General features: G+C 71.8%; 49 protein-coding genes, 3 tRNA genes, 1 pseudogene and 1 riboswitch (1 of these 54 running past the window's edge). Of the genes and pseudogenes, 28 read left to right on the top strand and 25 right to left on the bottom strand.

The genetic code is table 11. From position 1 onward, the window contains the following. The 4 genes from ACZDYF_RS15440 to ACZDYF_RS15425 form a co-directional block, all read left to right on the top strand. Positions 1–411: the final stretch of a DUF3566 domain-containing protein gene (locus tag ACZDYF_RS15440; RefSeq protein WP_225227187.1), read on the top strand. It extends 567 nt beyond the left edge of the window; 411 of the gene's 978 nt are visible here — the last part of the coding sequence; its start codon lies off the left edge, out of view; its stop codon occupies positions 409–411. A gap of 128 nt (positions 412–539) precedes the next feature. Continuing rightward, positions 540–613 (top strand) — tRNA-Ile (locus tag ACZDYF_RS15435). A 30-nt stretch (positions 614–643) separates the two neighbouring features. Further along, on the top strand, positions 644–763 hold the full coding sequence (locus ACZDYF_RS15430; protein WP_210410998.1) for a DLW-39 family protein: 120 nt from the start codon (positions 644–646) through the stop codon (positions 761–763). Between the two features lie 30 nt (positions 764–793). Next, positions 794–866 (top strand) — tRNA-Ala (locus ACZDYF_RS15425). A 165-nt stretch (positions 867–1031) separates the two neighbouring features. Here ACZDYF_RS15425 and ACZDYF_RS15420 read toward each other — a convergent pair. After that, on the bottom strand, positions 1032–2009 hold the full coding sequence (locus ACZDYF_RS15420; RefSeq protein ID WP_204806755.1) for a DUF2231 domain-containing protein: 978 nt from the start codon (positions 2007–2009) through the stop codon (positions 1032–1034). 149 nt (positions 2010–2158) lie between these two features. Between ACZDYF_RS15420 and ACZDYF_RS15415 the strand changes: the two genes are divergently transcribed. Both ACZDYF_RS15415 and ACZDYF_RS15410 read left to right on the top strand, forming a co-directional pair. After that, on the top strand, positions 2159–2698 hold the full coding sequence (locus tag ACZDYF_RS15415) for a peptidylprolyl isomerase (RefSeq protein WP_191791239.1): 540 nt from the start codon (positions 2159–2161) through the stop codon (positions 2696–2698). Between the two features lie 155 nt (positions 2699–2853). Then, positions 2854–3579 (top strand): rhomboid family intramembrane serine protease, encoded by a 726-nt coding sequence (locus ACZDYF_RS15410; protein ID WP_475058963.1) that lies wholly within the window; start codon positions 2854–2856, stop codon positions 3577–3579. A gap of 175 nt (positions 3580–3754) precedes the next feature. On the opposite strand, the gene ACZDYF_RS15405 is transcribed toward ACZDYF_RS15410, so the two are convergent. Beyond that, positions 3755–4009 (bottom strand): cell division protein CrgA, encoded by a 255-nt coding sequence (locus tag ACZDYF_RS15405; protein ID WP_191791240.1) that lies wholly within the window; start codon positions 4007–4009, stop codon positions 3755–3757. Between the two features lie 172 nt (positions 4010–4181). On the opposite strand from ACZDYF_RS15405, the gene ACZDYF_RS15400 reads away from it, so the two are divergent. Both ACZDYF_RS15400 and ACZDYF_RS15395 read left to right on the top strand, forming a co-directional pair. Next, entirely contained in the window at positions 4182–5018 is an 837-nt protein-coding gene (locus ACZDYF_RS15400) for a DUF881 domain-containing protein (RefSeq protein WP_475058960.1), read from the top strand. Positions 5019–5259: 241 nt separating this feature from the next. Then, a complete protein-coding gene (locus ACZDYF_RS15395; protein WP_191791241.1) occupies positions 5260–5907 on the top strand; it encodes an aminodeoxychorismate/anthranilate synthase component II in 648 nt (215 codons plus the stop codon). A 101-nt stretch (positions 5908–6008) separates the two neighbouring features. On the opposite strand, the gene pknB is transcribed toward ACZDYF_RS15395, so the two are convergent. Genes pknB through ACZDYF_RS15360 form a run of 7 tightly spaced genes read right to left on the bottom strand, consistent with a single transcriptional unit; the run spans position 6009 to position 15585 of the window. Beyond that, complete coding sequence (pknB, locus tag ACZDYF_RS15390; RefSeq protein WP_475058956.1) at positions 6009–8063, bottom strand: Stk1 family PASTA domain-containing Ser/Thr kinase; 2055 nt, start codon at positions 8061–8063, stop codon at positions 6009–6011. After that, a complete protein-coding gene (locus ACZDYF_RS15385) occupies positions 8064–9851 on the bottom strand; it encodes a serine/threonine-protein kinase (protein WP_475058953.1) in 1788 nt (595 codons plus the stop codon). Next, positions 9848–11311: a peptidoglycan D,D-transpeptidase FtsI family protein gene (locus ACZDYF_RS15380; RefSeq protein WP_475058949.1), complete on the bottom strand. Its 1464-nt coding sequence runs from the start codon at positions 11309–11311 to the stop codon at positions 9848–9850. Before ACZDYF_RS15380 ends, ACZDYF_RS15385 begins: the two co-directional genes overlap by 4 nt. Next, positions 11308–12915 (bottom strand): FtsW/RodA/SpoVE family cell cycle protein, encoded by a 1608-nt coding sequence (locus ACZDYF_RS15375; protein ID WP_475058946.1) that lies wholly within the window; start codon positions 12913–12915, stop codon positions 11308–11310. The genes ACZDYF_RS15380 and ACZDYF_RS15375 overlap by 4 nt, the downstream gene beginning before the upstream one ends. After that, the gene (locus ACZDYF_RS15370; protein ID WP_475058943.1) at positions 12915–14342 is read right to left on the bottom strand and encodes a PP2C family protein-serine/threonine phosphatase; all 1428 of its coding nucleotides are present in this window, start codon (positions 14340–14342) and stop codon (positions 12915–12917) included. Before ACZDYF_RS15370 ends, ACZDYF_RS15375 begins: the two co-directional genes overlap by 1 nt. A 6-nt stretch (positions 14343–14348) precedes the next feature. After that, positions 14349–14870 (bottom strand): FHA domain-containing protein FhaB/FipA, encoded by a 522-nt coding sequence (locus tag ACZDYF_RS15365; protein ID WP_191791247.1) that lies wholly within the window; start codon positions 14868–14870, stop codon positions 14349–14351. A gap of 10 nt (positions 14871–14880) precedes the next feature. Then, on the bottom strand, positions 14881–15585 hold the full coding sequence (locus tag ACZDYF_RS15360) for an FhaA domain-containing protein (RefSeq protein ID WP_191791248.1): 705 nt from the start codon (positions 15583–15585) through the stop codon (positions 14881–14883). 291 nt (positions 15586–15876) lie between these two features. Between ACZDYF_RS15360 and ACZDYF_RS15355 the strand changes: the two genes are divergently transcribed. Further along, positions 15877–15959 (top strand) — tRNA-Leu (locus ACZDYF_RS15355). 90 nt (positions 15960–16049) lie between these two features. Here ACZDYF_RS15355 and ACZDYF_RS15350 read toward each other — a convergent pair. Beyond that, positions 16050–18398 (bottom strand): trypsin-like serine peptidase, encoded by a 2349-nt coding sequence (locus ACZDYF_RS15350; protein WP_475058938.1) that lies wholly within the window; start codon positions 18396–18398, stop codon positions 16050–16052. Positions 18399–18576: 178 nt separating this feature from the next. Next, positions 18577–19245, bottom strand: coding sequence for a helix-turn-helix transcriptional regulator (locus ACZDYF_RS15345; protein ID WP_475058935.1), 669 nt, complete (start codon positions 19243–19245; stop codon positions 18577–18579). 127 nt (positions 19246–19372) lie between these two features. Between ACZDYF_RS15345 and ACZDYF_RS15340 the strand changes: the two genes are divergently transcribed. The 3 genes from ACZDYF_RS15340 (at position 19373) to idi (ending at position 21888) form a co-directional block, all read left to right on the top strand. Next, entirely contained in the window at positions 19373–19744 is a 372-nt protein-coding gene (locus ACZDYF_RS15340) for a PadR family transcriptional regulator (protein WP_191791251.1), read from the top strand. Further along, a complete protein-coding gene (locus tag ACZDYF_RS15335) occupies positions 19744–21096 on the top strand; it encodes a permease prefix domain 1-containing protein (RefSeq protein WP_475058931.1) in 1353 nt (450 codons plus the stop codon). The genes ACZDYF_RS15340 and ACZDYF_RS15335 overlap by 1 nt, the downstream gene beginning before the upstream one ends. A 192-nt stretch (positions 21097–21288) precedes the next feature. Beyond that, positions 21289–21888: an isopentenyl-diphosphate Delta-isomerase gene (idi, locus tag ACZDYF_RS15330; RefSeq protein ID WP_191791252.1), complete on the top strand. Its 600-nt coding sequence runs from the start codon at positions 21289–21291 to the stop codon at positions 21886–21888. A 6-nt stretch (positions 21889–21894) separates the two neighbouring features. On the opposite strand, the gene ACZDYF_RS15325 is transcribed toward idi, so the two are convergent. Beyond that, positions 21895–22488: a hypothetical protein gene (locus ACZDYF_RS15325; protein ID WP_475058928.1), complete on the bottom strand. Its 594-nt coding sequence runs from the start codon at positions 22486–22488 to the stop codon at positions 21895–21897. 364 nt (positions 22489–22852) lie between these two features. Between ACZDYF_RS15325 and ACZDYF_RS15320 the strand changes: the two genes are divergently transcribed. Continuing rightward, a complete protein-coding gene (locus ACZDYF_RS15320) occupies positions 22853–23674 on the top strand; it encodes a class I SAM-dependent methyltransferase (RefSeq protein WP_191792249.1) in 822 nt (273 codons plus the stop codon). 379 nt (positions 23675–24053) lie between these two features. On the opposite strand, the gene ACZDYF_RS15315 is transcribed toward ACZDYF_RS15320, so the two are convergent. Together ACZDYF_RS15315 and ACZDYF_RS15310 are read right to left on the bottom strand one after the other, a co-directional pair. Further along, the gene (locus tag ACZDYF_RS15315) at positions 24054–25772 is read right to left on the bottom strand and encodes a DHA2 family efflux MFS transporter permease subunit (protein ID WP_364075789.1); all 1719 of its coding nucleotides are present in this window, start codon (positions 25770–25772) and stop codon (positions 24054–24056) included. 53 nt (positions 25773–25825) lie between these two features. Beyond that, positions 25826–26737: an SDR family oxidoreductase gene (locus tag ACZDYF_RS15310; RefSeq protein ID WP_475058924.1), complete on the bottom strand. Its 912-nt coding sequence runs from the start codon at positions 26735–26737 to the stop codon at positions 25826–25828. A gap of 171 nt (positions 26738–26908) precedes the next feature. On the opposite strand from ACZDYF_RS15310, the gene ACZDYF_RS15305 reads away from it, so the two are divergent. Beyond that, entirely contained in the window at positions 26909–27412 is a 504-nt protein-coding gene (locus tag ACZDYF_RS15305) for a low molecular weight protein-tyrosine-phosphatase (RefSeq protein WP_364075962.1), read from the top strand. Here the strand turns inward: ACZDYF_RS15305 and ACZDYF_RS15300 are convergent. Both ACZDYF_RS15300 and ACZDYF_RS15295 read right to left on the bottom strand, forming a co-directional pair. Further along, positions 27403–28623, bottom strand: a complete 1221-nt coding sequence (locus ACZDYF_RS15300; RefSeq protein WP_475058921.1) for an alpha/beta hydrolase — start codon at positions 28621–28623, stop codon at positions 27403–27405. The genes ACZDYF_RS15305 and ACZDYF_RS15300 overlap by 10 nt on opposite strands. 51 nt (positions 28624–28674) lie before the next feature. Then, on the bottom strand, positions 28675–29349 hold the full coding sequence (locus ACZDYF_RS15295; RefSeq protein ID WP_475058918.1) for a DnaJ family domain-containing protein: 675 nt from the start codon (positions 29347–29349) through the stop codon (positions 28675–28677). A 180-nt stretch (positions 29350–29529) separates the two neighbouring features. Here ACZDYF_RS15295 and ACZDYF_RS15290 point away from each other — a divergent pair, with 180 nt between their 5' ends. Further along, positions 29530–31821, top strand: a complete 2292-nt coding sequence (locus tag ACZDYF_RS15290) for a SpoIIE family protein phosphatase (RefSeq protein ID WP_475058913.1) — start codon at positions 29530–29532, stop codon at positions 31819–31821. 48 nt (positions 31822–31869) lie between these two features. On the opposite strand, the gene ACZDYF_RS15285 is transcribed toward ACZDYF_RS15290, so the two are convergent. After that, positions 31870–32340: an ATP-binding protein gene (locus tag ACZDYF_RS15285; RefSeq protein WP_204806790.1), complete on the bottom strand. Its 471-nt coding sequence runs from the start codon at positions 32338–32340 to the stop codon at positions 31870–31872. Between the two features lie 85 nt (positions 32341–32425). After that, positions 32426–32737 carry an STAS domain-containing protein gene (locus tag ACZDYF_RS15280; protein ID WP_307823903.1) on the bottom strand — a complete coding sequence of 104 codons (312 nt, stop codon included), beginning with the start codon at positions 32735–32737 and terminating at the stop codon, positions 32426–32428. A 184-nt stretch (positions 32738–32921) separates the two neighbouring features. On the opposite strand from ACZDYF_RS15280, the gene ACZDYF_RS15275 reads away from it, so the two are divergent. Beyond that, positions 32922–34115, top strand: a complete 1194-nt coding sequence (locus tag ACZDYF_RS15275; protein WP_475058907.1) for an aminotransferase class I/II-fold pyridoxal phosphate-dependent enzyme — start codon at positions 32922–32924, stop codon at positions 34113–34115. 7 nt (positions 34116–34122) lie between these two features. Here the strand turns inward: ACZDYF_RS15275 and ACZDYF_RS15270 are convergent, their stop codons facing one another. Further along, entirely contained in the window at positions 34123–34464 is a 342-nt protein-coding gene (locus tag ACZDYF_RS15270; RefSeq protein WP_191792244.1) for a CBU_0592 family membrane protein, read from the bottom strand. 194 nt (positions 34465–34658) lie between these two features. Between ACZDYF_RS15270 and ACZDYF_RS15265 the strand changes: the two genes are divergently transcribed. Next, positions 34659–35564: a LysR family transcriptional regulator gene (locus ACZDYF_RS15265; RefSeq protein ID WP_191792243.1), complete on the top strand. Its 906-nt coding sequence runs from the start codon at positions 34659–34661 to the stop codon at positions 35562–35564. 11 nt (positions 35565–35575) lie between these two features. Here the strand turns inward: ACZDYF_RS15265 and ACZDYF_RS15260 are convergent, their stop codons facing one another. Continuing rightward, positions 35576–35776, bottom strand: a complete 201-nt coding sequence (locus tag ACZDYF_RS15260) for a hypothetical protein (protein ID WP_475058904.1) — start codon at positions 35774–35776, stop codon at positions 35576–35578. Positions 35777–35938: 162 nt separating this feature from the next. After that, on the bottom strand, positions 35939–36532 hold the full coding sequence (locus tag ACZDYF_RS15255; RefSeq protein ID WP_475058901.1) for a hypothetical protein: 594 nt from the start codon (positions 36530–36532) through the stop codon (positions 35939–35941). Between the two features lie 212 nt (positions 36533–36744). Here ACZDYF_RS15255 and ACZDYF_RS15250 point away from each other — a divergent pair, with 212 nt between their 5' ends. The 6 genes from ACZDYF_RS15250 (at position 36745) to ACZDYF_RS15225 (ending at position 44306) form a co-directional block, all read left to right on the top strand. Further along, the gene (locus tag ACZDYF_RS15250) at positions 36745–38181 is read left to right on the top strand and encodes a lactate/malate family dehydrogenase (protein WP_475058898.1); all 1437 of its coding nucleotides are present in this window, start codon (positions 36745–36747) and stop codon (positions 38179–38181) included. A 28-nt stretch (positions 38182–38209) separates the two neighbouring features. Beyond that, positions 38210–38310, top strand: a riboswitch (glycine riboswitch). Positions 38311–38519: 209 nt separating this feature from the next. Further along, positions 38520–41420, top strand: coding sequence for an aminomethyl-transferring glycine dehydrogenase (gcvP, locus tag ACZDYF_RS15245; protein WP_475058894.1), 2901 nt, complete (start codon positions 38520–38522; stop codon positions 41418–41420). A 123-nt stretch (positions 41421–41543) separates the two neighbouring features. Beyond that, the gene (gcvT, locus tag ACZDYF_RS15240) at positions 41544–42719 is read left to right on the top strand and encodes a glycine cleavage system aminomethyltransferase GcvT (protein ID WP_475058891.1); all 1176 of its coding nucleotides are present in this window, start codon (positions 41544–41546) and stop codon (positions 42717–42719) included. A 61-nt stretch (positions 42720–42780) separates the two neighbouring features. Next, the gene (gene gcvH / locus ACZDYF_RS15235) at positions 42781–43152 is read left to right on the top strand and encodes a glycine cleavage system protein GcvH (RefSeq protein WP_138826959.1); all 372 of its coding nucleotides are present in this window, start codon (positions 42781–42783) and stop codon (positions 43150–43152) included. A 393-nt stretch (positions 43153–43545) separates the two neighbouring features. Further along, on the top strand, positions 43546–43788 hold the full coding sequence (locus tag ACZDYF_RS15230) for a LuxR C-terminal-related transcriptional regulator (RefSeq protein WP_138826958.1): 243 nt from the start codon (positions 43546–43548) through the stop codon (positions 43786–43788). A gap of 89 nt (positions 43789–43877) precedes the next feature. Beyond that, entirely contained in the window at positions 43878–44306 is a 429-nt protein-coding gene (locus ACZDYF_RS15225) for a (deoxy)nucleoside triphosphate pyrophosphohydrolase (protein ID WP_191792236.1), read from the top strand. Here the strand turns inward: ACZDYF_RS15225 and ACZDYF_RS15220 are convergent. Then, entirely contained in the window at positions 44275–44859 is a 585-nt protein-coding gene (locus tag ACZDYF_RS15220) for a P-loop NTPase family protein (protein WP_475058885.1), read from the bottom strand. The genes ACZDYF_RS15225 and ACZDYF_RS15220 overlap by 32 nt on opposite strands. Positions 44860–45061: 202 nt before the next feature. Between ACZDYF_RS15220 and ACZDYF_RS15215 the strand changes: the two genes are divergently transcribed. Beyond that, the gene (locus ACZDYF_RS15215; RefSeq protein WP_191792235.1) at positions 45062–45484 is read left to right on the top strand and encodes a hypothetical protein; all 423 of its coding nucleotides are present in this window, start codon (positions 45062–45064) and stop codon (positions 45482–45484) included. 3 nt (positions 45485–45487) lie between these two features. Here the strand turns inward: ACZDYF_RS15215 and ACZDYF_RS15210 are convergent, their stop codons facing one another. Further along, positions 45488–46627, bottom strand: coding sequence for a PrsW family glutamic-type intramembrane protease (locus ACZDYF_RS15210; protein WP_475058880.1), 1140 nt, complete (start codon positions 46625–46627; stop codon positions 45488–45490). A 654-nt stretch (positions 46628–47281) separates the two neighbouring features. Between ACZDYF_RS15210 and ACZDYF_RS15205 the strand changes: the two genes are divergently transcribed. The 4 genes from ACZDYF_RS15205 (at position 47282) to ACZDYF_RS15190 (ending at position 54443) form a co-directional block, all read left to right on the top strand. Further along, the gene (locus tag ACZDYF_RS15205) at positions 47282–50698 is read left to right on the top strand and encodes a PQQ-dependent sugar dehydrogenase (protein WP_475058877.1); all 3417 of its coding nucleotides are present in this window, start codon (positions 47282–47284) and stop codon (positions 50696–50698) included. A 59-nt stretch (positions 50699–50757) separates the two neighbouring features. Continuing rightward, positions 50758–51762 (top strand): TIM barrel protein, encoded by a 1005-nt coding sequence (locus ACZDYF_RS15200; RefSeq protein ID WP_475058874.1) that lies wholly within the window; start codon positions 50758–50760, stop codon positions 51760–51762. Positions 51763–51788: 26 nt separating this feature from the next. Then, a complete protein-coding gene (locus ACZDYF_RS15195; RefSeq protein ID WP_475058871.1) occupies positions 51789–53057 on the top strand; it encodes a hypothetical protein in 1269 nt (422 codons plus the stop codon). A gap of 150 nt (positions 53058–53207) precedes the next feature. Continuing rightward, a complete protein-coding gene (locus tag ACZDYF_RS15190) occupies positions 53208–54443 on the top strand; it encodes a WxL protein peptidoglycan domain-containing protein (RefSeq protein ID WP_475058867.1) in 1236 nt (411 codons plus the stop codon). A 60-nt stretch (positions 54444–54503) separates the two neighbouring features. Here ACZDYF_RS15190 and ACZDYF_RS15185 read toward each other — a convergent pair. Then, a pseudogene (locus ACZDYF_RS15185) lies at positions 54504–55623 on the bottom strand (UDP-galactopyranose/dTDP-fucopyranose mutase family protein). Positions 55624–55643: 20 nt separating this feature from the next. Continuing rightward, the gene (locus tag ACZDYF_RS15180; protein ID WP_475058864.1) at positions 55644–55775 is read right to left on the bottom strand and encodes a hypothetical protein; all 132 of its coding nucleotides are present in this window, start codon (positions 55773–55775) and stop codon (positions 55644–55646) included. Positions 55776–56147 lie beyond the last annotated feature (372 nt).

The following is a 56147-nucleotide window of genomic DNA, read 5'->3' as shown; positions in this document are numbered from 1 at the left end:
CCTGCTCAGCCGGCGACGGGTGCGACGCCCGCGGCGCGCCCGGCCGACGGGCCTCGGCGGGTACGGCTCGCGATCTCGCGCGTCGACCCCTGGTCGGTCATGAAGCTGTCGTTCCTGCTCGCCGTGGCGATCGGGATCATGACGGTCGTCGCGACGGCGGTCCTGTGGACCGTGCTCGACGGCATGGGGGTCTTCACCGAGACCGATGCGCTGATCCGGAGCATCGTGGGCGAGGAGTCCAAGGTCGACGTGCTCCAGTTCGTGGAGTTCAACCGGGTGGTCGCGCTGTCCACCCTGATCGCGATCGTGAACATGGTGCTCATCACAGCGCTGTCCACGATCATGGCCTTCATCTACAACATCGTCGCGGCGATGGTGGGCGGAATCCACCTGACACTGACGGACGACTAGGACATAACACCCCATACCGGGACGTCGTCCGAAGGGCCTGGAGCTGCTTCGGAGCGCGTCGGACGATGTCCCGGTTTGGGCGCACCCCGAGAAGTGCGGTAGTCTCAAGCGCTGCCGCAGCACAGCAAGGGCCTATAGCTCAGACGGTTAGAGCGCTTCCCTGATAAGGAAGAGGTCAGAGGTTCAAGTCCTCTTAGGCCCACTGCCGGAAACCCACCCGAGGGGGAACGTCATGAAGAAGTTCTTCGTACTGCTGCTCGTTGCCGGCGCCGGATTCTTGATCTGGCGCAAGGTGTCCGAGGACAACAACGAGCGCGATCTGTGGGCAGAGGTTACCGACACCTTCGAGTGACGGTCTCTGCGGGGTAGTTCCGCGCGATCTGGGGCCATGGCGCAATTGGTAGCGCACCTGCTTTGCAAGCAGGGGGTTAGGGGTTCGAGTCCCCTTGGCTCCACAGAGTGAACAGGCCGTCGGCCAGGTCTTGGGACCTGGCAGGCGGCCTTTCGCATGCCCACCGCACGGAGTCCCGCGGTACGGGCCTGCACCGGCCTGAACGACGAGAGCCCCGACCGGTCGTGCCGGTCGGGGCTCTCGGGTACCTCTGGGTGGGGGCGAGGTGTCAGACGGTCGGCTTCTTGCCGTCCCCGGCTGCCGTGTCCCCCTCGTCGCCCGACGGCGCAGCGTCCTTGGCGCGGGTCGTCGCCTTGCGCGTGGCCTCCTTGGCGTCGCTCACCGCCTCCTGGACCTTGCCGGTGATCTTCTCGCCTGCGTCGGTGACGGCCTCCTGGACCTTGCCGGTGGTCTCGCGGCCCTTGGCGACCGCGACGCCCGCTGCCTCGCCGACGGCCTCGGCCGCGTTGTTGACCGCTGCCCGCGCGTCCTCGAAGGTCGAGGCGGGGACCTGGTCCCAGGGCTCGGCCCAGGGGTCGGTCGTGGGCTGCGCGCGACGCCACAGCACGTAGGCGCCGCCGGCGGCGGTGACGCCACCGACGACCCACCACAGGGCCTTGCTCTTCTTCTGGGGGTCGGCCTTGTCGGCCGCAGCGGTGAGCTTGGCCGGCGCGGCCTTGGCGGCCTTCTTGGCCGAGGCGGCCGACGTGTCGAGCCCCTTCTTGGCGGCCTTGGCGGCCTTCTTCGTCGCCCTCCGGGACAGCTTCTCGGCAGCGGCGGCCGACGCGACGGTCGCGGCGGCCGCGGCCTCGACGTTGCGGGAGGCGGCCTCGGCGGCTGCCGCCGCAGCGGCGTTGAAGCTCGCGACGATCTTGGGCAGGACCTCCTCGACCAGCTTGTCGTGGGCCGTGTCGATCGCCGGGCTGGCCTTCTCGGCAGCCTTCTCGACGCGGGGGGCCGCCGCCTGCAGGCTGTCCTGCCACGCCTTCTCGAGGCGGGGGGTGAGCCACTCGACGAAGGCCTCGACCTTGGGCTGGCCCCACTCCTTGGCCTGGTCGGCGAGCTGGGCTGCTGTCGTCTGCGCCTTGGCGCCCGCGTCGCCGACGAGCGCGGCGACCTCGGCTGCCTGATCCTTGATCTTCTCGGAGTCGATCGAGGAGATCGTGTCGTTCACGACTCGGGCGGAACGGCGGGTGCGGTCGGACATGGAGCCTCCTGTGTTCGCGGTGCTGGTGATGCTCGCTGGGACTCCACTCTGCCACCGTGCCAGGGGACCCGCGAGACAAGCGCGCCGAGGCGTTCGACACCAGTCGGGCGACTGGCGGGGGCCACAGGGCCTCGTGTGAGAATGAGGTCATGTTCGCAACCCTCCACACCACTGCTGGTGACATCCGTATCGAGCTCCTGCCGAACCACGCGCCCAAGACGGTGGCGAACTTCACCGGTCTGGCGAAGGGCACCACGACCTGGACGGATCCCCGCACGGGCGCCGAGAGCAACGCGCCGTTCTACGACGGGCTGATCTTCCACCGCGTGATCCAGGACTTCATGATCCAGGGCGGTTGCCCTCTGGGCACCGGGACCGGTGGTCCCGGCTACACGTTCAACGACGAGATCCACCCCGAGCTCCAGTTCGACCGCCCGTACCTGCTGGCCATGGCCAACGCCGGGTCGCGTCGCAACCCGGTCTCGGGCGAGGTCGAGGGCACCAACGGGTCGCAGTTCTTCATCTCGACGATCCCCACGCCGTGGCTCAACGGCAAGCACACGATCTTCGGCGAGGTCGCGGACGACGAGTCGCGCGCCGTGGTCGACGCGATCAACACGACGCGGACGCGTCCGGGTGACCGTCCGGTCGACGACATCGTCATCACCTCGGTCACCATCGAGGACTGACCATCTCCGTCCCCGCCTTCGGGACACCGGAGCCGGCCCAGCCGGCTCCGGTGTGTCCCCGACACCCCGACCGCGTCTCCTACGTCCGCTGCCAGCGCTGCGGCCGTCCGGCCTGCTCCGAGTGCCAGCGCCCTGCTGCCGTCGGCGTGCAGTGCGTGGACTGCGTCCGGGAACAGGCACGCGGCGTCCCGCGGACCCAGACGGCTCTGGGGGGCACGGTCCGTGGTGGGCGCCCCGTCGTCACGCTGACGATCGTCGCCCTGTGCGTCGGGAGCTGGCTGCTCCAGCTCGCGACGGGCGGTGACTGGACCCAGCGCCTGGCGTTCGCGCCCTTCATCGGCGAGACGGAGCCCTACCGCTTCCTCACTGCGGCGTTCCTTCACTCCACGGGCGTCTTCCACATCCTGTTCAACATGTACGCCCTGTGGATCACCGGTCCCTTCCTCGAGCAGATGCTCGGGAGGGTGCGGTTCGTCGCGCTGTACGTGCTCGCGGCGCTCGGGGGCTCGGTCGGGGTCCTGCTGCTCGCGGACCCGACGACCCAGAGCTGGTACACCGCCGTCGTGGGAGCGTCCGGTGCGGTCTTCGGGCTCTTCGGTGCGATCCTGCTCGTCCTGCGGCGTCTCGGCCGGAACGCGACCCAGATCCTCGTGCTGATCGGGATCAACGTCGCGATCGGCTTCATCCCCGGCACCAACATCGCGTGGCAGGCGCACCTGGGTGGGCTCGCCGTCGGGCTGATCCTCGGGGCGGGGTACGCCTACGCGCCCAAGGCGCGCCGCACGCTGTGGAGCGTCGGGGTGACCGTGCTCGTCGCCGTCGCCCTGGTGGCGCTCACGGTCCTCAAGTACGCGTCGGTCCCCGAGATCGTGTTCTTCTGAGCCGACTACTCGACCTCGAATAGTTATCCACAGACTTACTCACACCTGTGGAACTACACCGGTGTAGTTATCCACAGGGTGACGTGTCCTGTGGGTATCCCGGCAGGCGACGGGTGGGTCCGCAGCACTGCGGACCCACCCGAGCACGTCTCTCCGCCCGGACCGGGCGAGGGTCCTACTTCCAGCGAGTCGTCAGGACGAAGCCCGCGATGATCAGCGCGAACCCGATCGCCAGGTTCCACTGGTGCAGGCCCGGGATCGGCAGGCCGAGCCCGTTGCTCGTGAGGTAGAACAGGACGATCCAGGCCAGGCCGAGCAGCATCAGGGTGAGCATGGTCGGGACGAGCCAGCGCGGGTTGCCCGTGTCAGGCTTCTTCACCTGCGGGACCTTGACCTTGACTGGCTTCTTGCGGGACTTCGACTCGGGCACGAGAGCTGGCTCCTGTCCTCGGTATGCGTGATCCTGGCACGGGGGGTGTGCAGGAGCTGTGTCGGGTGGGACGAAACGGCGCTGCGCGACGTCGTGAACGGCAACGCCATTCGACGTCTAGCGTAGTGGGCCGACACAATAGCCCTGTGCACGGTGAGGCGGAGGTGGGTCAGTGAGCCAGCACGACCAGGACGTCGACGCGCCCCGGGGCGACGTCACCGACGTCGACGGCCGGGCCATGTCCGCCGACGGCGACGGACGTGCGCCGGTCGGCCCCAGGCGCACCCGCGGACGACGCATCCGTTCCGGCGTGACCGTGCTCCTGGTGCTCGCCCTCTCCGGGCTCATGTTCACGGCGAGCGCCCGGCTCGCACGCAACCAGGACGGGCGCCACCCCCAGAACCTCACCGACCTCGTGCAGAACGAGGAGCAGCGGGTCGAGAACATGACGGAGAAGGTCGTCGAGCTCGAGGCCGAGGTGACCTCGTTGGCCGAGGATCTCGCCCCCGCCGAGGTGACCCCACCCGAGGTCGTGGTGAACACCGGCATAGTGGCCGGCTCGGTCCCCGTCTCGGGACCGGCGCTCTCCGTGACCCTCGACGACGCGCCGCCCACCCAGAAGTCGGTCGACGCCCGCGTGGACGACCTCGTCGTCCACCAGCAGGACCTCCAGGAGGTCATCAACGCCCTGTGGGCGGGCGGCGCCGAGGCGATGATGCTCCAGGGGCAGCGCGTGACCCCTACCACCGCCTTCCGCTGCGTCGGCAACGTGCTCAACCTGCACGGAAGGGTCTATTCGCCGCCGTACGTGGTCTCTGCCATCGGCGACCCGGCCGCCCTCCAGGCCGCGCTCGACCGCTCGCCCGTGATCAGCGTCTACCAGGAGTACGTCGACGCGTACGGGCTCGGGTGGAAGGTCGAGAAGTCGTCCTCGCTCGAGATCCCCGCCTTCGAGGGCGCGACCGACCTGCAGTACGCCCGGGTGCCCGGCGAGAAGGACGAGGCGTGAGCGTCGTCCCGCCCGCCGCGGGACGCAGGACCGGCCGCGGGAGCCGACGGCCGCACGGCGTCGCCCCCCGCTGCGTGCCGTGGACGCCACGACCGGACGCATGCCCGGGGAGCGATGATGTACGAGGCGCCGTGGCCGTGGCGTCCGCTCCGGAGCGGCCGCGTCGAACGAGTGCTCCCGGCGGGCCTGGTGGCCGTGCCGTGTCAACCAGTCGACCGTCGAAGGAACAGGTGAGCTAGGGATGGTCCGCATCCTCGTCGTGGACAACTACGACTCGTTCGTCTACACGATCGTGGGGTACCTGAACCAGCTGGGTGCCCGGACGGTCGTCGTGCGCAACGACGCCGTCCCCCCTGTGGGCGTGGACGGCCGGTTCCGCGACGACGACGGCGTGTTCGACGGCGTCCTCGTCTCCCCCGGTCCGGGCACCCCCGCGGAGGCAGGCCAGAGCGAAGAGGTCATCCGTGCCTGTGCGGCGTCGCGTACGCCCCTGCTCGGGGTCTGCCTGGGCCACCAGGCGCTCGCCGAGGTCTACGGGGCCACCGTGACCCATGCCCCCGAGCTCATGCACGGCAAGACCAGCCTGGTCGAGCACGAGGACTCCGGCGTGCTGGCGGGCCTTCCCTCGCCCTTCACCGCGACGCGCTACCACTCGCTCGCGGTGGTCCCCGAGACCGTGCCCGCCGAGCTGGTCGTCACGGCCGCGACGGAGAGCGGGGTCGTCATGGCCCTGCAGCACAGGGACCTCCCGCTGCACGGCGTGCAGTTCCACCCCGAGTCGGTGCTGACCGAGGGCGGGCACCGGCTGCTCGCGAACTGGCTCGCGGCGTGCGGGGCGTCCGACGCCGTGGAGCGCTCCGAGGGGCTCGCGCCGCTCGTGCGCCGCTGACGCGGAGCGCCTCACCTCGAGTCCTGGACGAACGCGTGAGGGCCCGGCACCACATGGTGCCGGGCCCTCACGCGTTCGGTCCTACGGCTCGCGCCGGAGCGTCACGGCGTCGGGTTGCCGCCGCCACCGTTGCCGCCGCCCGCAGGCGGGCCGCTCGAGATCACCAGGTCGACCTTCGTCCCCTCGGGGATCGCGGTGTCCTTCGCGGGGTTGGACGAGATGACCTGACCCTTGGGGACGGTGGCCGACTCCTTCTCGGTGACGTTGCCCAGGTTGAGCTGACGGCCGCCGAGCGACTCCTCGGCCTCGTCCTTCGTCATCCCCGTCATGTCCGGCACGTTCGTCATCTCGGGTCCGGTCGGCACGGGGGCCTTGGCGATGGTCAGCGTGACCTTCTGGCCCTGCTTGCCGGGGCCGGCGCCCGGGTTCTGCTTGATGACCGTGCCGGCGGTCTTGGTGCTCTCCTCCTCGACGATCGCATAGCTGAGGTCGAGGTCGTCGAGGGCCTTCTCGGCCTCGGCCTGGGGCTTGCCGACCAGGTCCGGGATGATGACGAGGCCGCTCGAGATGAAGATCTTGACCGCCGAACCGGCCGGGGCGCTCTCGTCGGCAGCGGGTTCGGTCCGTGTGACCAGCCCCTTCTTCACGGTGCCGTTGTCCTCCTGGTCGACCGTCGGGTCGACTGCGAGGCCGGCGGACTCGATCTCGGCACGAGCCTGCTCCTGGGAGAGCCCCGAGACGTTCGGGACGATCACGGCAGCCGGGCCGGCCGAGAAGAACACCGTGACCTCGGTGCCCTCGGGGACGGACGCGCCGCTCTCAGGGTTCGAGCTGACGAAGGTGTCCTTGGGAAGCTGCGACTCCTGGTCGATCGCCTTGAGGAATGTCAGCCCCACGGCGTCGAGGGCCTGCTCGGCCTGCTCCGGGGTCGTGGTCTCGCTGAACGCAGGGACGGTGACCGTCTTGGGTTCGGGCGGCTGCTGGTTGAGCAGGATCATGGTGATGATCGCGGCGATCGCGACGACGCCCACCGCGATGAGCGCCCACATGAGGCCGCGCTTCTTGCCCGACCCCTCGTCCTCCGGCTCGCCCTCGGCGAGCGGCCCGCCGGGCTGCTGCCCCGGGGGGACGGCGGCGGGGACCCCGGTGGTCTCCCACGGGTTCGGCGCACCGGCGACGGCGGGGCTCATGACCTGCGTCGCGTTCTCGAGCGGGCCCTGCACCTGGGTCGCGGCCAGAGCGGCCGCCCCTGCCGCGGCAGCCGCCGCGACGCCGAGCGAGGGCGCCGTGATGTGTCCGCCACGGACCGCGTTCTCCAGGTCGTTGCGGAACTCTGCGGCGCTGCTGTAGCGCGCGGTGCGCTCCTTGGCGAGCGCCTTGAGCGTGATGCGGTCGAGGACCTCGGGGACGTCCGGGGCGAGGTCGCTCGGCTTCGCGGGCGCCTCTCGCACGTGCTGGTAGGCCACGGCGACCGGAGAGTCGCCGATGAACGGCGGGCGTCCCGTGAGGAGCTCGAAGAGCAGGCAGCCCGTCGAGTACAGGTCGCTGCGCGCGTCGACCGTCTCGCCGCGGGCCTGCTCGGGAGACAGGTACTGTGCGGTCCCGATCACGGCGTGCGTCTGCGTCATGGTCGCCGCGGAGTCCGCGACGGCACGGGCGATGCCGAAGTCCATGACCTTGACCGCACCCGTCGGGGTGATCATCACGTTGGCGGGCTTGATGTCGCGGTGCACGATCCCGGCGTGGTGCGAGTACTCGAGGGCCGACAGCACGCCCGCGGTGATCTCGATGGCCTCGTCGATCGGGACGGCCTGGCCGTCGCCCAGGATGTCGCGGACGGTGTGACCCTCGACGTACTCCATGACGATGAACGGCACGTGCGCGGTACCGCCGCCGGGCTCGACGTGGGTGTCCTCACCCGTGTCGTACACCGCGACGATCGCCGGGTGGTTCAGTGCCGCTGCGGCCTGCGCCTCGCGGCGGAACCGGGCCAGGAACGACGGGTCGCGCGCGAGGTCCGAGCGCAGGATCTTGATCGCCACGGTCCGTCCGAGACGGGTGTCGTGGCCGATGTGCACCTCGGCCATACCGCCTCGGCCGATGAGCTCACCGACCTCGTACCGGCCGGCGAGTACCCGGGGAGCGTTGTCCACCACTTAGGAGTCCTTCGATGTCGTCGGGGCCGGGGACCCAGAGGGACCCGGCACAGTACTGAGCATCATCCCATCGTCGGACGCCAGGTCCGGGGACGAATGCAACGATCTGGTCACGTTAGGCGCGGAAGATGCCCCTTCGGAGCGCTCGTCGCCGCCTCCCACGAGGGTCGCGACGAGCACGACGAGCAGGAGCCCGAGGAGCGCGAGGAGCGGCCACGAGAACCCCTTGGCGAATCCGCCGATCCGCTGCCCGGTCGTGGTCGAGGTCCTGACGGGCGGCGCGTCCTGGGTCGCGCGCCGACGCTCCGCGCGCGTGACACCTGCGGTGGCCGCCCGGGGGGAGCCTGCCTGCGCCGAGGTGCGCGACGTCGTCGGGCCGGACTCTGCGCGGCGCGTGCGCGCAGCCGACGCACCACCGTGCATCTCCCGGCGCGGCGGGTACGAGCGTGGCGTGTCCGCGGGCGGGTCCGCCGCGGCGGGGGCCGTGGCGCCGGGTGCCGAGGCGCGCTCCCACGGGAGCGCGGTCGGCTCGGCCGGTCCGGGTACGGGAGGTGCGGGCGGAGGCGGCGGCGGAGGGGGGAAGGCCTGGCCGTCGAAGACAGGGGTGCTCGACGCCGTCGCGGGCGCCGCGGGTGCAGCCGCCGCCGAGGCCGCGGACGGCGCGGAGAGGGCCGAGTGGCCCGAGTACCCGGACTGGGCCGAGTAGCCGGTCTGTGCCGACAGACCCGACTGTGCCGCGGATGCCGCCGATGCTGAGGGTGCCGAGGGGGCCGAGTGCGCCGACCGGGCGGGGTCCTGCAGGCGGGGTGACGAGATCGTGGGCAGCGGGCGCGAGCGCAGCTCCTCGGGGATCTCGAGCGGCGTGGGAGAGCTCGGCGGCGGGGACGCACCGTGGCGGGCGGGCTGCGCGCGGCGCGAGCGGCGCGACGGGCCGCCCGCACGAGCGGTCGCCCCCCACGGGTCGCGGGCGATGGTCTCCGCGAGGTCGTCGAGGGTCTGGGCGAGCGCCGAGGCCGGCATGGGGCGCGCCTTGGGGTCCTTCGCGAGCATCGCGTAGATGAGGGAGGCGAGCGACGGGTGCACGTGCGCGGGCAGCGGCGGCACCTTCTCGTTGACGTGCGCCACCGCGATGTCCACGGGCGTCGACCCCGTGAACGGCCTGTTCCCGGCCACGGACTCGTACGCCACGATCCCCAGCGCGTACACGTCGGAGGCTCCCGTCGCGGCCTGGCCGATCGCCTGCTCGGGAGACAGGTACTGGGCAGTGCCCATGACCATGCCCGTCGCGGTCATAGGGACCTGGTTCGCCGCGAGCGAGACGCCGAAGTCGGTGATCTTCACGATCCCGCGAGGCTCGAGCAGGATGTTGCCCGGCTTGACGTCGCGGTGCACCACGCCCGCGACGTGCGCGGCGTGCAGGGCGCGCGCGGTCTGCGCCAGGATGGGCAGCAGCTTGGACGGCATCAGGACGGGCTCGCGCTCCAGGAGGTCCGCCATGGGCTCGCCCATGACGAGCTCCATGACCAGGTAACCCGACTGGTTCTGCTCGCCGTAGTCGTACATCTGGGCGATGTTCGGGTGAGACAGGGCGGCGCTGTTGCGCGCCTCGGTGCGCAGGCGCTCCAGGAAGTCCTCGTTGCCCGCGTACTCCTCGCGCAGGAGCTTGACGGCGACCTCGCGCCCGAGCGCGCGGTCGTTCGCGACCCACACCTCCCCCATGCCGCCGATCGCGATGCGGCGGACGAGGCGGTAGCGGTCGCCCAGGGCTAGCCCCTCCACAGGTCTCACTTGTTCAACACCGCCTCCATCACTGCCTTCGCGATGGGGGCGGCCACGGCGCCGCCGGTCGCCTCGTTGCCGCTGTCGCCACCGTTCTCGACGATGACGGCGACGGCGACCTGCGCGTTGTCGGCGGGTGCGAAGCCCGTGAACCAGGCGTGCGGGGCCGCGCCCGACTGGTGCTCGGCGGTCCCGGTCTTGCCGGCGACCTGGACGCCGCTGATGCGCGCCGGCTTGCCCGAGCCGTTCTCCACGACGCTGATCATCATCGAGGTGAGCTGCTGCGCGGTGGTCGGCGACACCGAGGTGCGCAGGAGCGACGGCTCGGTCTGCTCGACGACCTCGAGGTCCGCGCCCCGGACCGTCTGCACGGTGTAGGGCGTCATCTGCTTGCCGCCGTTGGCGATCGCGGCCGAGATCATGGCGATCTGGAGCGGCGTGGCGCGGACGTCGCCCTGTCCGATCGAGGCGCGCGCGAGCTGCCCGCCGTCGTCGGTGACCTCCGCGTCCGGGAAGTGGCTGGCAGTGACCGTCATGGGGACGGACAGCTTCGAGTCGAAACCGAAGTCCTCGGACTGGGACCGCATCGCGTCCCCGCCGAGGGTGACCCCGAGGTCCGCGAACGCGGTGTTGCACGAGATGCGCATGGCGTCCGCCAGGGTCTGCTCCCCCGACGGCGAGCACCGGGCCCCGCCGAAGTTCTTCATGGTCGCCGTCGAGTTGGGGTACTGGTACTCGTCGGGGGCCGGGATGACGGTGTCGGGCGTGTACTGGCCCGACTCGAGGGCCGCGGCGGCCGTCACGAGCTTGAAGGTGGACCCCGGCGGGTACGTGTTGCCCGCGATGGCGCGGTTCACGAGCGGGTCGCCGTCGGCGTTGATGAGCGACTGGTAGGCCTCGCTCGCGGCCTTGGTGTCGTGGGTCGCGAGGACGTTCGGGTCGTAGGACGGCTTGGAGACCATCGCGAGGATCTTGCCCGTCGCCGGCTCGATCGCGACGACCGCACCGCGCTGCTCGCCGAGCGCGTCGTAGGCGGCCCGCTGGGCCGCGGGGTCGATCGTGAGCTCGACCGACGCCCCCTGGGGCTTCTGTCCGGTGATCAAGCCCTGGAGCCGGTCGATCCACAGCGTGCTCGCCTGGCCGTTGAGGAACTCGTTCTCCGTGCTCTCGATCGCGGACTTCCCGTTGACGATCGAGAAGTACCCCGTGACGTGCCCGAACACGGGTCCGTCGGTGTAGGAGCGCTGGTAGCCGTACGGGTCGTCGACCGGCGTCGAGAGCGCGACCGACTCCCCCGCGACGACGATCGGCCCCCGGAAGTTCCCGTACTCGCGGTACACCTGGCGCTTGTTGCGCGGGTCGTTGTTGAGCGAGTCCGCCTGGACGAACTGGATGTAGGTGGTCGAGACCATGAGCGCCAGGAACATGACGAGCACGACGGTCGCCACACGGCGCAGGGGGACGTTCACAGGTTCTTCCGCTCGGTGTCGTCGATGATCTCGGTCGCCCCGGTCATCGGGTCACCACCGCCCTCGGGGAGGTCGGTGCGCACGACCTGCGTGGGCAGGTCCTGGGAGTGGCCGCCCCGCGCAGGCCCGACGACGGCGCTCGCCTCGCCCGCCTCCACGGCCTCCTGGGAGCCAGCACCCACCGCGACGGGCTGGCTGCCCGTGCTCGGACCCGTCGCTGCCTGCGAGGGCGCGACCTGGCCCCGCACCGGCAGGGACGACGGCCGGCGGGCGTTGTCGGAGATCCGCAGCAGGAGACCGATCACGAGCCAGTTCGCGAGCAGCGACGAACCGCCCTGCGCGACGAACGGCATGGTCAGGCCCGTGAGCGGGATGATGCGGGTGATCCCGCCGATCACCACGAACAGCTGCCACGCCATGACGAAGGCGAGACCGCCCGCGAGGAGCTTGCCGAACCCGTCGCGGACGCCGATCGCGGTCCGCAGGCCGCGCTCGACCAGCACGAGGTACATGACGAGGATCGCGAGCAGGCCCGCGAGCCCGAGCTCCTCGCCGAGCGAGGTGTAGATGAAGTCCGAGTAGGCGTACGGCACGAGGCGTGGATAGCCCTGTCCCCAGCCGGTACCGGTCAGGCCCCCGTTCGCGAGCCCGAACATCCCGCCCACGAGCTGGCCCGAGCCCCCCGGGTCACGGCCGAAGATCTCCGGGGCCAGCGGGTTGAGCCACACGTCGACCCGCGCCTGGACGTGGGGGAACACCGAGGCGGCGACGACGGCGCCCACCGCGAACATGCTCAAGCCGATCGCGACCCAGCTGAAGCGCTCGGTCGCGATGTACAGCATGGCGACGAACAGCCCGAAGAACAGGAGCGAGGTCCCCAGGTCGCGCTCGAAGATGAGGACCGCGAGCGAGGCGGCCCACACGATGACGAGCGGGCCGAGGTCCCGCAGGCGCGGGAGCTGGAGGCCGAGGATCTTGGGGCCGGCGAGCGCGAGCGTGTCCCGGTTGGTCACGAGGTAGCCCGCGAAGAAGATCGCGAAGGCGATCTTGGCGAACTCGGCCGGCTGGAGCGACATCCCGGCGATGTTCACCCAGATGCGGGCGCCGTTGATGTTGCGGCCGATCACCGGGAGCAGGGGCATGACGACGAGCACCAGGCCGACGATCATCGCGGTGTACGAGTACCTGCGCAGGGTCCGGTGGTCCTTGAGCAGCCAGACCACGCCGCATGCCGCGACCACGCCGAGCACGGTCCACATGAGCTGCTTCGACGCCAGGTCCGAGGGAGACCCGACCATCGAGCCGCCGATGGCGATCCGGCCGATCATCGCGAGGCCGATGCCGTTGAGCGCGATCGCGACGGGCAGGATCACCTGGTCGGCATAGGGCGCCTTGAGGCGCAGGATCACGTGCCCGCCCACGGCGAGCGCGACGAGGGTCAGGCTGTACAGGGTGAAGTTGTCCGGGAGCTTGTCCTGGAGCCCGTACCCGACCGAGGCATAGGAACCGATCCCGATCGCGAGAGCGAGCACGAGCAGGCCCGCCTCGGCTCGTCGGGACGGGCGCTTCGTGGACGTCGTGGCGTGCGGCTCGACCGTGGCCATCAGGGCGCTGCCGGGGGGACGGTGGCGTCCGTGGGCGGGACGGCCGGGTCGACGGGCGCGGCGGGGTCGACCGGAGCTGCTGGGTCGACCGGCGTCTGGGTCTCGGTGGTCCCGCTGGTCGTGGCCTCGGTGTCCGCCTTGGCGTCGGCGACGAGGCGGCTCGCGCGCTCGCGCGCGTCGTCGAAGGACGTCGCGCTGATGGTCTCCTGCAGCCGGTCCACGACGTACGGCGGGAGGTCGGCGACCTTGGCGCCCGTGAGCTCGACCGGGGTCGACAGCGTGAGCGGCCCTGCGCTCGTCGGGACTCCCTGGAAGACGGCGACCTGACCGTCGGCGACACCGACGTAGTACTGCTCCTGGGTCCAGCGGTACCCGTACAGGGCACCTGCACCGATCACCGCGAGGACGACGACGGTCACGACGGGGGCGATCCAGCGCTTGGTGCGCTTGGCGGGCCGCACGTCGGCGTCGTCACCAGCCGGGGGCGTGGCACCGTCCGCGCCGTCGGCCGGCGCGTGTTCAGGGTCGGTGGGCTCCTCGCCCGCGGTGGCCTCCTGCTGGGCAGCGCTCGCCGAGGCGACGAGCGACGCCGCCCGCGCTGCCGGACCGTCCTGGGCGGACGTCGGGCGGTCGCGGTCGATCGCCGCGGAGCCGACGACGACCGGTGCAGTCGAGGGACCGGCGCCGTCGGGAAGGCTGTCCAGGTCGACGACGTCGACCACGACGACCGTCACGTTGTCCGTGCTGCCCGCCCGCAGCGCGAGGTGCAGGAGCCGCTCGGCGCACTCGTCGGTGTCCGGGACCGAGATCAGGGTCTGCTCGAGCGTCTCGAGGCTCACGAACCCCGAGAGTCCGTCCGAGCACAGCATCCAGCGGTCGCCCGGGCGGGCCTCGCGGACCGACATGTCGGGCGTGAGGTCGACGTCGAAGTCGCCGAGGACCCGCATCACGACGTTGCGCTGCGGGTGGTACTCGGCTTCCTCCGGGGTGATGCGGCCCGTGTCGACGAGGTGCTGGACGAACGTGTGGTCGGTCGTGACCTGGTTCAGGACGCCGTCGCGGAGCAGGTACGCGCGGGAGTCGCCGAGGTGCGCCATCGCGAGCGTGTTGCCGCTGCGCAGGAGCGCGGTGACGGTCGTCCCCATGCCCGCGAGCTCCGGGGTCTGCTCGCTGCGCTCGACCAGGTCGAGGCGGGCGTTGTCGATCGACGACTCCAGGAGGGCGAGAGCCTCGTCGGGACCGTGCGACTCGCCGTCGAGCGGGGCGAGGGCCGCGACCGCGAGCGAGGAGGCGACGTCACCGCCGGCGTGACCGCCCATCCCGTCGGCCACGACCACCAGGTGCGGACCCGCGTACCCCGAGTCCTGGTTGTTCGACCGGACGAGGCCCACGTCGGAGAGGGCGGCGTACTTGAGCGCGATGTTCATGGGGCGCTACCGCTGCAGCTCGACGATGCTCTGACCGACCCGCACGCCCACGCCAGGAGGAAGGGGCTCGATACCGGAGATGCGTCGATCGTTGATGTACGTGCCGTTCGTCGAGCCGAGGTCCTCCACGTACCAGGTGCCACCCTGGGGGAAGATCCGGGCGTGCCGGGACGACGAGTAGTCGTCGTCGAGGACGAGGGTGCAGCTCGGAGCGCGACCCAGCAGGATCGACGACGCCGAGAGCGGGATCGTGGTGCCGCGCAAGGGACCGGACGTCACGACGAGCCGCGTGGGTCCGGCCGGCGCCGCGGGCGTCGGAGCCGAGGGGGCCGCTCCGCGGGAGGGGGCCGCGCCCCGTGCGGGAGCCGCAGCAGCGGCAGAGCGTGCCTCGGGGGTGTTCCGGCCCTTGCGTGCTGTGATCTTGGTGCCGTACAGGTCGCGTCGCAGCACACCGATCGCGGCGAACACGAACACCCACAGGAGGACCAGGAATCCCAGCCGCAGCAGGGTGAACGTCAGCTCGGTCATGCGGAGGGGATCACCAATCCTCGTTGTCGGGCGCACCCGTCCAGAACATGATGCGGGTCCGCCCGATGGTCAGGCTGTTCCCGTCGAGCAGGGTAGCGGCCGGGACCTGGTGGCCCTCGACGAACAGTCCGTTGGTCGAACCGAGGTCCGTCGCGATCACGCCGTCGGGCGTGACGCGGATCTCGAGGTGGCGTCGCGAGACACCCGGGTCGTCGACCACGATGTCGGCCTCCGACCCGCGTCCGATGACGGTGACGGGACCCGTGAGCAGGTAACGCTGCCCGTCGATGTCGACCAGGGGGTGCCGTGCGCTGGGTGCCGAGCTCGTCGCGGGAGCGACGTTCCCCCGCACGCTCGCCGACCGCAGCTGGAAACGCCCCGTGTCCAGGGAGTCGTCCTGCTCGAACGACACGCTCACCGGGCCGACGAACGCGTAGTGCTGAGAGGCCGCATGCTCCGTCACGTTGGCCGCGAGCTCGTCGGCGAGCGACTCCGCTCCCCAGCCCTCGACCTGTGCGTAGTCGTCCGGCGACAGCTCGATGGTGAACTGGTTGGGCACGACCGTCCGGTCGCGGTCCACGACCGCGGCCCGGTCGTCGACCTCACGACGTAGAGCACTCGCCAGCTCGACGGGCTTGACCTCGCTGCGCCCGACCTTGAAGGCGTTGTTGACGACGCGTTCGACGCCCTTCTCGAAACGATCCAGGACTCCCATGCCACCTCCTCCCTCATCGACGTTCCCTCGACCGGGTACACGGTCCCCGGGCAGACTACCTAGATCGTAACGACCCGGGGCCTCGCCGGGCCGGTGATCGGCCGAAGTGGACGGGGAGATCAGGGGGAGATCGGGTGCCCCGTGCGTGAGGCGCCTCCCGCAGCGGGGTACTGTTCTCTCTGGTGCAGCACCGGGCTCGGCCCCGGTGAAGCGCCTGTGGAAGACCCTCCGAGGGTGGCCCGACGACCGATGCAGGTCTGGACCGGCTCTCGTGATAATCTTCTGCGGCACGCGCGAGTGGCGGAATGGCAGACGCGCTAGCTTCAGGTGCTAGTGTCCGAAAGGGCGTGGGGGTTCAAGTCCCCCCTCGCGCACGTGATGTACGAAAGGCCCCGGATCATCGAACCGGGGCCTTCGTCGTACCTGGCGGGTTCAGCGACCGCCCTGGCTCGTCCGTGCGGGCGTCAGCCGAACACGTGGTGGTAGAACTGCCCCACCCAGTCGGCGAACTCGGGGCTGATGTTGACCTCCTCCTCGACCGAGTGCCGGCTGAAGACGCCGTTCACCACGGTCGGGTCCTCGGCCGTGAACCACGGCCCCCCGCTGCCTCCGGCGGTGAGGTTGTCCTCCTTGGTGACAGTCGACGGGAAGGTGTCGGCGACGCGCCGCCCGAGGCTGTGCCACATGTGTTCGCCGTCGAACGGGAACCGGGGGGTCGGGCGGGCCGGGTAGCCCGTGTTGTCCCAGGTGGTGGCGGTGCGCCCCCACCGGACGCCGGCCGTGCCGACGACGTCGCCGACGCCTCGGCCGTCGCCGTCCGGGGCGACGACGCACAGCCCGAGGTCCCACGCGGACGACTCGTCCGTGGTCCACGCGGTGGGCCACGCCGACCGGGTGACGTTCCACTTCTTGTAAGGGGCCGCGCCCGCCGTGTAGGCGGGGACGAAGACGATGTCGGTCGCCTGGTTGCCGCCGAGCACGAGGCAGTGCGCGGCGGTCATGATGCCGAAGCGGTGGACGACGACGGCCGACGCGGTGTGCGGCTTGCCGTCCATGACGAAGAAGAGCTTGCCGACGGTCCGCTCGGGGAAGGACTGGGGGTCCTTGACCCGGGCGGTCTGGGCGGCGCCGAGCAGGTCCAGCCGCCCGCCCTCGGACGGGGCCGTGCCGGAGACCGTGCCGGACACGGTGCCGCCTGCGCCGGCCGAGGTGACGTCGGTGACCGCCAGGGCGTCCCGGTCGATCGTGACCGAGCGGTCGAGCGGCTCGGCCTCTTCCATCCGCTCGGGGGTCCAGAAGTCGGTGCCCTCGGCGTCGGTCGCGTGGAGTGCGCGGGTGACGTCGTCGGACTCGACGAAGTCCGGCTCGTGCGTCGCGGTCATCGTCCACGGCCCGGCCGGGTACAGGTTGGCGTCGACGGTGTACCAGACGATCGTCCAGTTGCAGCCGCGGTCGTAGTCGCTCTTGACGTAGACGTTGCCGTTGTTCCGGCCGATGATCGTGGCGCTGCGCTTCTGCCAGTCGCCGCCGTTGTCGGTCCGGTTGCAGATCACGTCCCACCCGACGATCACCTTGGAGGTGTCGCGGAACGTGAACACGTTCTCCCGCCACCCGATCTTCCAGTCGGCCGAGTAGTTCTGGGTGACGCTGGCCACGTCGATGCCCGGGGCGTCGCCGCGCTGGAACCCGTAGCCCCACCGCACCCGGCCCTTGTCGGCGTCGAAGTTCTCCCCCTCGGCCGGCTCGGTCTTCGCCGCGGCGACGACCTGGGTGTAGAACGTCTGGCGGTTGGCGACGACGTCGAGCTCGCCGAGGAGCCGCTTGGTGTCCGCCGTGAACGCCTCGATCCGGGGCTGGTCGGTCGGGAGGGACGACTGGTAGGCCTCGAGGTCCTTCTCGAGCCTGCGGAACGGGTCGTCCACGAGCTTCTTGCCGAACTCGGGGCAGGTCTTGACGCGGCTCCTGGCGAGCCAGAACTGGCCGTAGAGGTAGCCGACCTGCGAGAAGACGTCGGGGCTGATGGGCACCTCGCCCGAGATCGACGGGTCGATCATGCGGTAGGCCATGAGGTAGGACTCGAGCGGGGCGGGCGTCTGGGCCCCGTTGAACCAGGGCAGGAGCGTCGAGACGATCGTCTCGGCCGTCCACGTCGATCCCGACGGGGGGTCGGGGAAGCTGCCCTTGACCCCCCGTGCGGTGATGTGGATGCTGACGTTCGCCCCGTGCTCCGAGGCGACCTTCTCGAACGCCGAGCTTCCCTCGGTGCTGAACACCTGGGGGACCTCGGCGGCCACGGCGGCCGAGAACTTCGTGCGCTGCTCGGTGCTGGTGAACCGGCACTGGTAGGTGACGTACAGCGAGGAGCCCGAACGGTAGCCGGCCACGAAGTAGTCGCCGTACTTCTCGCGGAAGCCGGGTCCGGGCTCGACCGCGAGCTCGTACGACGGGGCGAGCGAGTACTGGCCGTCCTCGACGGACACCTCGGCGACGAGGGTCACCGCGAGGTCGGAGACGGCGAGCTCGTCGAGGAACGAGGTGCTGGCGCTGACCGTGATGCCCTCGATGTTGTACGAGCCCTTCAGCGAGGCGCTGATGAGGGACTGGACGTCGCTCTCCGCCTGGATGAACGAGTACATGAACTCGGGGTTCTGGGTCGTGCTGGGCGTGACGGTGAACGGCTTGACGGCCGAGGCGCGGAGCTGGCCGGTCACGGCGTCGACGCCGAGGCCCGGCTTGTAGCTCGGCTGCCAGGGCTGGCCGACGACCGTGGTGTTGAGGAGCGTGGTCGGTTGTGTGTTCGATACCTGTCTCATCATCGATCCCCTTGCGTGTTCGAGTGATTACGGATGGTCGTGCTCAGCTCGTCATCGATGCATCACCGGTCCCCTGGTCCGGGTGGGTGCGAGGGCCTCGTGGTCGCCGCCTCCGAGGGGGCGGTTCGGCGGGAGCCTCGCGCACGTCGTCGTGCGCTCCTCACTCTGCTCGACGGCGTCAGGTGTCGTCCTCACCAGAATTGGTGAACTGTGCCGGGGCGTCGTGGAGCCAGGTCATGTGGCCGGACCGACGGGCGACGGCTACGGCCTCGAGCTGGGACCGGACCTGGAGCTTGGTCAGGATCGACTTGATGTGGCTGCGGATCGTGTGGGTCGAGAGGAAGCGCTGGTTGCTGATCTGCGCCGCGCTGAAGCCCGCGATCATGCCGCGCAGGACGCCGTTCTCGGCGGCGGTCAGGCGGCCGAGGCCGGCGCTCTCGTCGCGTCGCCGCTGCAGCGTGCGGGAGAACGCGACGGCCTCGTGCTCGGTCCGTCCGGGCGTCAGGTGCGCCCTCTCGACGAGGCGGAGCAGCGAGAGCAGGGACGCGGACTGGTTGAGCACCGTGGCACCGCGACCGTGGAGAGTGAGCAGGACCGACACGGAGCGCACCGAGCCGACGCAGACGCACGTCGTGAGCGACCCGGACGTGGGCAGGCCCATCCGGGGGTTGCCGTCGTCGTCCTCGATGACGACGACCGCCCTCATCCGCAGGTGCGTGGGGTCGGCGCGGGAGACGGTGAGCAGGTCGGCCGTCCACCCGCGGGCCACGAGGCCGGCGTGGAGCGCGGGGCCGAGGGCGGTCCCGTGCGGCGCGAGGACCGTGATGCTCGGCCGCGAGTTCTCCACGGTCGTCTTTCTGGCACGGGTCGTGAGGGTCGGCAACCGCGAGCCGTGCTCGTCTCGAGGGGCCCGCGCCACCATACCTAGATCTGCTAGGTTAGTTACCCCTAGCAGTCCTAGGTATTGGAGCACCATGCACATCGACAAGGACCTCGTCGCCGCCTCGGCCACGCCGCTCGTCCTCGGCATCCTCGCCGACGGCGAGTCGTACGGCTACGCGATCGTCCGACGCGTCAACGAGCTCTCGGGCGGCCACATGCAGTGGACCGACGGCATGCTCTACCCCCTTCTCCACCGGCTCGAACGCCTCGGGCTCGTCGAGGCGACGTGGGGCGTGTCCGACGTCGGGCGGCGGCGCAAGCACTACGCCCTGACGCCCGCAGGCCACGAAGCGCTCGCCGAGCGCCGCGCGCAGTGGCAGGTCGTCGCCGACGCGCTCCAGCAGGTATGGAAAGACCTGGGCGACGCCCAGCCTCCCCGCGCCGTGGCCGAGGGGTGGGCATGATGCCCGGCACCCCTGAGCTCGAGGCCCAGATCGACCAGTGGCGCAGCTACGTCCAGCGCCGTCAGGCGATCTCCACGGCCGACGTCGACGAGATGGAGGACCACCTGCGTGAGCAGGTCGCCGACCTGACCGCGACGGGCCTCGACGGCGACGAGGCCTTCCTCGTGGCGGTCAAGCGCATGGGCAACCTCGACGAGGTCTCGCGGGAGTTCGCGCGCGAGCACTCCGACCGCCTGTGGAAGCAGCTCGTGCTCGTCCCGGACGCCGGAACGCCAGGTCGGGGCGAGCGGTCGTGGCGCGAGCTCGCCGTCGTCCTCGCGCTCGCGGTCGGCGCGGGCGTCGCGGTCAAGGTCGCCGCCGAGACGATCGGCGACGAGACCGTCCTGCTGCGCAACGTCAGCCTGCTCGTCCTTCCCTTCCTCGCCGGGTACTTCGCGTGGAAGCGACGCCTCACGTGGGGCGTGGGCGCGATGCTCCTGGTGCCGTTCGCAGTGCTCGCGGTCGTGCTCAACGTCTACCCCTTCGAGGCGGACGGCTCGACCCTGCTCCTCGCCGCCCTGCACGCCCCCGTCGTCCTGTGGGCGCTCGTGGGGATCGCGTACGTCGGTGGACGGTGGCGCTCGGACAGCGGCCGCATGGACTTCGCCCGGTTCACGGGCGAGCTCGCGATCTACTTCACGCTCCTCGCGCTGGGTGGCGCCGTCCTGCTCGGCCTCACGTTCGGGACCCTCAACCTCGTCGGGATCGACCCCGAGCCGTTCTTCGAGGGCTGGGTCCTGCCCTTCGCCGTGCCCGGGGCGCTCGTCGTCGCGGCCTGGCTCGTCGAGGCCAAGCAGAACGTCGTCGAGAACATCGCCCCGGTCCTGACCAGGGTCTTCACCCCCCTGACGATCGTGATGCTGCTCGTGCTGTTCGTGGTCCTCGCGACGGCCGGGTCCCTGCTCGACACCGACCGCGGGCTCCTCATCCTCATGGACGCGATCCTCGTCCTCGTCCTGTGCCTGCTCCTCTACTCGGTCTCGGCACGCGACCCGCTCTCGCCGCCCCACCTGTTCGACGCCCTGCTGCTCGCCCTGGTCGTCGCGGCGCTCGCGGTCGACGCGGTCGCTCTCACCGCGATGCTGACCCGCATCGCCGAGTTCGGGTTCAGCCCCAACAAGGTCGCGGCCCTGGGGCTCAACCTCCTGCTGCTCGTGCACCTCGTGGGGTCGGCACTGCTCCTCACCGCGTTCCTGCGGGGACGACGCCAGTTCGCGGCCCTCGGACGCTGGCAGACGCAGTTCCTGCCGGTGTACGCCGTGTGGGCGGCGGTCGTGGTCGTGGTGTTCCCGCCGGTCTTCGGGTTCGTCTGACCGGCGGCCCGACGACGCAGGGCGACCCTGCGCCGTCGGGCCGGGAGGGACACCTGCCGGACGGACTTCCTTCCTCTCGTCCGGTGTGTGACAGTGGGGCCGGATGCCCCGGGCGCGCCCGCGCCCGCGCTGCTCGCACCGGTCCTGCGACCGGTGCACCCCCCGACAGCACCGCAGGACCCTGGAGGAGCCATGACCGACGTGCACGTGCCCGTCGCCGCCGACCACGTCGTGACCGTCGATGCCGAGGGGAACCGGACGGGGACCTTCGCGCGCAGCGACGTCCACACCACGGAGACGCCCCTGCACCTGGCGTTCTCCTGCTACGTGCTCGACGGCGCAGGTCGCCTCCTCGTGACGCGTCGTGCCCTGTCGAAGCGCACGTGGCCGGGCGTGTGGACCAACTCCTTCTGCGGGCACCCGCGCTGGACGGAGACGACCGAGGAGTCCATCACGCGGCACGCCGCGCACGAGCTGGGCCTGCGGATCGAGGGCCTCGAGGTCGCCGTGCCGGGATTCCGGTACCGGGCCGTGGACGCGTCGGGCGTGGTCGAGAACGAGATCTGCCCCGTGTACGTCGCGCGCGCCGCGAGCGACGTGACGGCCAACCCGGACGAGGTCGCCGAGCTCGAGTGGGCCGCGCCGGGCGCGCTGGGGAGCGCGGTCGACGCGACGCCGTGGGCGTTCAGCCCGTGGATGGTCCTGCAGGTCGCGGCGTTGCGCGACGCGGCGAGCGGGTCCGACGGCGCCGCCTCGCCCCTGCTGGCCGAGGTGGCCGCCGCCCTGGGCTGAGCGGGCTCAGCCGACCGGGGCGCCGACCTGGACGCTCGTCGAGCGCAGCTTCTCGGGCAGGCGCAGGTGGTCGGCGTCGGCGGTGCTCACGCGCAGCCGCCGCGCGGGCAGGGCGTGCGCCATGACCTGCTCGGCGCCCGGCTGGCCGGACCGGTGCAGGGCCGCGGCGAGCTCGTGCACGAGGATCTCCTGGCGCCGCGCGCCGCGCACCGAGAACACCCACAGGTCCTGCTTCTCGGGTTGCGGCTGCCACGTCCCGGTCCGGGTGAACGCGCGGGAGGCCTCGGCGGTCGGCCCGACGAACGTCACGGACCGCAGCGACCACAAGGCGGTCCGGTTCGTCGCGGACGCCCCCTGGTCGGCCTTGAGCAGCGTCACCGGGCGCTGGGTCCCGACGATCGCCGCGACGCTCGGCGCGTCGACGTCCGCGTAGGGCACGGCGTAGGGAGTCATGAACGGGCCGAACGAGCCGACCACGAGGCCGCGTTCGAGCACGAGGAGCTTCTCGCTCGCGACGAACCGCAGGACCACGGCCAGGACCAGGCCCATCGAGAGGGCGAACCCGATCACCTCGACGACGCGGCCGTTGAAGACCATCACGGCGACGACCGCGGCGAAGATCCCGGCGACCGTCCCGATCGCGCGCGCGGAGAGCGTGCACGACTCGACGTGGCGCAGCTCGCCGAGGGTCGGGCGGTGGCGGTCCGCGACGGCGCGGACCTTGCGGGTCGCGCGGTCGCTGAGGGGGTGGGGCGCGGGGCTCAGGGGGGATCCTCGGGTCGGGTGGTGGTGCGCGCCTCAGCGGAGGGCGCGCACGAAAACTACCGCTTCGTCCCGGTCCGTGGCCAGATGGCTCCCGCCGGTGGACGCCGGGTCGAGAACCTCCTTCCCCCGGGCGCGCTCGGGTCGTCCGGGCGGGCGTGCCGTTTCGACGGTGCCCTCTCCTGCGGGGGACAATCGACGCATGTCTGATGCCGGAGTCCCGCCCGTCCCCGACCGCGCCGCCCCCTTCGAGGCGCACGTCGAGTGGGCGCGGGCGACACCGGTCGAGGGCTTCGACCTGTCCCCGATCGACGACCGCTGCATCGAGGCCCCTCTGCCCTGGGACTACCTGGTGCTCGCGCGCGAGCTCGTGGGCAGCGGCCGCGGCCCCGTCCTGGACCTGGGGACCGGTGGCGGAGAGGCTTTCGGCTCGCTCGCGCCCTTGCCGGAGGGTTCGGCCGCGACGGAGGGCTGGCCCCCGAACGTCCCCGTGGCCCGACGGCGCCTCGAACCCCTGGGCGTCGACGTCCGGCAGGTGGGGAGCAGCAAGGGCGAGGGGCTCATGCTGCCGTTCCTCGACGGCCGGTTCGCGGTGGTCCTGGACCGGCACGAGGAGTTCGAGCCGTCCGAGGTCCTGCGCGTCCTGGAACCGGGAGGCGTGTTCATCACGCAGCAGGTCGACTCCCGCGACGGGATCCGGGTCAACACCGCGCTCGGTGCGCAGCTCCCCTGGGACCCGGACGACGTGACCCTCGAGGGCGCGGTGGCCGACCTGGCCGATGCCGGTTTCGTGATCGACGTGGCGCGCGAGCACGTCGGGACCCGGCACTTCCACGACCTGAGCTCGCTGCTCTGGTACCTCAAGGTCATCGCGTGGCAGGTCCCGGAGATCGCGAGCCTGTCGGCCGAGGCGATCGGGCGCTACGAGGCGCCCCTGCGTGCTCTGCACATGCACTTCGCGGCGGGCAACGACTTCGTGGACGAGGCTCCGCGGTTCCTCGTGGTGGCGCGCAAGCCGTTCTGACCGCCGAGTGCGACGCCGGTGCCCGCCGAGGGTGTCCAGTCGGAGACGACGCCTTCTTCCACGGCGTGAAGAAGCCCGCGGGCCGGTGGATTCCTCCACCCGTCGCGCTGGACAAGGGCGCGACTCCCGCGGGCTCCGGTGGTTGCTCGGTACTCGCTGGTCGTGGGTGACGTGACGGTCACCTGTCGGCCGCGGGTTCCTCGCAAGGTCCGTCGCTCGATGGCACGACTAGCGTGCAACCACCTCATGTGTCCGAAGATTCTTCACTTCGTGGACCACCTCCTTTCCCATGTACCGACGACGCTACGCCTGCCGTCCGCGGGGTCGCCAGAGTTTTTCTCGACGGGTTCAGACCCGTCACCGTCGGCGGCCCAGCACGTCACCCTCGGCGGTCAGCGGCGTCACCCTCGGCGTGGGACCGCTCGCCCTGGTCCACCCCCTCGCGCCGGGAGGCAGCGACGACCCTCGTCGAGCACAGCAGGCCCAGGAGCAGGAAGCCCCCGGCCACGTACAGCGAGATCCGCGTGGCGTCGCTGAACCCGTCGGAGAGCGCGTCGACGACGTCGGGCGTCTTCTCGCCGAACTGGCTCCGGGTGCCCTCGCCGCGCAGCTGCGGGATCGTGCCGCCCGCCGACTGGGCCGTCGCGTCGGCGACCTGTGACGCGACGGCGGCCGGGACGCCGTCGACCTGTTCGAGCGCGGGCGGGACCGCGGTCGACAGACCGATCGCGAGCGCAGCCCCGATGAACGCCGTGCCGAGCGCCGAGCCGAGCTGCCGCGACGTGGACTGGGTCGCGGACGCCTGCCCGGACTCCTCCTCGGGGACGTCGACGAGCGTCGTGCCGGTGAGCTGTGCGGATGCGAGCCCCAGCCCCAGGCCGTAGATCACGAGCAGGACCGCGATGAGCCACGACGAGACGGTCGGGGTCACGACGAGCGCGACCGCGATCACACCCACGACCTCCAGGACCAGTCCGAGGACGATCGTGCGCGGTGACCCGATCGCGGCTGCGAGGTGCCTGGCCATGGCTCCCGAGAAGAACGCGCCCGCGGCCATGGTCGCGAGCACCACGCCGGCGCCCAGGCTCGAGAGTCCCAGGATGTTCTGCAGGTACAGGGGCAGCACGAAGATCAGGCCGAACTCGCCGATCGCGACGAGCATCGCCGTGAGGTTGCCCCAGCGGAACGTCGCGACGCGGAAGAGCGTGAGATCCAGCAGGGCAGAGCGTGCGATCCGCGCGCGGTGGTTCTCCCAGAACGCGAAGAGCACCAGGAGCAGCACGCCGATCGCGCCGATGACCGGGACAGGCGAGACGGGCGCGTCGGTCCCCCAGACCAGCCCGAAGACCTTGAGCTCGGCCTTGGGCGCCCACCACCCGAGGGACTGCCCCTCGATGAGTGCGAAGACGAGCGCGCCGAACCCGAGCGCGCTCAGGAGCAGCCCGACGACGTCGAGCCCCGGCACCGTGATGTGCGCGCGGGTCTCGGGGACGACGAGCAACGCCCCCACGATGACCGCGACCCCGATCGGGAGGTTGACGAGGAAGATCCACGGCCACGTGAACGACGTCGTGAGCCACCCGCCGAGAAGCGGGCCGACGGCGGCCATCCCCGAGATCACGGCTCCCCAGATCCCGAACGCGACCGCGCGGTCCTTGCCGCGGAACGTCGCGTTGACCGTCGACAGGGTCGCGGGCAGGACGAAAGCCCCGCCGACGCCCTGGATCAGGCGCGCCACGATCAGGGTCCCGGCGTCGTCGGCCTGCGACGCGAGGAGGCTTCCGGCGAGGAAGACCACGACGCCGCCGAGCAGCATGTTCCGCCGTCCCAGACGGTCACCCAGGCGGCCCGCGGTGAGCAGGAGCGCCGCGAACACGACCGAGTACGACGCGTTGACCCATTGCGCGTCGCCCAGGTCGAGGTGCAGGTCCTCGATGATCGTCGGCAGCGCGACGCCCACGATCGTCCCGTCGAGCACGATCATCGACAGCGCCGTGGCGAGGACGAACAGCCCGGCCCACCGGTGGTCCGGGGGCGCGGGGCTCTGCGCGGAGCGCGCGGGCGGTGTCCGGCCGGTCTCGTCCGACTGCGTGCTCATGGGCGCTCCTTCGAGATCGGGGGCGCGGTGGTGCGCGGCCCCTGGCTGTGCGGTCAGGCGGGGAGCAGGCGGTCCCACTCCTCGGGGTAGTCGTCGAGCCACGCGGCGAAGCTCTGCGCGGGCCGTCCGGCGAAGCGTTCGACGACGTCGCTCACCCCGGCCAGCTCGCCCGCCGCGATCGCGGTGTAGGACGAGACCCAGCCGTCGACCTCGAACGGCGGCGCTGCGTAGACCGCGCGCGACGCGTACGCCTCCTCGACCGTCTCCGGGTGGTAGGTGATTCTGCGGCCCGTGACGCCGGAGAGCACGCTCGCGATCTCGGCGAGGCTCGACGCCTGGGGGCCGGTCACGTCGTACGTCTTCCCGTCGTGCGCGTGGGGGCGCTCGTCGAGGAGGATCGCGGTCGCGACGTCGGCGATGTCGTCGTGCGAGACCGAGGCGAGCCGCCCGTCGCCGCCCGGTCCGCGGATCACTCCGTCGTCCCCGACCATGTGGACGAGGCCCTGGTGGTACAGGTTGTCGCGCAGGAAGGTGTACTTCAGACCCGTGGCCTTGATGTACTCCTCGGTGTGCCAGTGGTCGCGCGCGAACGTGAACGTGGCCTCGGGGGCGGCTCCCACGAACGACACGTAGACGATGCGCTCGACGCCTCCGGCGACGGCTGCGTCCACGGCCGCCCGGTGCTGGGCGACCCGGTCGGGCGACTCGCGCGCCGAGACGAGGAAGACCGAGCGGGTGCCCCGGAAGGCGCGGACCATGCGTTCGGTGTCGGTGTACCCGGCGGTGACCGCGACCTCGGAGTCGGGCAAGGGCTCGCCGTCGGGCAGGCGTGGTGTCCTGGACGCGTCCCGCACGACGAGGCGCTGCGCGGCCCCTTCGGCGGCGAGCCTCAGCGCGAGTTTCGATCCGAGCTGCCCGCTCGCGCCGGTCACCGCGACGATCCCCGAACCCGTCCTGATGGTCATGCGTCCACGGTAGGCCGGGCGCGCGGGAACTGCCTGGGGGCGGGCTTGCGGCTCGGGCAGACTGGTCTCGTGACCACTCACCACGACCCGACCCACGACCCGACCCACGACCCGACCCACGACCCGACCCACGACCCGACCCCCGTCCCCTCCCCCGGCCCGTACCGCGTGATGACGGTCTGCACGGGCAACATCTGCCGCTCGCCCATGGCGGAGATCGTGCTGCGCGACCGCTTCGAGGCCGCGGGGCTGGGCGGGCGCGTGGTCGTGGACTCGACGGGCATCAGCGCGGAGGAGCACGGCAACCCGGTGGACCGCCGGGCGAGGCGCGTCCTGGCCGAGCACGGGTACGCCACGGGCGACGGCCACCACGCCCGCCAGGTCCGGCCGAGCGACGTCGTGTCCCGCGACCTGGTGCTGCCCATGACGTCGCAGCACGCGCGCGCCCTGCGGCGGCTCCACGGCGACGGGAACGTGCGCATGTACCGGTCGTTCGACCCGGCGGCCCCGGCCGTCCCGCCCGAGCGGGCCGAGCGCGACGAGCACCTGCTCGACATCGACGACCCCTGGTACGGCGGCATGGAGGACTTCGAGGACTGCCTGGCGCAGGTCGAGGCCGCCGCGGACGGCGTGGTCGAGTTCGTGCGGGGAGAGCTCGCGCGCCGTCAGGCCTGAGGCCTGCGCGCCCGGGAGCCGCGCGTCCTGCGCGCCCGAGCGGCCCACCCGCGCACGCTCGACCCCACGGAGCCCGCGGCCGAGCGGGCCCACCGGACCGGTGCCCATCCGCTCACCCCGGTGGCTCCGGGCCCCGCCTCGCCGGGGCCGGGATCCGGCTCGCGAGCCGGCTCGGGCACGTACCCGTGCACCCAGGTCGCGATCTGCTCGTAGGCCACCGCCCGGACCGGCGCGGCCGAGAGCACCACGTCGTGCAGCGCCCCCTCGATGCGCGCGAGGACGACGAGTCGCCCGAGGTCGGTCGACCGTCGCGCGATCCCGACGACGTCGAGGGCCGTGTCGCTGTGCATCATCTCCGGGGTCCACCGAGGGGCGAGCGTGCTGCTCGTGGACAGCAGCACGAGCACGGGCAGGGTGATCCCGAGCCCCAGCTCGACCGCGGCCTGCCCGTGCAGCACCGCGTTGAGCCAGCCCCCGTGCACGACGAAGCCGCGGACGGGCCGCCACGCGAGGTCGTAGTCCCACTCGCCGTCGAGCGTCCGGGACACCGAGCGCGTGTAGAAGCCGAGGTCGACCTGGGGCAGGGGGACGCGCGGGTCGAGCCGCGCCTGGAGCGCGATCGCCGGGGCGAGCATCTTGCGCCCGATGTCGCGCGCCTGGAACTCGAGCCACGGGCTGTTCAGGACGAGCCCGGTGACGCGGTCCTGGTTGCGCGCGGTCCACAGGCTCAGCGTGAGCCCACCCGTGGAGTGACCCATGAGGACCAGGCCGCGCTCACGCATCGCGGGGTCGGCCGTCAGGACGCCGTGGCCCATCGCCGCGAGCGCGGCCTCGATGTCCTCGTCGTACGTCGCGAGGCTCGTGACGAACCCGGGGGTCTGGCCGGGACGCAGGCTGCGACCGTACTTGCGCAGGTCGAGCGCGAAGAACCGCGCGCCCTGGCCCTCCCAGAAGTCCGCGAGCCCGGTCTGGAAGAAGTAGTCGGACCAGCCGTGCACGTACAGGACGTCGATCCCGCGGTCGCGCACGCCCGTCGGGCGCGCTCCCCCGTGGAGCGGGTCGCCGCCCGCGGCCCGACGGCGCCGCACCAGCGTCGCGACGACCTCGCCCTCGTCGTCGGGGTCGAGGGGCAGGGTGAGCTGCTCGAACCCGTCGAGGACGTCGGGCACCCAGCCCCTCGTCGCGGCGGTCGGGGCGGTGGGTTCGGGCATGTCCCGAGGGTAGGAGCCGGTGGGTGGGAGCGCTCGCTGGGGCCGGGTGGGTCAGGTCGCCGGCGGGTCGTCCGTCGGTCGCCGACGGCGCCACCACCGCCGTGGGCGCGTCGCGCCCGGGCCGTCGCCCTCCCGGCGTGAGCGGTCCCGGGAGGTGCGTGCCGTCGTCGGGCCGGAGGACGACGCCGCGGCGCTGCGAGCCGCCCGCCGGTCGCGCCAGAGCGAGACCTCCTCCTCGACGTCCCGCAGGGGCGTGACCACGGGCGGGCCACCCAGGAGCTGGCGCCGGGCGTCGACCACGCGCGCGTTGAACTCGGCGAGGACCTCGCGCACGGACTCCTCGGAGAACTGGCGGTCGAGCTCGTCGCGCAGCCGGGCGTCGTCGGCCCGCAGCTGTGCCGGGGGCAGGATGCCCGTGATCTGCTCGCGCTCGACGAGGTTCTTGAGCCACCAGTCGGGGTCGTACCGCGCCCCCAGGCCGGGGATGGGCTTGCCCGCGAGCGGCAGGTCGTCGAACTCGCCGCGGGCCATGGCCTGGCGGACCAGCTCGTCGACCCACTGGCCGCGGTTCTCGAGCGGGAGCCGCGGGCTGGCGGGACCGTCGTCGTCGGGCACGTCGGCCGGCTGCCGGGCGTTCGCGTCGCCTGCTGCCTCCGCCGCCTCGCGCGCCGTCTCGCGGTCCACGCGGTACTGCGCGGCCCGGCGCACCGGGTCGTCCTCGGTCATCGGGTCCTCCCACGGTCGTCTGGACGGGTGCACTCCCCATCCTCGCCGATCCCGGGCGTTGTACGCTGGGCCGCCCGGTTCTTCCTGCCGGGTGTGCTCGTCACCGGTGAGGAAGCCGCCGGGACTGGTCGGCAGCGCGCTGCCATGAACGGCCCGCATCCTGCGGGAGTGGAGCTGCACATGACACAGAGCACGGACGAAGACCTTCTCAGCCCGGCCGAGGCGATCGACCTCGAGAACTGCGCACGCGAACCCATCCACATCCCCGGGCGCATCCAGCCGCGCGGGGCGCTCCTCGTGGTGCGCGAGTCCGACGGCCACGTGCTGCAGTGCTCGACCACCGTGCGCGAGGTCCTGGGACGCGACACCGAGGACGTGCTCGGCACGTCCCTGACCGAGGTCCTGGGACCCGACGACGGCGCCCTGCTCCTCGCGCACGTCGCGCAGCACACCGACCTCGCGTCGCACAACCCCGTCGAGATCCGCACCGGTGCGGCCCACGACGTCGCGACCGACGCGATCCTGCACCGCCCGCCGCTGCCGGCCGACGCCGAGCCCGTGGTCGTGATCGAGCTCGAGCCCGCGGTCGTGCGACCGCTCAGCTTCCCCAACACCTACCAGGCCGTGCGTGCGGCGCTCGCGGACCTCGACCGGGCCGGGACGCTGCCCGCGCTGTTCGGGACGGCGGCGCGGCACGTGCGGCGGCTCACGGGCTTCGACCGTGTGATGATCTACCGCTTCGACGCCGACTACAACGGCGAGGTCGTCGCCGAGGCCAAGCGCGAGGACCTCAACTCGTTCTACGGGCTGCACTACCCCGCGACCGACATCCCGCGCCAGGCCCGCGCGCTGTACGAGAAGAACTGGATCCGGCTGATCGACGACGTGGGCTACGTGCCGTGCGACGTGGTGCCGACCGACCTCCCGACCACGGGGCAGCCGCTCGACCTCACGTACTCGACGCTGCGCAGCGTGTCCCCGATCCACCTCGAGTACCTCGCGAACATGGGCGTGGGTGCGTCGATGTCGATCTCGCTGCTGCGCGACGGGAAGCTCTGGGGCCTCATCGCGTGCCACCACTACTCGGGGCCGCACCACCCGCCCTACGCGGTGCGCGCGGCCGCGGAGTTCCTGGGCGCCGCCCTGTCGGTGCTGCTCGTCGCGCAGAGCGAGGAGGACCGGCTGGCGGTCTCGCGCGCGTCGGCGCGGCTGCTCGCGGGCCTCGTCGCGGACAGCCGCGACGAGGACACGTCGCTCGTCGAGGCGCTCACGGCCGACCGGCGCCTGCTCGACCTCGTGGGCGCCGACGGTGCTCTGGTCGTCGCGGAGGGGCGCTGGGCCTCGCTCGGGCGCGTGCCCGACGACGCCGGGGTCGCCCTGCTCGCCGGATGGGTCGCGGACCGGCTCGCGGCCGCGGGCGACGAGGTCGTCGCGATCGAGTCGCTGCGCGTGGCCGCCCCGGACCTCGCGGAGCACCTGCCCGACGTCGCGGGCGTGCTGGGGGTGCACCTCAACGACGGCCAGGTCGTGCTCTGGCTGCGCGACGAGGTGCTGCGCAGCGTCGACTGGGGCGGCGACCCCCACAACAAGGCCATCGCGCGCAGCGAGGGCGACACGGTCCGACTCAGCCCCCGCAAGTCGTTCGAGCGGTGGCGCGAGGTCGTGCGCGGCCACAGCGAGCCCTGGGCCGAGGACGCCGTCGAGACGGCCGGAGCCTTGCGCAGCCACCTCGTCGAGGCGCTCTACCTGGCCGGGCGCCGCGACGTGCGTGCGGCCGAGGCCCTGCAACGGAGCCTCCTGCCTGCGTCGCTGCCGGACACGCCGGGCTGGACCGTCACGGCGCGGTACGAGCCGGCCGGTGGCGGCTTCGTCGGCGGGGACTGGTACGACGCGCTGCGCCTGCCCTCGGGGGCGCTCGGGCTCGTCGTCGGGGACGTCACGGGCCACGGTCTCCAGGCCGCGGCCTCGATGGGGCAGCTCCGCAACACGCTGCGCGCCGCGCTCGTGCAGGACGGCACCGCACGCGGGGCCGTGGAGCAGCTCGCCGAGACCGTGCGCTGGACCATGCCGGGGCAGATCGCGACCCTCGTCGTCGCGGTCGTCGACCTCGACGAAGGCTCGGTCGAGTACGTGACCGCGGGCCACCCGCCGCCCTTCTTCCTCGTGCCGGGCGACGGCGTGGTGTGGGGTCGGCTGCTGGGCGGGCCGCCGCTCGGGCTCGGGGCGCCGCGGTTCGAGGCCGGGACGACGTCGATCGCGCCCGGCGGGGCCCTCGTGCTCTACAGCGACGGGCTCTTCGAGCGCCGCGACGAGTCGCTCAAGGTCGGGCTGCGTCGGCTCGCCGGGACGTTCGCCGAGCACGTGGGCGACGTCGACGCCGTGCTGCGCGCGACCCGGGACCCCGCGTCGGAGGACGACGCGACGCTGCTTGTGCTGCGTCGTCGGGCCGTCGGCGAGGCCGAGGACGGCTGAGGGCCGGTCTGCGCCTCGCGCAGACCGGCCCTCGACGGGAGCGAGCGGTCAGGGGACCGCCGCGACGGGTACCGGCGGTCCGACCGCCTCACGGGGGACGCCGAGGCGTGCCCACACGTGCTTGCCGTCAGCGACGAACCAGCCCACGTCCAGGGCGATCCGCTGCGCGAGCACGAGGCCGAAGCCGCCGTCGCCCGGCAGGCGCGGTGCCGCGACCACGGGGGCACGGCTCGTGTCCTGGTCGATCACGTCGACGATGTACTCCTCGCCGTCGGTCAGGAGCTGGACCGTCGTCGGCGGGCGCCCGTGGCGCAGGGCGTTGGTCGCGAGCTCGCTCGCGACGAGGACGATCTTCTCCGGGACCTCGGCGAGGGCGCCGTCGGGAGCGAGCGGGCGACCCGTGAGCTCGAGGTGGAGCGAGGTACGCAACGTCGAGAGCTCGTCGATCGAGTCGAGCTGCCAGACGCGGACCACGTGGAAGTTCTCGGGCGGACGGGACGAGGCGATCGAGGTGTCCAAGAGGTTCCTCCGATGGGTCCGGTTGTTCGGGTGGACGGGTGCGACGGCGCGGCCGAGAGGGTGGTGGCCGCGGCGACGGGACGGGTCAGTCGACGAGCGTGAACTGCGTCAGGACACCGCTGATCTCGAGCAGGTCCCGGATGCGTTCCGGGACGCCGACCAGGACGGGGGCCGCGCCCCCGGCGAGGAGGGACAGGTACAGCAGCCGCAGACCACCCGAGTCCATGAACGTGACGTCGGTCAGGTCGATCGTGACGGGGCCGTCGGCGCGTTCGAGCGATCGGACGAGGTCCCCTTCGGAGCGGTCCTGGACCGCGGCGTCGACCTCACCCCACATCGTCCATCGAGGTCCGGAGTCGTCGATGCGGACTCCCCCTTGCGTCGTGTGCTCCGGCACTGCTCGCCTCTCGCTCGTGTCCTGAGTGGTGTGCACCCCGGTCGCTTGTCGACCGGGACCCGTGCCAGGTTACGGAACTTCTGGCCCGGTTTCCTTCCAGGACTCGCTCCGTCACCGGACCTGCACAGTTCACCCGGTGCTCGAGGGGGCTCGCGAGGCCCGGAACCCCGGGCATGATGGCCTCATGAAGGTCTCCCGCAGGTCGCACGTCCCCCCGTTCGCCGTCATGGAGGTCCTCGCCGCGGCGAACGCCCGCCGCGACGCGGGCGAGCCGGTCCTCAACCTGTGCGCGGGGGAGCCCGCGACGGGCGCGTCCGACGTCGTGCGGCGCCGGGCGATCCAGCTCCTCGAGTCGGGGGACCTGGGCTACACCGAGGCACTGGGCGTGCCGGCGCTGCGCCAGGCGATCGCGGAGCACTACGGACGCACCTACGGCGTGAGCGTCGACCCGTCGCGCGTCGCGGTGACCACGGGGTCGTCGGGCGGCTTCCTGCTCGCGTTCCTCGCGGCGTTCGACCCCGGGGACCGCGTCGCGCTCGCCCGGCCCGGGTACCCGGCCTACCGGAACATCCTCGCGGCCCTGGGGTGCGAGGTCGTCGAGCTCGACTGCGGCCCCGAGACCCGCTACCAGCCCACGGTCTCCCAGCTCATGGAGGCCTACTACGAGGGCGGCCTCGACGGGCTCGTGGTCGCGAGCCCCGCGAACCCGACCGGGACCATGATCCCGCCGGCCGACCTCGCCGAGCTCGCGGCGTGGTGCACCGACCACGACGTGCGCCTGGTCAGCGACGAGATCTACCACGGCATCGTCTACGCCGACCCCGCGTCGGAGGCCGGCGAGACGGCGACCGCCGCGCAGTACCTCGACGGCGGCGCGGTCGTCGTGAACTCGTTCTCCAAGTACTGGGCCATGACCGGGTGGCGGCTCGGGTGGCTCGTGCTGCCCGAGGACCTCGTGGCCCCGGTCGACGCGCTCGCGGGCAACATCGCGCTGAGCCCGCCGGCGCTCGCGCAGCACGCGGGCGTCGCGGCGCTCACCACCGAGGGGTACGCGGCGGCGGCGGCGAACGTCGCCCGGTACGCGGACTCGCGCGCCCTCGTGCTCGACCGGCTCGACGACCTGGGCTGGGACCCGGTCGCCCCGGCGGACGGTGCGTTCTACGTGTACGCGAACGTCGCCGGGTCGGGCATGGACTCGGTCACGTGGTGCGAGCGGCTCCTCGCCGACACCGGGGTCGCGCTCACGCCCGGCACGGACTTCGACGGCGTACGCGGCCGCGAGTGGGTCCGGTTGTCGTTCGCGGCCGCGCCCGAGGTCGTGGCCGAGGCGGTCGACCGGATCGCGGCGTGGCGGGCCGCGGGGTACCGGCGGGTGTGAAGGGCCGTCAGGCAGCCAGGTCCACGGCACGCGCCTGGGCGGTGGGCGCTTCGAGAGGGATGACGACCGCCTCGGTCGCGCGGCGCCGTCGGGCCTTGACGAGCACGACGATGGCCTGACCGCCGATGACGATCCACACCACGTTCGCGACCGCCGAGGGCCACACGCCGTTGACCGCGGCGACCAGGCACATGAGCCCGGCGCCCACGAAGTTCGTGAGCTGGAACCGCAGCGAGTCCCCCGACCAGCGGCCACGGGTGACCATCGCGTACGCCGTGACGGCCGCGATCGCCCCGACCCATCCGAGGGGGGTCACGACCAGGTCGACGAGGGCGGGGGAAGCGGACATGGCGGTCTCCGGGCAGGGGTCATGAAGGGATCGGGGAGGGGGGCCTGGTGGGAGCTGCGACGCTGCAGCGACCAGGTGGATTGTGGGCGCCAGCCCCTTTTGAGGAGGACCAGCCGGCGCCACGTCACAAGTGTGACCCCGAAAATCATTCAGCACAATTGAAGAACTCTGACGTGGCCGTTTAGCATCACTACATGGCCACGGACCCACGAAGACTTGGTTTCCTGCTTGCCGTGCACCGGTCCGGAGGCGTCCTGGCGGCGGCCGACCTGCTGCACGTGACGCCCTCTGCCGTGTCTCAGCAAATAGCGCGTCTGGAGGCCGAGGAGAAGATCCAGGTCCTCGACCGGGGACCCCGTGGCGTGACCCTCACACCTGCGGGCCGCATCCTCGCCGAGGCCGCCGAACGCATCGAGTCCGAGATGGTCGAGGCCCGCAAGGCCATCGTCGCGATGAGCGAGGAGATGACCGGGACGGTGTCCGTCGGGTCGTTCCAGACCGCGATCCGCGCGGTCGTCGCCCCCACCTTCGCGTCGCTCGAGGCGCGCTACCCCGGCGTCGAGCTCGACGTCCAGGAGCTCGAGCCCGCCGAGGCCCTGCGGCTGCTGCGCAGCGGCGACCTGGACATCGTCCTCCTGGAGCGCGACGAGGACGCCGACTCCCCCGCGCCGCGCGGGATGCGCGAGGTCCCGCTGCTCGACGAGCCGTGGCGCGTCGTGGTGCCCGCGGCGTTCCCCACGCCCGCGCGCCTCGACGACGTGCGCGACGCGGTCTGGCTGGGACCCGAGACCACCACGGCCGCAGCCCGCGCCCTGCGCCGCCTCTCGCGCACGCTCGGCACGACGCTGCGCACGCGCCACTCGTACTACGACTTCGACGTCGCGCTCGCGCTCGTCGCCGCCGGGCAGGGCGTCGCGATGCTCCCTGCGCTCGCCGTCCAGGGCGAGATGCCCGACGGCGTCACGGTCGTCCCGCTCCCAGGTCTCGGCTCGCGTCGTCTCGTCGCACGCCACCGGGCCACCCGGCACGAGCCCCGGCCCGTCGTGAACGCGGTCATCGACGAGATGGTCGCGGCGGCCTCGGCGATCGAGCTGGGCTGACCCAGGAGCGCTCAGCGCCTGCCGACCGACAGGCTCCCGTCGTCGAGCACCGACAGCTCGTCCAGGACCCGGGTGAGGGTGCCCGCCGACCGGTCCCAGCGCATCGACCGGGGGTCCGCGGGGAGGTCGACGCCCCGGGCCGGCACGTCCGGTGTGGCGAGGTGGCGAGGGACGTAGGCGGTCTTGCGGGGCTGCTGGTCCTGCGAGGTCATGTCCATGCTGGGTGAAGCCCCCTCGGGCGCTCGTGGTGGTCCTCGACGCGGGCGCGCGACGGGATGAGCACCTCATCCTGCCCGCCGCGCGGGCGGGGCGAAGGAGGCGCGCCCGCGCACGTGGGCGGGACCATGGGGAGAGTCGTGGAGATCGTGTGGGCGCTACTCACGGACGAACACCTGGTACCGCTCCGGGTCCTTCTGGGCTGCGACGGTCGCTGCGACCCGCGCCTCGGCCTCCTCCCTGGTCGCCAGCACGTCGCAGTCGAACGTGTCGTAGAACGTGATCGAGGTGTGCGCCCAGCCGAGGACGGGGGCGGTCCCTGCGGGGCAGCTCCCGACGAGCGGGTACACGAACACGATCTGCTTGCCCGTCTGGAGGCCGATCTTGCGGGCGATGCCCTGGGCGGTGTCGACGATCAGGCTGCGGTTCGTGACGATCTGGTCGGGCACGCCCGGGTCTTGGACGCTCTTGTCGACCTGGCCCTGCACGTAGGACCTGACACGCTCCGGCAAGGGTTCGTCGCTCGTGACGACGACCCGCGACCCGTCGGGCAGGGCGAACGCCTTCTTGCCGTCGGGGAGCCTGTCGACGTCCTCCGCGGCGATCTTCTCGCCCGTGGCGACGGCGAGCTCCTCGTGCGCCGGGGCCGTGGCCGCGGCGTCCTGCACGGACGACCCGTCGGCTCCCGGACCCGCCGGGTTCCCGCGAGCGTCCCCGACGCAACCCTCGAGCAGCGCGAGCAGTGCGAGCATCACGAGGGTGGCGGCTATCAGCAAGAACCCCGCACGGCGATTCTCGGGGGTCGTCACAGACCGCACCTCCGTCGATCTCGGGCATGCTCGCCAGGAGCACACGTCGGTTTTCCACCTCCTATGCGGCGGACGCGGCGTCGGCCTGCTTCCCGGTGACGGCCGGTCCCGCTCCCCTGCCTGCGGAGGGGACTTTCCGGACGTAGCCTGCTCGGATGGACGTAGCGGTGCTCGGAGCGACCGGTGACGTCGGGCGGCAGGTCGTCACGCAGCTCGTCGAGCGCCGCATCCTGCCGACGACCTCCCGGCTGCAGCTCGTCGGCCGGCCCGGCGGCGCCTCGGGGCGCGCGGTCCACGGGCTGCGCGCGGACCTGGTCGACGCCTACGACGAGCACGCCCCGCTCGTCGACGTGGCCCACTCCCCCGCCGACGTCGTCGCCGACGTGGTCGTCGTCGCGGCCGGGGCGACGACGCCCGCCCGCTCCGGAGCGTCGCTCGACCGGACCGGCCTCGCCGTCGCGAACCGCGAGGTCTTCGCCGAGTACGCCGACGCGATCGCGCTGCACGGGTCGGGGCACGAGGTCGTGATCGTGGTGTCCAACCCCGTCGAGGTCGGCGTCGCCGTGATGGCCCAGGCGCTGGGCGCGCGACGCGTCGTCGGGATGGGCGCCTGGCTCGACACCCTGCGCTTCCGGCGCGAGATCGCCGTCGAGCTGGGCGTCCGACGGCACCGCGTGGGCGGCTTCGTCGGTGGTCAGCACGGCGAGGACGCCGTGCCGCTCTGGTCGACCGTCCGTCTCAGCGGGCACGACCTCGCCGAGCGCGACCGGGCCGTGCGGCTCCTGCGCCGCGGACGCACGCTCGACCGGTTCCCGGACGAGATCGCCGCCGCCAAGGCCGAGCTCGTCGAGGTCGCGGCCACCGACGTCGGCGCCGCGTACCGCCTGATCGACACGTGGCCCGCCGACCTGCGCGTCGTCGCACGCCCCTGGATGACGCACCAGAGCGGCGCCAAGACGGCGACCGCCACGGCGTCCGCGACGGTCGACCTCGTCGAGGTGGTGCTCGACGGTCGCGAGATCGTCGTCGCCGGGCAGGTCGCCCTGGACGGCGAGGTGGCGCTCGCGGGCCAGCCGCAGCGAGGCGTCCTGGGCGTCCCGCTCGTGCTGGGTCCCGAGGGATGGACGCGCGTCCTTCTGGACGCCCTGCCCGACGACGAGACGCACCGCCTGCGCGGAGCGGCGGCGGCCGTGGGGTCGGCCCTGCGGACGGCGGGAGTGGTGGGCGAGCCGGGCGCATCGCCCGCCGGGCCCCGGGGAGCCGGCGGGCCCACCGCGCCCGCAGGCGTGCCCCCCGGCCCCGACGCGGCCGAACCCGCCTGGGTGGCCCAGGTCGAGGGCCTGCACCGAGCGGGCACCCTGACCGGCCTCACGGGCGTCTTCTCGACGCGCGGCGTGAGCTTCGAGCACCTCGCGACCGAGGAGGTCGAGGGCGACGGCGACGCGGGCACGATCCACGTGGGCTTCCGGGCCAGCGAACGTCGCGCGAGGGCGCTCGAGCGCGCGGTGCGACGTCTGGCGACGGTGCGCTCCGTCGTCGTGCACGGCGCTGACGGCGAGACGACCGCTCCGCCGCACGAACCTGCGCGCTAGGCTGGGCGCACAACCACATACTGCTGCTCGAACCACTGCGGGAGAGCCCGGCCACCTCAGGGTGAGGTCGGCGCCGAAGGAGCAACTCCTCCCCGAGAATCTCTCAGGCCGACGTACCGCGGTGGCGAGGCAACTCTGGAAAGCGGTGGCTCCGCGCCCGCCCTCGGGCGCAGGAGTCCCCTACCGACGGTGCAAGCCGGCGCGCCCCGGGTCCGCGAGGACCATGGCGGACCGGCAAAACTCTCAGGTCGACGCTGCGCGTCCGATGACAGAGCGGGGAGGAACGGGCGGGCCCCTGGGCCTGCCGTCGTCTTCCTCGCCGACCCCCGGAGACCTCCGTGACACAGCAGTCCAGCGACGCGTTCGACAGCGCGCACTTCCCGTTCCGCCACCTCGGGCCCCGCCCGGTCTCCGAGGACTCGGCCGGCGCGCCCTCGGGTGAGGTCGCGACCATGCTCGCCGAGCTCGGCTACGACTCGCTCGACGCGTTGATCGACGCCGCGGTCCCGGACTCGATCCGGACCGACCGCCCGCTCGACCTGCCCGCGGCCCGCACCGAGTCCGAGGTCCTCGCGGACCTGCGGGCCATCGCGGCCAAGAACGTCGTCAAGACGCAGATGATCGGTCTCGGCTACTACGGGACCATCACTCCCCCGGTCGTCCGGCGCAACGTGCTCGAGTCTCCCGCCTGGTACACGGCGTACACGCCGTACCAGCCCGAGATCTCCCAGGGGCGCCTCGAGGCGCTGCTCAACTTCCAGACCGTGGTCCTCGACCTGACCGGGCTCGAGGTCGCCAACGCGTCGCTGCTCGACGAGGCCACCGCGGTCGCCGAGGCGGTCGCGCTCATGTGGCGCGCGGCCAAGGGTGGGGCGGGCGTCGTCGCCCTGGACTCCGAGCTGTTCCCGCAGACGATCGCCGTGGCCCGGGCCCGGGCCGAGTCGGTGGGCCTGCCGGTGGTCGTGGTCGACCTGTCCGAGGGCGTGACGGCGGGGCTCGTCGCCGCCGGGGTGGCGGACCAGAAGCTCATCGGCGTGGTGCTGCAGCAGAGCGGCACCTCGGGCGTGGTCCGGGACCTGCGCCCCCTCGTCGCCGAGACCAAGGAGCAGGGCGCTCTGGTGACGATCGCCGCCGACCTGCTGGCCCTCACCCTGCTCGTCTCCCCCGGCGAGCTCGGTGCGGACGTGGCGGTGGGCTCCGCCCAGCGCTTCGGCGTGCCGCTGTTCTACGGCGGCCCGCACGCCGCGTTCATGGCGGTCCGCAAGGGCCTCGAGCGGTCGCTCCCGGGCCGGCTGGTCGGGGTGTCGGTCGACGCCGACGGCGACCAGGCCTACCGCCTGGCCCTGCAGACCCGCGAGCAGCACATCCGTCGCGAGAAGGCGACGAGCAACATCTGCACGGCCCAGGCGCTGCTCGCGATCGTCGCGTCGATGTACGCGGTCTACCACGGGCCCGCAGGGCTCAAGGAGATCGCGGAGCGCGTGCACTCGCGGGCCGTGGCGCTCGCGAACGGTCTGCGGGCCGCGGGCGTCGAGGTTCGCCACGAGGTCTTCTTCGACACCGTGGCGGCCGTGGTGCCGGGTCGCGCGGCAGCCCTGGTCGCTGCCGCGGCGGACGCCGGGATCAATGTGTACAACCCAGATTCTGATCATGTACAGATTGCGTGCGACGAGACGACGACCCCCGACGACGTGCTCGCGCTCGTCGAGGTCTTCGCGGCCGGCCAGGACCTCGGGTTCGTCGGCGGCGGCAGCGTGCTGACCCCGGAACTGCTGCGCACGACGGACTACCTGACCCACCCGGTGTTCCACCGCCACCGCTCGGAGACCGCGATGCTGCGCTACCTGCGCTCGCTCTCCGACAAGGACCTCGCGCTCGACCGCACCATGATCCCGCTCGGCTCGTGCACCATGAAGCTCAACGCGACCGCCGAGATGGAGGCCATCTCCTGGCCCGGGTTCGCGGACCTGCATCCCTTCGTGCCCGCCGACCAGGCCCTCGGATACGCCGAGCTGATCGACGGCCTCCAGGCCCAGCTCACCGAGATCACGGGCTACGCGGGCGTCTCGGTGCAGCCCAACGCGGGGTCGCAGGGCGAGTTCGCGGGCCTGCTCGCGATCCGCGACTACCACCGCTCGCGCGGCGAGGAGGGGCGCGACGTGTGCCTCATCCCCGCCTCGGCGCACGGCACCAACGCGGCGTCGGCGGCGCTGGCGGGCATGCGCGTCGTGGTCGTGGCGACGTCCGAGAAGGGCGAGGTCCAGCTCGACGACCTGCGCGCCAAGCTCGAGCAGCACGGCCCCCAGGTCGCGGCGATCATGATCACCTACCCCTCGACCCACGGCGTCTACGAGGAGCACGTGCGCGAGGTCTGCGAGCTTGTACATGCGGTTGGGGGCCAGGTGTACATCGATGGCGCGAACCTCAACGCGCTCGTCGGGCTCGCCCGGCCCGGCGAGTTCGGGGGCGACGTCTCGCACCTGAACCTGCACAAGACGTTCTGCATCCCGCACGGCGGTGGCGGCCCCGGGGTCGGACCCGTCGCCGTCGCCGAGCACCTGGTCCCGTTCCTCCCCGGGAACCCCCTCACGGGCGAGGGGGCGGCACCGGTCTCGGCCGCTCCCTTCGGCTCGGCCGGCATCCTCCCGATCTCCTACGCGTACGTCGCCCTCATGGGTCCCGACGGCCTGGAGGCCGCGACCAAGACCGCCGTGCTCGCCGCCAACTACCTGGCCAGCCGCCTGACCGAGCACTTCCCCGTGCTCTACACCGGCGAGGCGGGCCTGGTCGCGCACGAGTGCATCCTCGACCTGCGCCCGATCACGGCGCAGACCGGCGTCACGGCCGAGGACGTGGCCAAGCGCCTCATGGACTACGGGTTCCACGCGCCCACGCTGTCCTTCCCGGTCGCGGGCACGCTCATGGTCGAGCCGACCGAGAGCGAGGACCTCGCCGAGCTCGATCGCTTCGTGGCGGCGATGGTCGCGATCAAGGCCGAGATCGACGAGGTCGCGGCCGGTACGTGGGGCATCGAGGAGTCGCCGCTGCGCGGGGCGCCTCACACTGCCGCCGCGGTCGTCTCGGACGCCTGGGACAAGCCCTACTCGCGCGAGGTCGCGGCCTACCCGCTCGCTACGCTGCGGTCGGGCAAGTACTGGCCGCCCGTGCGCCGCATCGACGGGGCGCGCGGCGACCGCAACCTCGTGTGCACCTGCCCCCCGATCGAGTCGTACTCCTGAGGTGTCAGAACCAGCGTGACCTCGAGGCCACGCTGGTTCTGACAGCTCGGACCCACCCCAGGACCGTCAGGGCGCGGGTGACGTAGAGGTCACCCTCGTCCTGACACCGCAGAGAGGATCACCATGACGGAGTCCGTGCAGGACACCACCCCGGTCGCTGACCGCCTCAGCCCGCTCCACGCCGAGCACGTCGCCCTGGGGGCCTCGCTCACGAGCTTCGGCGGGTGGCAGATGCCGCTGCGCTACACGAGCGACCTGGCCGAGCACCGCGGGGTGCGCGAGGCCGCTGGCCTGTTCGACCTCTCGCACATGGGCGAGATCGAGGTCAGCGGACCCCAGGCGGCCGCAGCCCTGGACCACGCCCTCGTGGGCAACCTCACGGCGGTCGCCGTGGGCCGTGCGCGCTACACGATGATCTGCGCCGAGGACGGCTCGGTGCTCGACGACCTGGTCGTCTACCGTCTGGGCGAGGAGCGGTTCCTCGTCGTGGCCAACGCCGGGAACGCGCCGCTCGTGACCGACGAGCTGGTCCGTCGCTCGGAGGGGTTCGACGCGACCGTCACCGACCAGGCCGCGGACACCGCGCTCGTCGCGGTCCAGGGGCCGCGTGCCGAGGAGATCGTCGGCTCGCTCGTGGCGCCCGGCGATGTACAAGTCATCAAGGACCTGAAGTACTACGCCTCGGTCGAGCTCCGGGTCGCGGGGATCGACGCCCTCGTGGCCCGCACCGGGTATACGGGGGAGGACGGGTTCGAGCTCTTCGTGCCCGCCGGAGCGGCCCGCGAGCTGTGGCAGAAGGTACTTGTCGCAGGGGAGCCTCACGGCCTGGTCCCCGCCGGGCTCTCGGCGCGCGACTCGTTGCGCCTCGAAGCCGGCATGCCGCTCTACGGCCACGAGCTCGACACGACCACGACGCCGTTCGAGGCGGGCCTGGGGCGCGTCGTGAAGCTCGACAAGGTCGACGCCGAGGGTGCACCGCTCGACTTCGTGGGGCGGGCGGCTCTCGCATCGCGCAAGGGGGCTCAGCCCGCGCGCGTGCTCGTCGGCCTCCGTGGCCTGGGCAAGCGACCTGCTCGCGCGGGCTATGCCGTCGTGATCCCGGGCAAGGAGCCCGACGTGCAGATCGGCTTCGTCACCTCGGGGGCGCCCTCGCCGACCCTCGGGTACCCGATCGCCATGGCCTACGTGACGCCTGAGTTCAGCGCCGAGGGCACCGAGCTCGCGGTCGACGTCCGAGGCCGTGAGGAGCCGGTGGTGATCGTGCCCATGCCGTTCTACCGTCGTCCTCAGACGTCCTGACCCGGGTCCCGGCCCGACCTCCCGACCCCCAGATCTTCCACCAGCAGACCAGGAGCACCTCATGGCAGACTTCCCCGCAGACCTGCAGTACACCGCCGAGCACGAGTGGCTCGACGCGTCGACGCCCGCCGTCGTCGGCATCACGAGCACGGCCGCCGAGGCCCTCGGCGACATTGTCTACCTCGAGCTGCCCGAGGTCGGCGCGACCGTCACGGCGGGCGCCGTGATCGGCGAGGTCGAGTCGACCAAGTCGGTCTCCGAGCTGTACTCGCCCGTCACCGGGACCGTGGCCGAGGTCAACCAGGCCGCGATCGACGACCCGTCGCTCGTCAACGCCGAGCCCTTCGCCGGGGGGTGGCTCATCAAGGTCGACGTGACCGAGACGGGTCCCGTGCTCACGGCCGACGAGTACAGCGCACTGGTGGGCGGCTGACCCTCCGCTTCCTCCCGAGGTTCCCCCGAGGGTCGCTCCGAGGGCCGCTCCGCGACACTGTCGCAGGGGCGGCCCTCGGGCGTTTCCGGTTGTCACTCAGCATGCTGGGGAGCAAGACTGTGAGGCGGATCACATTTCTTGTCGCAACGAACGACGGGTGATCCGCGACACATCGGAGATATCGGCCGTTGTTGCCAGAGTCCGGATTTTCGGCATCTGACCTGCGTGGATACGGTTCATCACGCCGCTGGGGACCCCGTCGTGAAAGACCGCTGAGATTGAGGGTGAAGAACCGCGTCATGAATCGCGGGTTCGCCCATCTCTCCCAGTAGCAGCACCTCACCGGATCGACCCATGACGCGATGGGAAGACCGGTCAGCACATGGAGGAAGCATGAGCATCATCGAACTGGCCCGGACAGAGTCGCCGGCCGTCCAGCTCGCAGCACCACTCACCCGCCGTGAGCAGGTCGTGCTGTCGAACCTTTCCGAGGACATCACCCTGGAGCAGATCGCCACCAAGCTGTTCGTCACCCGCAACACCGTGAAGTCGCAGGTGCGCAGCCTCTACCGCAAGCTCGGTGTCTCGACGCGCGCCGAGGCCGTCCAGTGGGCCAAGGACGCAGGTATCCGCTGACACCGGCTCTCGGGGGAGACCCCGCCCGTTCCGCGGGCGGGAGCGGGGTCGGCCAGGTCCCGTCATGGTCGGCATGAAACACTGCGCACATGATCTCCCGCCGTCTCGTGGTGGCCGCCGCCGTCGTCGACGACCTCACGAACCCTCGCCTGCTGCTCGCCGCCCGCCGTTCTCGGCCGGTCGAGCTCGCGGGGCGCTGGGAGTTCCCGGGGGGCAAGGTCGATCCGGGGGAGACACCCGTCGACGGGCTGCACCGTGAGCTCCGCGAGGAGCTGGGCGTGCAGGTCGAGCTCGGTGACGAGCTCGCCGGGCCTGACGAAGGCGGCTGGAACATCACGGACCGGCACGTCATGCGTCTGTGGCTCGCCCGCATCGTGGCGGGGGAGCCCGAGCCGCTCGTCGAGCACGACGAGCTGTCCTGGTTGCCGACCGGCGAGTGGGGGAGCGTCGACTGGCTGGACGGCGACGTCCGGATCGTCGACGCGCTCAGCGACTGGGTGGCGCAGGAAGCCGTCTGACCCAGGTCTCGACCTGACGCCTGCTGCGCAGGCGCACGAGAACCGGCGGCGGGTCCTGGCGTGCGACCGTTGCCGGGAGGTCGCGCAACGAGTGCCGCGTGGACCACGCCCACCGGACGACGTGGCCCGGGTCCCGGAGGACCGTCCGCAGCGGTGGCTCGACGTTGCCGTTCCACAGCACCTCGTGCCGCCACGCACGCCGCACCGTGCGTGCCACGACCTGGCGCATCGTCGTCGCCACCGGCAGGTCGAGCCACACGACGAGGTCGGCCTCGTCCAGGAGAAGCTGTCGCGCCGCGCGGTACTGCCACTCGACGACGAAACCCTCCTGCCCGACGACGTCGCGCACGTCGTCGAGGAACGTCGCCCGGGGAGTCCATCCCGGGCCGTGGAAGAGCGCGTCGATCTCGGTGTGCGGCAGGTCGAGCCGTGCGGCGACCCGCCGCGCGAGGGTCGTCTTCCCCGACCCCGAGACCCCGGCCACGACGACGCGGCGAGGGCTGTGCCCGAGGTGTGCGACGACGTCGTCCACGGGGCCGAGGAGGGTGAGCACCCGGGGACACTACCCGACGGGCCGGTGACGACCGCCGCTCTGCGGCCGGGCTTCGCCGCGCGGTCACGTCCCGGCGCTGGTATCACGGAGGGACGCAGATCGCGGCGCGCGGGGTAGTCGGACCGGGCATCGCACCTACCTCCGACCGCCCGACCGGGCCTCGTGCACGCACGGCGTCCCCACGCAGAGAGAGGTGCCCCGCATGAGCGACCTCACCGGACTGGGCCCCCCGGCACGACCCGTGAGCGTCACCGTCGCGGTCGCGCTCACGTGGATCGCGGCCGTGACCGACGTCGTGGGCAGCGTCGCGCTGTTCCTGCTCGCGGGCGACGCCGCAGTGACCGGGGCGATCGCCGCGACCCGCGCCGAGATCCAGTTCTTCGCGCTCCTGAGCCTCGTCGTCGGGGTGCTCGTCGTGCTCGTCGCGCTCGGCCTCCAGACCAGGGGGAGGTGGGCGCTCATGGCGATCACGGTCGTCATGCTGCTGCGCGTCGGGGTCGGCGTGTACTCGTTGCTGCGCTTCGGTCCGCACCACCTGACGGGGGCCGTGCTGACGATCGTCGTCGCCCTCCTGGTGCTCGCGCTGCTCTGGAACGGGGCGTCCCGGCGGTACTTCCGGGCGTGAGGCTCAGCCGTCGGCGGGCTCGCGGGCGGGGGTGCCCTGCCCCGGGGTCTCGTCGGCCGAGACCTGCTGCTCCCCGAGGTGCCTCGGGGTCCACCCCTTGCTGACCGAGCCGATCATCGGCGGCGGCGTGTGCTTGCGGGTCCACGCCTTGAAGACCAGGTACATGACGATCACCAGGACGTAGCGGACCATGGCCAGGAGCGACTGGACCGTGGGCTCGCCGCATCCCAGGGTCGCGCTGGTGTCGTTGAGCGAGTGGACGACCATGACGAGCACGATCCCGCCGATCGCGGCAGGCATCCCCTTGCGGCCGTAGAGGTGCCACGCGCGCCACGCGATCGCGACCGCGATGCCCGTGAAGAGCCAGTGGAACGGCGAGACGCCGAAGATACGGGCGACCTGGGCGGCGATCACCGATCCGGTGGTGACCGCAGGGGTCTCGCCACCGCAGAAGGCGGGACCTGAGGCCGCGGCCGTCTGGTAGGCGTACAGCGTGGTCTCCGCGATCGCGAAGCCGAACCCGGACGCGAGCCCGATCGCGACACCTGCACGCGGGTTGCGGTAGGTACCGAGCAGGAACAGCGCGATGGGGACGAGCAGCTTGGCGGTCTCCTCGGTGAACCCGACGAGGGCCGTCGCGAGCGAGATGCCGCCGATCGAACCGGTGAGGTCGTTGAGGTTCAGGGCGACGAGGAACGTGGCGCCGGCCGAGGCGACCGCGACGGCCGCGACCTGGCGGAGGCCGACCACGTCGCGCAGCGAGAGCTGGCGGTCGACGAAGCCGTAGAACGCCCAGCACACGAGGGCCATGGCCAAGAAGCTCGTGACGGCCATGACGTGCACGTTCTCGGTCGCCCGGTAGGCGGCGATCCCGATCCCGAGGACGACCAGCGCGGCGGCGAGGATCCAGACCCACCGGCCCCAGAACCGGCCTCGGAAGCGGTGGCCGCGGTTCGCCCGCTCGGAGCCGCCCGTGACTCGTGCCGTCCAGGCCTGGCCGTCCCAGAGGCGGCTGCGGGGGGACGCCGAGGCGGGGTCGGGGAACCAGCCCGCGGCAGGGGCGTCGGGGCGCTGCGGGGCGAGTCGCCACGCGGCGTAGAAGCCGACGATCAGCAGGACCGCGCCGAGGACGGTGAGCATCATGACGTCAGCCAATCACCAGGTTCCGTCGTCGAGACTCCGAGCGGCACGACACGCCGACACTCGTCGTCACGGACCGTGATCGGGTCGCTTCGTCGAGATGTCGCGATGTCGCCGAGCGGGCACGTCGGGTGGTGCTGCGCGGGCCCGGGACGACCTGAACGGCGCACTCGACGAGGCCGTCCGCCGGACCACCACGTGCCCGGTCGGGTGGACGAGGCGGGCCGTCTCCCCGCGCGCGCGTGTTCGGCATCTGTGCCCTACTAGTGAGCGGCAGGTTTCGACTTTTGATTGACAGGCGATAGAAGTCCCCCTAGATTCCTACCAGGTGGTCGAGGAAGACTGCCGTTCTCGCAGGTAGATCCACCCTGATCCATGACATACCGAGCATCTTGCCTCCGCGGCAGATCGCTCGTCCCGACGGGGGAGACCCCGGTGTGCTCAGCCGGTGCGACCCACGGGTCCCACCACCACTCGACGGCGAGGGGAGGACAGCAGCAGCGGCGCGGGCACGCAGCCCCGGACGCCGCCCCGTACAGACAAAAAGACCGAGCCACCCGTGTTCCCGCTGTTCCAGCAGCGAGCGGTGGCTCGGCCCGGCGATGAACCCCGATGAGGAGCTGCATCACTGTGAAGTCTATTCCTGAACGAAGGACCGTGAGATCAAGGGTGGTCGCCGCCTTGCTCGCCGGCGTCCTGGCCCTGACCGGCCTCGCGGCCGCGACGGCCCCGGCCGTGGCGCACGACGGCGTCGACCACGGCAGCGAGCCCGGCGCGGAGGCCGCGCTCGACTGGTCCAACTACGAGAAGATCCTGCTGACCAAGGACGTCGGCGAGCCGATCGACCTCGCGATCCTGCCCGACGGCAAGATCCTGCACACCGCACGCAACGGGGACGTCCGGCTCACGGACCCCCAGACCGGCGTCACGTCGGTCACCAACAAGATCCCCGTCTACGCGAACTCCGAGGACGGCCTGCAGGGCATCGCCGTCGACCCGAACTTCGCCGAGAACAACTGGGTCTACCTCGTCTACGCCCCGCTCAGCGGCACCCCCGCGGGCTCGGCCCCCAACACGCTGCCCGCCGGCGCCGATGCGAGCTACTGGGACCAGTGGAAGGGCGTCAACCGCCTCTCCCGCTTCCAGTGGACCGGCACCGGGCTCGACCTGGCCTCCGAGCAGAAGATCCTCGACGTCGAGGTCCAGCGCGGTCAGTGCTGCCACGTCGGCGCCGACATCGACTGGGACGGCGACGGCAACCTCTACCTGTCGACCGGTGACAACACCCCCGCCAGCGCGCCCGGAGCCAACGGCTTCGCCCCCAACAACGACGCTCCCGGGATGAACCCCGGTCTGGACTCGCGTCGCGGCGCCGGCAACACCAACGACCTGCGCGGCAAGATCCTGCGCATCACGGTCCAGCCGGACGGCACCTACACGATCCCCGAGGGCAACCTCTTCCCGGTCGGTACCGAGAAGACCCGGCCCGAGATCTTCGTGATGGGTGTCCGCAACCCGTTCCGCATCGACGTCGACCCCGAGACGAACAGCCTCTCGTGGGGCGACTACGGACCGGACGCGGCCAACGCCGACCCGAACCGTGGCCCCATGGGCTATGTCGAGTGGAACACCGTGAGCCTCGACGACCCGCACAACGCGGGCTGGCCCTACGTGCACGGGCCCAACGCGGCCTACAACGAGTGGAACTTCGCGACGAGCACGCCCGGGGCGTTCTTCGACCCGGCCGCGCTCAAGAACAACTCGCGCTGGAACACGGGCCTCGTCGACCTGCCGCCGGCCCGTGAGGCGACGCTCTACTACGGCGACCGCCCCGGCGACCAGCCCTGGGACGAGCTCGTGAACTTCGGGGCAGGCAGCGGCCAGGCGCCCATGGGCGCCCCCGTCTACCACTACGACGCCGAGAACCCCTCGACGTCCAAGCTCCCGGAGTACTGGGACAACAAGGCGTTCTTCGGTGAGTTCTCGCAGGACTACCTGGCGGCCTTCACGGTCGACTGGGACTCCTACGAGGTCACGCACATCGAGGACTTCACGCCCAACGCGCAGCTCGCGAAGAACGCGCAGCCGCTGAACGACAACATGATCGACATGGAGTTCGGCCCCGACGGCTCGCTCTACGTGCTCGACTACGGCGACGGATTCTTCCGCGCCAACCCGGACGCCGGCCTGTACAAGGTGTCCTACGCCGAGGGGAACAAGGCGCCGCAGGCGCGGTTCACCGCGAACCCGACCTCGTCCTCCGAGGCGCCGCTCACGGTGGCCTTCGACGCGGGCACCTCGAGCGACCCCGACGGCGACGCCCTCACCTACCAGTGGGACTTCGACGGCAACGGATCGTTCGACGCCACGGGCGTCACGGCGAGCCACACCTACACGACGCTCGGCCAGTACAACGCCCGCCTGCGCGTGACCGACGCCAAGGGCAAGTTCACGCTGACCTCCAAGGTCGTCTCGGTCGGCAACCAGGCACCGACGGTCACGGTCGACTACCCCGGCGACGGCTCGTTCTTCAGCTGGGGCCAGGCCGTGCCGTTCAAGGTCTCGACGAACGACGCCGAGGACGGGACCGCGACCGCGTGCAACCGCGTGGCGTGGACCTACGGTCTGGGCCACGACGAGCACGCCCACCCCGAGGTCTCGGGCACGGGTTGCACGGGGGCGTGGAAGACGTCCCCCGACTCGCCGCAGCACGGTGAGGGCGCGCACATCTACGGCGCCGTCGTCGTGTCCTACACCGACAACGGGCACAACGGCCTGCCCGCCGCTCCCGGCGAGGCGACCGTCCAGCTCAACCCGTTCGTCCAGCAGGCCGAGCACGCCAAGAGCAAGGGCGTCGTGGCCTACGAGGACGAGACGGCGGGTGCCGGTCAGGCGATCCGCGGGCTCGGCACCGGTGACCACCTGTCCTACAGCCCGGTGAACTTCGCCGGGATCACGGGCGTCAAGGTCGTCGCCAACGGTGGCGGTCAGCTCCAGCTCCGCTGGGGTGCGGCCGACGCGGCACCGTTCGCGACCGCGCAGATCCCCTCCGGCGCAGGCTGGAAGGAGGTCACGGTGCCGTTCACGAACGCCCCGCAGGGTTCGGGCACGCTCTTCGTGACCTCGGCCAACGAGCTGGCCGTCGACTCGTTCGACTTCCAGGGCGTGGGCGTCGGCGACGTCAAGGCGCCGACCATCACGCACTCGCTCGACCCGGCGGCGCCCACGGGCGTGGGCGGTGTCTACAACAAGGCCGTGCGCATGAACCTCGACGTCAAGGACGACGGCGCGCTCGCGAGCGTCCAGTACTCGACCAACAACGGTCAGACCTGGACGAACGTGGCTGCGGCCGGCGGCGCGTACGGCGTGAGCTTCACGACCAACGGTGCGCGCACCCTCCAGTACCGCGCGACCGACACGGGCGGCAACGTCTCGACGGTCGGCTCGGTCTCCTTCACGATCGACCTCGCCGCACCGAACGAGCCCACGGTCTCGTCGGTCACCAAGGTCGCCGTGTCCTCGGCCCGCGTCTCCTACGGGGCTCCGGGCGAGGCCACGGTCACCGTCACGGGCGAGGGCGGTACGCCCACGGGCGACGTCGTCCTCACCTCGGGCGACACCGAGGTCGGTCGCGGGACCCTCGCGGGCGGCGTCGCGACGATCGCGCTCGACCCGTCGCTCGCCGTCGGGACGCACACCCTCAAGGCGAGCTACCAGGCCGACCAGGTCTTCAAGAAGTCCTCGTCGACCGTGCGCCTCACGGTGGCCGCGGCCTCGTCGACCGTCTCGGGCTCGGTCTCGCCCAACCCGGTCAAGCCCTCGATCGCCGCCAAGGCGAACATCTCGGTCGAGAGCTCGACGGGCGTCGTCGCCACGGGCGACGTCACGGTGACGGTCAAGCGCAACAACGCCACGGTCGCGACCCGCACCGGGACGCTCGACGCCGAGGGCAACGTCGTCGTGACGCTCCCGAAGCTCCCCGAGGTGGGCACCTACAAGGTCGAGATCGCCTACCAGGGCTCGACCGGCGTCACCAAGAGCGCGACGTCGCTCAACCTCACCGTCCGCAACTAGGCACGTGGTGGCCCGGGGCTCGCGCCCCGGGCCACCGAACCTCACCTCGAAGGAGAGACATGAGTTCACACGAGCACTACCACGAGTCCATCCCGGCTCGGCCGATGAGCCGGCGGAACCTGCTCAAGGCCCTCGCTGCGTCGACGGTCGCCGTGGGCGTCGGCGCGGCCCTGGGCCCGACGGCGGCGTCCGCGCTCGGCGGCGTGGCCGCGGCCCCCAGCAGCGGACGCAACCGGCTGGTCCCGGTCAACCGGATCGGCATCCAGCTCTTCACGATCCGCGACAAGGTCAGCTCGCTCGGCTTCCGGGCCGTGTTCGAGGAGCTCGCGGACATCGGCTACTCCGAGGTCGAGTTCGCCGGGTACACGCAGGGGCAGATCGGCGCGATCACCCCCGCGCAGATCCGCCAGCTCCTCGACGACAACGGTCTGCGGGCCGTGGGGTCTCACGTCAACCTCAACCCGAACAACATCGACGCCGAGATCGAGAAGGCGCTGACCCTCGGCATGCCGCACCTCGGCCAGGGCGGTCCGATCAACGGCACCAACACGGTCGCGGCGTGGACGGCCGCGGCGCAGACGTGGAACGCCATGGGGGAGAAGGCCAAGGCGGCGGGCCTCAAGCTCTACGCGCACAACCACGACGGCGAGTTCCGCTTCACGTCCGACGACCCGAACCGTCGCGTGTACGACCTGCTGTGGGACGAGTTCGACCCGTCGCTCGTCTACTTCGAGATGGACGTCTACTGGGCGCACGTCGGGCAGTACAAGTACCCCGGGTTCGAGCCCATCGAGTACATCAAGCGCGACCCGCGGCGCTTCCCGATGCTGCACCTCAAGGACGGCAAGGCCAACCCGAGCAGCGCCAACGGCTACGACATCATCGAGTTCGGCGCCGGCAGCATCGACTACCAGTCCTTCCTCTCGCAGCTCCGCACGCGCGGCCAGCACTACGGCCTGTACGAGCAGGACAACGCGAGCTCGGTCGCCGAGCCGCCGAACCCCTTGAACTCGCTGGGCAACGCACGACGCAGCTACACCTCCATCTACGGCCTTCGCGGCTGACCCACCGAGATCACAGGAGAATCGACATGAAGTGGAAGGTTTCAGCAGCCGCTGCCGCAGCGTTCGCGCTGCTCGCGGTCGCCGCACCGTCGGCGCACGCCGCGGTCACGAACTGCACGACCGAGCTCGACGACACGGTCGTCGCGGGCGACCTGGTGGTCCCCGCGGGGGCGACCTGTGTCCTCGGCGGCACGACGGTCCAGGGGTCGATCACGGTCGGTGACGACGCATGGCTCGACGCGACCGAGGCGGTCATCGAGGGCGACGTCGTCGCGACCGACGCGTACGGCGTCCTGATCGACGGCGCGAGCGTGGGCGGCGACATCAGCTCGTACACCGCGGGGTCACGCACCGGGTTCCTCTACCTGTACGACCTGCGCGTGGGTGGCAGCGTCGCGACGGGCGGGGTCGACGTCGAGATCTCGGACACCAAGATCACAGGCAACCTCACGACGCAGGCCGCGACCTACGTCGACGTGCTGCGCACGAGCGTGGGCGGCGACGCGACGCTCGGCGACAGCGACTTCGGCGTCAGCCTCGGGGGCGCGGTGGTGGGGGGCAGCCTGTCCGTGACGGGTACCTCGCGCGACGCGCTGATCGGCGCGAACGCCGACGGGACCGCCGACCGGTGGGGCAACACGGTGGGTGGGGACCTCGTCCTGACCGGCAACACCGCGAACCTCCAGGTCGCGGGCACCACGGTCCACGGGGCCGTGCGCCTCGCGGACAACACCCCGGCGGCGAACTTCGGTCCGGGCAACACCGCGGGCTCGGTCGAGGGCGACCTCACCGGCACGGCCCCCGGCGCGCTCGCGGCGGGCGACCAGTCGGTCGCGGTCGTGATCCCCGAGCCCCGGCCGGGCGAGCTCACGTGGAGCCTCGAAGGCTCGACGGGTCTCGTCGACCTGGGTGTGGCCGAGGAGCAGGGCGACCACTTCGCGGCCTCGGGCGACCTGGTGCCGGTCCGCGTCACGGACACCCGCATCAACGCCCCGGCCTGGTCGGTCTCGGCGCAGGTCAGCGACTTCGTCGCGGGCGGCGAGACGGTGTCCGGCAAGTACCTCGGGTGGACGCCCGAGCTCCTGGAGAACGACGGCGGAGCGGTCGCGGGTGCGGCCGTCGCCTCGGGCTTCGTCGAGGGTGACGGCCTGTCCGTCGCCCGCACCCTGGGCAGCGCGGAGGCCGGGCACGCCCGCGGCTCCGCGGTCATCGGGGCGGAGCTGGACCTCAAGCTCCCGCTCTCGGTGAACGAGGGGACCTACAACGCGACGATGACGCTGACCGCGCTCAGCTAGTCACGCCGTGACCGTGGTGCCGGCCGGCCCGTCCCTCCACAGGCCGGCCGGCGCCACCGCTCGACAGCCCGTCCCACCGGCCCGGACAGCCGCCGGACGGGGCGAACGACCTGGCCGTCCCGGCCGGGCATCACGAAAGCAGGCACGACCATGGCCATGCAGCAGCTCTTCCTCCGGCCCGAGCGGGACACCGACGGGCGGTCCGCGCTGACCAACGCGCGCGCGCACCAGCGGGTGAACGGCCACAGCCACGCCCTGTGGATCCTCGCGGTCCTCGCGGTGACGCTCGTCGTGGGCCTGCTCGTCTCGCTGGTGGCCCCGGGTGCGTCCGCCCTCGCGCTGTCCTCGCGGTCCGCCGCGCTCCCGCACGTGGTGAGCGCCGCCGTCGGGCCGGAGGATCCTGCGGCGAGCGACGGCGCCGCGCCCGCTGCGGCGCCCGTGACCTGGGGCGTGCGCCCCGCCGACACCGTGCACGGCACCGAGCGCCCCAACTACGCCTACGCCCTCGAGCCGGGCGCGAGCCTGGACGACGGGATCATCGTCTCCAACTACACGCAGGGTCCCCTGACGTTCCGCGTCTACGCGGCCGACGGGTTCATGACCGAGGCGGGCGAGCTCGACCTGCTGCCCGCGGGCGAGGAGTCCTCCGCTCTCGGTGCGTGGGTGTCCTTCGCGGGGGAGGAGGTCACGGTCGAGGGCGGCGACAGCGTGGTCGTCCCGTTCACCCTGACCGTCCCGACCGACGCGACGCCCGGCGACTACGCGGCGGGCGTCGTGTCCTCGCTGCTGGTCGAGAACGCCGAGGGCGTGAGCGTCGACCGCCGGCTGGGATCGCGCATGCACCTGCGCGTCGCGGGCGACCTGGTCCCCGCCGTCGTGCTCGACGACGTCTCGGTCACCTACGACGGCACGCTCAACCCCTTCGCGGCGGGCGACGCGACCGTGACGTTCACCGTCACGAACGACGGCAACACGCGCCTGGCCGCCGGTCAGGTCGTGCGGGTCGCGGGGCCGTGGGGCACCGGTGCGCAGAGCACCCCGCGCGTCGAGCTCCCCGAGCTGCTCCCCGGGACGTCCGTGACGCGCACCGTGACGGTCGACGGCGTGTGGCCGCTCGGCCGGGTCTCGGCGGACGTGCGGGTGACCGCGGAGGTCGTCACGGCGATCGGCGCGGCCGACGGCGAGGCCCCGGTCGTGGCCCCCGCGTCGGCCTCGGCGTCGACGCTCGCGGTGCCGTGGGCCGCCCTCGCGCTGCTGGTCCTGCTCGTGGCGGCCGTCGTCCTGTGGCGTCGCGCTGCCCGACGGCGTCGCGTCCGTGACGAGCGCAAGGTCGCCGAGGCCGTGGCTCAGGCCCTCAAGGAGCGCGACGAGCAGCCCGTCGCCTGACGTGCCCGGGCCACCTGGCGTGCCCTGGCCGACTGACGTGCCCCGGCCACCTGGCCGGGGTCAGGAGAACAGCGGGTCGAGCCGGTTGTCGACGGTCGAGAGCGCCGACCCGATCGCCATGTGCATGTCGAGGTACTGGTAGGTGCCCAGTCGACCGCCGAAGAAGACCTCGGGCTCGCCCTCCGCGAGGCGGCGGTAGGCCGCGAGCCGCTCGCGGTCGACGGCGGTGCTGACCGGGTAGTAGGGCTCGTCGGTCCGCTCGGCGAAGCGGGAGAACTCCCGCATGATGACGGTCCTGTCGGTCGGGTAGTCGCGCTCCGGGTGGAAGTGCCGGAACTCGTGGATCCGGGTGTAGGGGACGTCGGAAGTCGCCCACGGGCAGGACCTCCTGCTCGAAGTCGAGCGTCCGCCACGAGAGCTCGCCCTCGGCGTGGTCGAAGTAGCGGTCCACAGGCCCGGTGTACACGACCGGGACGTGGCCGACGACCGCTTGCTTGTTCACGGGCTGCGAGACGTCGAAGAAGTCGGTGTCGAGCTGCACGGTGATGTTCGGGTGGTCGGCCATGCGCTCGAGCCACGCCGTGTACCCGTCGACGGGAAGGCCCTCGTGGGTGTCGGCGAAGTAGCGGTTGTCGTACGTGTACCGGACCGGGAGGCGGGAGATGACCGACGCCGGGAGGTCCCGAGGGTCCGTCTGCCACTGCTTGGCCGTGTAGTCACGGACGAACGCCTCGTAGAGCGGGCGGCCGATGAGGCTCACGCCCTGCTCGTCCAGGTTCTGCGGGGTCCTCCCGCCGAGCTCGGCCGCCTGCTCGCGGATCAGGGCGCGCGCCGCGTCGGGCCCCAGGGCGCTGCGGAAGAACTGGTTGATGGTCCCCAGGTTGATCGGCAGGGGGTACACCTCGCCGCGGTGCGTGCTGTAGACGCGGTGCACGTACGACGTGAACCGCGTGAACCGGTTGACGTACTCCCACACCCGCTCGTTCGAGGTGTGGAAGAGGTGTGCCCCGTACTGGTGCACCTCGATGCCGGTCTCCGGCTCGGTCGCGCTGTACGCGTTGCCCCCGATGTGCGACCGGCGGTCGATCACGAGGACCTTGAGCCCGCGCTGCGTCGCGAGGCGCTCCGCCACGGTCAGGCCGAAGAAGCCTGCTCCCACCACCACGAGATCCGTCATCATGCTCCCAGCTGAACCGGCCGTCACGTCGCTCGGCGCACCTGCGTCGAGGGGCGCCCGTGCGGCCCGGGAACCTCACCGGGAGTCTCGGGATCGAGGTCACGGGCGCCGACGAGCTCGAAGGACTGCAGCATGTAGCGCCCTGCTGAGCGCACCGCCGGGAGGCTCCCACGACCGCGTCGGGGCCGGGGCGGGCGCCGGCCGCTGGCGCCTCGGACGACAGATCATGCGTCCTGATCGACAGGTTGTGCACAGCGGGGCGGTGGGCCGCCGGGGGGTGCTTGACTTCCGACGACGCCACTCCCGGACGGGGAGGCGGCGCCGCAGTACTCACGACCCCCATGACGAGGACGGCCGCCCGCACGTGCGGGGCGGCGTCCGGACCGGGCGCACGGGCGACACGTCGTCCGTGCGCCCCGTCACCGAGGAGCACGACGGAGCACCCGAACGGCAAGGAGGCCGATGACGATCGAGACGTTCCCGTCCCCCCACGCCCCGGCGCCCCGCCGTGCTGCGCGGTACCCCTT

It is taken from the genome of Oerskovia sp. PE-21s (assembly GCF_056158145.1).
Note: the sequence above shows the minus strand (reverse complement) of the source record. Positions and strands in the feature narration are given on the sequence as shown.

Excerpts from the sequence above, each read along its gene's own strand:
- ACZDYF_RS15260 (WP_475058904.1), bottom strand. The coding sequence starts at position 35,776 with ATGACCTCGCAGGACCAGCAGCCCCGCAAGACCGCCTACGTCCCTCGC.
- ACZDYF_RS15335 (WP_475058931.1), top strand. The coding sequence starts at position 19,744 with ATGCCCGGCACCCCTGAGCTCGAGGCCCAGATCGACCAGTGGCGCAGC.
- ACZDYF_RS15190 (WP_475058867.1), top strand. The coding sequence starts at position 53,208 with ATGGCCATGCAGCAGCTCTTCCTCCGGCCCGAGCGGGACACCGACGGG.
- ACZDYF_RS15300 (WP_475058921.1), bottom strand. The coding sequence starts at position 28,623 with ATGCCCGAACCCACCGCCCCGACCGCCGCGACGAGGGGCTGGGTGCCC.
- ACZDYF_RS15430 (WP_210410998.1), top strand. The coding sequence starts at position 644 with ATGAAGAAGTTCTTCGTACTGCTGCTCGTTGCCGGCGCCGGATTCTTG.
- ACZDYF_RS15265 (WP_191792243.1), top strand. The coding sequence starts at position 34,659 with ATGGCCACGGACCCACGAAGACTTGGTTTCCTGCTTGCCGTGCACCGG.
- idi (WP_191791252.1), top strand. The coding sequence starts at position 21,289 with ATGACCGACGTGCACGTGCCCGTCGCCGCCGACCACGTCGTGACCGTC.
- ACZDYF_RS15365 (WP_191791247.1), bottom strand. The coding sequence starts at position 14,870 with ATGACCGAGCTGACGTTCACCCTGCTGCGGCTGGGATTCCTGGTCCTC.
- ACZDYF_RS15290 (WP_475058913.1), top strand. The coding sequence starts at position 29,530 with ATGACACAGAGCACGGACGAAGACCTTCTCAGCCCGGCCGAGGCGATC.
- ACZDYF_RS15295 (WP_475058918.1), bottom strand. The coding sequence starts at position 29,349 with ATGACCGAGGACGACCCGGTGCGCCGGGCCGCGCAGTACCGCGTGGAC.
- ACZDYF_RS15420 (WP_204806755.1), bottom strand. The coding sequence starts at position 2,009 with ATGTCCGACCGCACCCGCCGTTCCGCCCGAGTCGTGAACGACACGATC.
- ACZDYF_RS15270 (WP_191792244.1), bottom strand. The coding sequence starts at position 34,464 with ATGTCCGCTTCCCCCGCCCTCGTCGACCTGGTCGTGACCCCCCTCGGA.
- ACZDYF_RS15225 (WP_191792236.1), top strand. The coding sequence starts at position 43,878 with ATGATCTCCCGCCGTCTCGTGGTGGCCGCCGCCGTCGTCGACGACCTC.
- ACZDYF_RS15250 (WP_475058898.1), top strand. The coding sequence starts at position 36,745 with ATGGACGTAGCGGTGCTCGGAGCGACCGGTGACGTCGGGCGGCAGGTC.
- ACZDYF_RS15315 (WP_364075789.1), bottom strand. The coding sequence starts at position 25,772 with ATGAGCACGCAGTCGGACGAGACCGGCCGGACACCGCCCGCGCGCTCC.
- ACZDYF_RS15415 (WP_191791239.1), top strand. The coding sequence starts at position 2,159 with ATGTTCGCAACCCTCCACACCACTGCTGGTGACATCCGTATCGAGCTC.
- ACZDYF_RS15310 (WP_475058924.1), bottom strand. The coding sequence starts at position 26,737 with ATGACCATCAGGACGGGTTCGGGGATCGTCGCGGTGACCGGCGCGAGC.
- ACZDYF_RS15305 (WP_364075962.1), top strand. The coding sequence starts at position 26,909 with ATGACGGTCTGCACGGGCAACATCTGCCGCTCGCCCATGGCGGAGATC.
- gcvT (WP_475058891.1), top strand. The coding sequence starts at position 41,544 with ATGACGGAGTCCGTGCAGGACACCACCCCGGTCGCTGACCGCCTCAGC.
- ACZDYF_RS15275 (WP_475058907.1), top strand. The coding sequence starts at position 32,922 with ATGAAGGTCTCCCGCAGGTCGCACGTCCCCCCGTTCGCCGTCATGGAG.
- gcvH (WP_138826959.1), top strand. The coding sequence starts at position 42,781 with ATGGCAGACTTCCCCGCAGACCTGCAGTACACCGCCGAGCACGAGTGG.
- ACZDYF_RS15350 (WP_475058938.1), bottom strand. The coding sequence starts at position 18,398 with ATGAGACAGGTATCGAACACACAACCGACCACGCTCCTCAACACCACG.
- ACZDYF_RS15215 (WP_191792235.1), top strand. The coding sequence starts at position 45,062 with ATGAGCGACCTCACCGGACTGGGCCCCCCGGCACGACCCGTGAGCGTC.
- ACZDYF_RS15375 (WP_475058946.1), bottom strand. The coding sequence starts at position 12,915 with ATGGCCACGGTCGAGCCGCACGCCACGACGTCCACGAAGCGCCCGTCC.
- ACZDYF_RS15320 (WP_191792249.1), top strand. The coding sequence starts at position 22,853 with ATGTCTGATGCCGGAGTCCCGCCCGTCCCCGACCGCGCCGCCCCCTTC.
- ACZDYF_RS15395 (WP_191791241.1), top strand. The coding sequence starts at position 5,260 with ATGGTCCGCATCCTCGTCGTGGACAACTACGACTCGTTCGTCTACACG.
- ACZDYF_RS15340 (WP_191791251.1), top strand. The coding sequence starts at position 19,373 with ATGCACATCGACAAGGACCTCGTCGCCGCCTCGGCCACGCCGCTCGTC.
- ACZDYF_RS15210 (WP_475058880.1), bottom strand. The coding sequence starts at position 46,627 with ATGATGCTCACCGTCCTCGGCGCGGTCCTGCTGATCGTCGGCTTCTAC.
- ACZDYF_RS15370 (WP_475058943.1), bottom strand. The coding sequence starts at position 14,342 with ATGAACATCGCGCTCAAGTACGCCGCCCTCTCCGACGTGGGCCTCGTC.
- ACZDYF_RS15195 (WP_475058871.1), top strand. The coding sequence starts at position 51,789 with ATGAAGTGGAAGGTTTCAGCAGCCGCTGCCGCAGCGTTCGCGCTGCTC.
- ACZDYF_RS15360 (WP_191791248.1), bottom strand. The coding sequence starts at position 15,585 with ATGGGAGTCCTGGATCGTTTCGAGAAGGGCGTCGAACGCGTCGTCAAC.
- ACZDYF_RS15200 (WP_475058874.1), top strand. The coding sequence starts at position 50,758 with ATGAGTTCACACGAGCACTACCACGAGTCCATCCCGGCTCGGCCGATG.
- ACZDYF_RS15230 (WP_138826958.1), top strand. The coding sequence starts at position 43,546 with ATGAGCATCATCGAACTGGCCCGGACAGAGTCGCCGGCCGTCCAGCTC.
- ACZDYF_RS15255 (WP_475058901.1), bottom strand. The coding sequence starts at position 36,532 with ATGCTCGCACTGCTCGCGCTGCTCGAGGGTTGCGTCGGGGACGCTCGC.